Consider the following 57,671-nt stretch of genomic DNA (forward strand, 5'->3'; position numbering starts at 1 on the left):
CGTGATTGTCCAGGGTCATCATCAGCAGGACGCCGCGCGCAACGATCGCGCGATGTACGTGGGGTGCGCAGGTTGGTCACTGGCGCGCGAGTACTGGCCGCAGTTCGTCGAGCACGGCACGCATCTGGAACGCTACGCCACACGGATGGGCGCTGTGGAGATCAACAGTTCGTTCTATCGCGCTCATCGCCCAGCCACCTACGCCAAATGGGCGGCTTCAGTGGGAAAAGACTTTCGCTTTTCGGTGAAGGTGCCCAAGGCCATTACCCATGAGCTCCGGTTGCAGAACTGTTCCGGTGTCCTCGACGCGTTCCTGTCGGAATGTGGCGCACTGGGCGATCGGCTAGGCTGCCTGCTGATTCAGTTACCGCCGTCGCTGGCGTTCGATCCCGTCATCGCCCGTCCTTTTTTTGAGCAGCTCAGGACCCGTTATTCGGGATATGTGGTCATCGAGCCACGCCATGAGTCCTGGGTTCAAGCCGAACCGCTGCTGATCGACCACTGTATCGCCCAAGCAGCGGTCGACCCTTCACGGATAAGCAATGACAGGACACCGGCAGGCTGGCAAGGCCTGCGATACTGGCGCCTGCACGGTGCTCCACGGATTTATTACAGCGCTTATGGACCGGACTGGCTTGAACAAAGGGCGCGGGAGATCGCGTCAACGTCTTCAGATGGCGTTGCGATCTGGTGCATTTTTGACAACACCGCGCAGGGCGCGGCGGTGGGTAACGCATTGTCGATGATGGCGTTGTTGAAAAAGCTCGGTACCGCCTGATCGCTAACGGGAAGCGTCTGCTGGATTGGCGCATGCGGTAGGGCGCTTACAGCGAGGGGCGACCAGGTGTTGACCCGTCAAGCGGGTTATTTCTTGAGCCCGATGCGTGCGCGCATATCGGCTGTAATCGTCTGCCGGGTGTTGTTCAGCTCCGCCCACGGATCAGCCGCCTGTTTCTCCAGTCGCTGATGCAGGTTGCGGAGGTTCCACACATCGGCCCCCGGAATCTCGTGGATTTCTTCAGGAAAGATCGGCACCGACACCGGCAACCCTTCTCGGGTCCGCACCGAATAGGCACAGGCGGTTGTCGCACCAAGCCCATTGCGCAAGTAATCGATGAAGATGCGTCCGATCCGGTTCTTCGGCCCGGAGACCGCCGAGAACCGGTCGGGCACCAGCTTGGCCATGTGCTTGACGATCGCGTGACTGAAAGCCTTTACAGTGTCCCAGTCGGCTTTGGGCGTAAGTGGCACGACGACATGAATGCCTTTGCCGCCGCTGGTTTTCAGAAACGATTTCAGGCCCAGTTCGTCGAGAACGGCCTGCGTCATTTGAGTCGCTTCGACCATGCTTTTCCAGGGAAGGGCGGGGTCCGGGTCAAGGTCCAGAATGAACCGGTCAGGACGCTCGAGATCCCCGGCGACGGCGTTCCAGACATGCAACTCCATCGCGCTCATCTGGACGGCGCCGACCAATGCTTCGAGGTTGTTAATGAGCATCACCGGGTGGCCGGTGTAGGCCTTGCCCATGGTCTCAATGCCCGGAATCGACAGGTGTTCGGCGTTTTTTTGAAAGAACAACTCGCCCGTTACGCCTTCCGGCGCCCGGACCAGGGCTACGGGACGTTGTGCCAACTGTGGCAACAGCCATTCCGAGACGCTGATGTAGTAGTCAGCCAGGTCTCGCTTGGTCGCGCCGCTCACAGGATCGATGATCCTTTCCGGGTGGGTAAGCCGGATTTTCCCGGAGGTGGCGGCCGGGGCCGGTTTTCGGTTGTCAGACCGGGCAGGAGCGGTCTTGCCCGGCGTCTTCTTTTTGGCCTTCGTCGCGCTGGCAGCGCAGGGCGCAGCGGCAGGGCGTTCCTCAGTGATCGATTGCGCGGGCTTGTCGTTGCGCAGCCCCTGGAACACCGCGTGCCGCACGGAGCCCTCCTGGGTGATCTCGGCGAACGCCACTTCGGCGAGTAATACCGGGTCAAGCCAGTGAACACCTTTGGCGTCGAAACCCGTGGGTGGATTGACCACGGCGGCTTTTTTGATTTCCAGCGGCAGCAACTGATCGTAAATCGTCTTCAAGGTCGCCTCATTGAAGCCGGTCCCGACCTTGCCGCAATAGCGCAGTTCTCCACTGTCAGCATCGTGCAGGCCCAACAGCAGGGCCCCGAACTTGCTGCGCGCCCCTTTGGGGTCGCTGTACCCCACGACGACGAACTCTTGCCGTCGCTTGCACTTGAGCTTGATCCAGTCATCGCTGCGGCGGGACACGTAGGGGCTGCCGGCACGCTTGCCAATCAGCCCTTCCATTTGCATCTGACAGGCGCTGTTGAGCAAGGCCTCAGGTGTTTCGCCGAAATCCTCAGAAAACCTCAACACCTCATCATCGCAGTGTTTCAGCAACGTTGACAGGCCCTCACGCCGCTGTTCCAGCGCCACCTCGCGCAGGTCCGTGCCATTGAGAAAGGGCATGTCGAACAGGTAATAGACGATCTTTTCGCTGCGACCCACTTCAAACGCGTTTTGCAGAGCCTGAAAATCCGGGACGCCTTGCTCGTTGGCCACCACCATCTCACCGTCCAGCCAGGCGGACTCCAGTCCCAGGCTGGCGATGGCTTCAGCCTGACGCGGCAGCTTGTGCGTCCAGTCGTGACCGTTACGGGTGAACAGTTGCACGCTGCCGTTGTTGACGCGAGCCATGACCCGGTAGCCGTCAAACTTGATTTCGTACCGCCAGTCGCCTTCTGGCGCCGATTCCACGAGCGTCGCGAGCTCGGGTTTGAGGCTGTCGGGGAGGGCTGACGCTTTGCCGTTGACCGTTGCAGATTGTTTGGTTCGAGCGGTACCAGCGGGCTCATCCGTAGCGTCGGCGTCACGCGGCAGGGCCTTATGACGCTTGCTCGCCGTGGGTGCTGATGCGGCCGATCCGGATTTAGCGCTTGAGGGCTTTCCGGCCTTCTTTCGAGTCGCGCCGAGACGAATCCAGGTGGGCGCGTGGTCGCTGGCGTGTTCTTCGCCACGCACCCAGGCGTCGACCCCGGCATCTTGCAGACGAGGCGCCAGCACAGGGTTGAGCAGGAGGTGATCGATACGCAGCCCGGAGTTCGTCTGCCAGTGCTTCCGAAAATAGTCCCAGTAGGTGTAAATGCGCTCGTCCGGGTAAATATGCCGCAGGGAGTCAAGCCAGCCCTGAGCGAGCAGTCGTTGGTAGCATTCGCGGCTTTCAGGTTGCAGCAGTGCGTCCTTGAGCCATGAGCGGGTGTTGTAAATGTCCTCGTCGGTCGGAACGACGTTGTAGTCGCCCGCGAGCACCACCGGATGCTCACTGGACTGTAATGTCTTGGCATGCTCGATCAGGCACTCGAACCATTCGAGCTTGTAGTCGAACTTCGGCCCCGGCTGAGGATTGCCGTTGGGCAGGTACAGACAGCCGACGACGAGACCGTGTGCGGCCGCTTCCAGATAACGCGCGTGAGTGTCGTGTTCCATGCCGGGAAGGCCTTTCTGGATGAGCAGGGGTTCTGCGTCACGCGCCAGAATGGCCACGCCGTTCCACGACGGTTGGCCCAGGTGTAACGAACCGTAACCGGCGGCCTCCAGCTCACGGGCCGGAAACGCTTTATCCGGGGCTTTGAGTTCCTGAAGGCACACGATGTCCGGCTGCTCTCGCTCCAGCCATTGCAAAACGTTGGGCAACCGGGTGCCGATGCCGTTGACGTTGTACGTGGCCATTTTAAGGTGTTGCATCGCGCATGCCCTCGTTTGCGCCCGAAACGTTCTCATGTGAGGGCTCAGGGCCGGACGAGTTCGGCATTTTTGAAGGGCGTCGCAGTCAATGGCGCGCCTTTCGCATGGGCATGGACGTGTTCGGGAATTCGTCGACGATAAACCGGTCGACATGACTAATAATAAAAACGGAGGGGAGACTCATGACGTGCTTGATTTGCGCAGGCCCTGCGGAAGAACTCGCGTGCCCTGAACGCTGGGAAGAAAGGAAGTGCGCCGAGTGCGGCCATTACCGTATGCCTCAGGCCCTGGTGCTGGCGCTGATGGATCAGGGACAGATCTTCGACGTGGGGAAAGCACGCGCGTGGCTGATGAGTCACCGGAATGAAACGCCGATCCCGTCTCTGGAAAAGGTCAGCGGCCTGTTACGGACCTGACCTCACTGACCCCACGAGTCCACCCAAACGCAGCGGTGGACGCTGGTTCGCCAGGGCGACAGGATTACTCTTTGACGTCCATGAACTCTTCCGCCCACGCCACATAGCTTTCCGGCAATGTGTAGGTGTGGGTGAGTTCGGTGGCGCTGAGGTTTTCGGTGCTGTGCGTGACCTGACGCTGCGCGCGCAGGCAGTCGTAGGTGGCTTTGATCGAGGCGAAGTAAGCCGCATGACCGGCCACGATGATGCGCACACCCAGTCTGGCCAGGCGCGCGTTATCGTTTAGTTTCGGATTGCCATAGGTCACCAGCATCAGCGGGACGGTCAGCTTTGCCGAGATGCGCTCAAGGTGTTCGAAATCCTTGATACCGACGATGCAAATGCCGTCGGCGCCCGCTTGTTCGTAGGCCAGCGTACGTTCGATGCAGTCTTCGACCGACAGCACGCCAGCGTTGGTGCGCGCAATGATCGCGAGCTCCGGATCGACGCGTGCCTCCAGCGCCGCCTTGACCTTGCCGATGCCTTCCTCTACAGAAATGAGATCGGTGGATTTACGGCCAAACTGTGCAGGCAAGAGCGTGTCTTCGATTGTCAGCGCCGCGACACCTGCGCGCTCCAGCTCCTCAACGGTGCGCATGACATTAAGCGCGTTGCCGTAGCCGTGGTCGGCATCGGCGATGAAAGGGAGTTGGGCCACGCGTCCAATGCGGGTGGCCTGTTCAACGAACTCACTCAAGGTAATGAGTGCAAAGTCCGGGGCGGCCAGGACTTGCAACGACGCCACCGACCCTCCGAGAATCCCGACTTCAAAGCCCAGGTCGGCAGCAATGCGCGCAGACATGGGATCAAACACCGAAGCGGTTTCAAAGCAGGCCGGGGAGGCCAGCAGTTGGCGAAAGTTACGGCGCAGAGTGGAGTGGGAAATTCTGGACATGACGGTTCCTGAGTCGGGGCCTTCGTCGACGATACGATCTGCGCCTGTTTAAAAGTGCGGCGAGAGTATCACGGCCAGTAAAATCAGGATTATGACGGTTCGGCATGGGCCATGCGTCGGACACATAACGCACCAAAACAGATCGTTTTCGCGCACATTTCGTCCGATCTGTACCCAAAGAGATGCCGATTGCTCGACATCTCTGCTCTGGCGTATCAGCGATAACGTTCCAGCCAGTGCGCGTAAGGGGCTGGCAACGTCCAGGACGCCTTTTCCACGCCCAGTTCTTTGGCAGCAAAGTACGCCCAGTGTGGATCGGCCAGGTGAGCGCGACCGACAGAGACCAGATCCAGATGCCCGGCCTTGACTGCATCGTTTGCCAGTTGTGGTGTGCCGAAGCCCCACGCCGAGGTCACCGGGATGCCCGCCTCGCGACGCACGCGCTCGGCAATCGGACCCATGAAGGCCGGGCCCCAAGGGATGTTAGTGTCCGGGATGGTAAAGCCGACGCTGACGCTCAGCAGGTCCAGGCCACCGTCCTTGAAACGGCGCGCCAGTTCGATGGACTCAGTCAGCGTCTGTTCGTCACGACCGTCGTATTCAATGACGCCAAAACGCGCGGTCAGTGGCAGGTTCTCCGGCCAGACTTCGCGAACGGCAGCCAGGGTTTCCAGCAAGAAACGACTGCGGTTTTCAAAGCTGCCACCGTAGGCGTCGGTGCGCTGGTTGGAGTGCTCGGAGAAGAAGCTTTGGCCCAGGTAACCATGGGCAAAGTGCAACTCGATCCATTCAAAGCCTGCTTCACGGGCACGACGGGCAGCGTCGACGAAGTCCTGACGAACGCGCGCGATATCGTCCAGCGTCATTTCCTGCGGCACCTTGGGCAGGTGGGCACCGAACGCGATCGGGGAGGGCGCGATGGTCTGCCAGCCGGCAGGGTTCGTGGCCGGGATGTGATCGTCGCCTTCCCATGGGCGATTGGCGCTCGCCTTACGGCCCGCATGCGCAATCTGAATGCCCGGCACCGCGCCGGCGGCCTTGATGGCTTTTACCGCCGGAATAAACGCCTGGGCATGTTCGTCGCTCCAGATACCGGCGCAGCCAGGGGTGATGCGGCCTTCGGGCGACACGGCCGTGGCTTCGACCACGACCAACCCCGCACCGCCGCGCGCCATGCTGGCAAGGTGCACGTGATGCCAGTCGTTGATCACGCCGTTATCGGCCATGTACTGACACATGGGTGGAATGGCGATGCGGTTACGCAGGGTGACGTCCTTCAGGGAGAACGGCTCGAACAGTGCAGACATGGACAGATTCCTCGTGGGATTGATTCGCTTGTTCGATAGTAATCGAAATATGGCGCTGCGCGAAACCCCTCGCTATGATGCGCACATGCGTGCCTACAAACATCCTCTGCCGTCTGAACTGTCTCTTGAGCGTCTGCTTTACGCGTTGAGCGACCCGATTCGTCTGGACATCGTGCGTCATCTGGCCCGTGTCGCCGAGGCGACGTGCGGCGAACTGGACGGCGGTCGACCCAAGTCCAGCGTTTCTCATCATTTCCGTGTCTTGCGGGATGCAGGGCTGGTCCAGACCCGCAATGTCGGCACCACGCACATGAACACGTTGCGTTCCGATGAACTTGAACAGCGTTTCCCGGGGCTGCTGAACTGTATCCTGGCGCAGGTCTGACGCCTCGTATGCAGTGCGCGGGTTCGGGCTTCTGGAAAGCGGTCTAGCGCTCTAATTGTCTGAGGCGTTCCTGCACGGCGTCATCGAAAATGATGTACAGCGCTTCGATGTCGGCGGCGCGCAGCCGTCGTGACGTTTCAAGGCCCAGAATGAAGGCAATTTCCATCGCACCCTCTCGTTCGACGTCTTCACGGGTACTGGCCGCGTTCAGCGCCCGCACCAGATCATTGACCGGCCCTTGTATGGACCTGTGAAGGCGGAGGGCTTCGATTCGCTCTTGTGGCATTGCTCAATCCTGAATGGCCGAGGGCTCAGTCGCGGCATCTTCGCACGTATCGGCAGCACACTGGCAAGCGTCCGGCATGACCTATGGCGAAAGGCTTACACGCATTGGCGCAATCCTGCCGTATACGCGTCGGTGCCGACGGCCTACATTGGAACCGTCAACTGAAGCACAGGACGGGCTTCAGAGGTCACGGATGATCTGCCATGTGCCCGGAAGGCTGCCGACAGGACGTTGGAATGGATTTGATAGAAAAGAACCCGCTCAGGCGGGTTTTTTAATGCTCGCGATTTGACAGGCCGCATGGCGCCATCACTGGCCAGGGTTCTGCCTTTTGAGGCACTCCCCGCCGTGGGTCGTCAATGGAGCATCCTTCGGGTGTCTGCAAGATCCGCCTTAAGCAGGTCGTTGAGCTCCTTCCAGGGGTACCGGGGCCCTGTGGCACTCATTTCACAGGTTTCGCTGTGTCTGAAGGGGGGTTCGTCCGTCGTCGGGCATTGCTTCGCGCCGCAATGCCGGCACGCCAGCTTATGGCCGTGAATGATCCACGCCTTGTTCCAGCAGTCCATGGTGAGAGGGGAACGACTCTTTGGCATACAGTCATCTCCTGCAGCGATAGACGGATAGTGGGCGATCGGCCTTCACGGCATTACCGAACGCTCAGGTCTGAAGCACTGATCGAGGGACAGTGTAGGCGTTTTCGGGCGCACGAGAGGACCGCCCGACCGAAGTCGGGCGACGCTGAGATCAGCCGGCGTGGTGGCTGGGAGCAAGGGCATACACCGAGGGCTCAAGACCCTCGAAGCGCGCTTTCAACTGCAGCGCAAGGTACAACGAGTAATGCCGTGACTGGTGAAGATTGCCGCCATGGAACCACAGGTTTTGCTGTTGTGTCGGCTTCCACATATTGCGCAATTCGCCTTCGTAAGGGCCCGGATCCTTGGTGGTGCCGGAACCCAGCCCCCAGCAGCGACCGACCTTGTCCGCAACGTCTTGAGAAATCAGTTTTGCCGCCCAGCCGTTCATCGAACCATAGCCGGTGGCATAGACGATCAGGTCTGCAAGCAACCGGCTGCCGTCGTTGAGCACGACAGCGTCTGCCTCTATGCGCTCAACACCAAGCCCTGGCGCGCTCTTGAGCTTGATCGTGCCGTTGGCGATCAACTCGGATGCACCGACATCGATGTAATAACCGGACCCGCGACGTACGTACTTCATGAACAGTCCGGATTCGTCATCGCCAAAATCGAGCATGAAGCCCGCGTTCTCAAGTCGTTCGTAGAACGCTTTGTCGCGGACCTTGATCGCCTCGAAGACAGGTTGATGGAAACTCGGCATCACCTTGTAGGGAATGGACGCGAACAACATGTCGGCCTTGTCGGTGGTCAGTCCGCTCTCCAGTGCGTCTTCCGAATACAGCCCGCCGAACACCAGCTCCATCAGGCTGTCGGAGCGCACGATGTGGGTGCTGGAGCGCTGAACCATGGTGACGTCGGCGCCGTTCTCCACCAGGTCGGCGCAAATGTCGTGGGCCGAGTTATTCGCACCGATGACCACCGCACGTTTGCCGCGCCACGCATCGCCACCGGGATGGCGGCTGGAGTGATGCTGCTGACCTTTGAACTCCTCAGCGCCTGGATAGACCGGCACGTTGGCCACGCCGGACATGCCGGTGGCAAGAATCAACTGGGTCGGTTGCAACGTCAGGCGTTCACCGTCGCGCAGCACGTCGACGGTCCATGTGCCGGCCTGTTCGTCAAATCGGGCGTTGACGCATTCGGTGCGCGCCCAGTAATTGAGCTCCATCACCTTCGTATACATTTCCAGCCAGTCGCCAATCTGGTCTTTGGGGGTGAACACCGGCCAGTGATCGGGGAAGGGCAGGTAAGGCATGTGGTCGTACCAGACCGGGTCGTGCAGACACAGTGATTTGTAGCGTCCCCGCCATTGATCGCCCGGCCGCTCGGCCTTGTCGATGACGAGCGTGGGGACGCCCAGGCGCTTGAGCCGCGCCGCAAGCCCCAGGCCGCCCTGACCACCGCCCACGATCAGGCAGTAGGGTTGAGTGGTGATGCCCAGGGACGCCTCTTCATCGCGGCGGCGCTCCAGCCAGTTGCGTTTGTCGGCATGGCCATGGCCGTGATGGGCGCCCATGGGGCGGCGTCGGCCAGTGGGCTCTTCGTAACCTTTGAGTTCACGCATGGTCGTCAGCAGGGTCCAGCACAGACCGTCCTTCAGCCGCACATAGCCTTTCCCGCGCGCGACATCGGTCTCCAGGCTGATCCAGCCTTCCAGCACGCCATCCTTCAGCGTCGCGTCGCCTTCCAGCTTCCAGTGTTCGGGGCCTGTGGTGGCAAGACGCGCTTCGAGCATGTCGCGGATGGCGGGTTTGCCTTCCAGGGTGACCAGGTTCCAGCTGAACAGCAGCAGATCACGCCAGTAACACGTGTCGGCAAACAGTTCGAGGGTGCCGTCGATATCACGCTGGGCGAGACGTTCTCCAAGGTTTTGCACCCAGGACGACAGTTGGGCAGTAGGGGTTTGCAGGGGTGTTTCGATAGCGACATTCATGGGTGTTTCTCCCGGTCTTGTTGTTTTTGTTCCGTTTCGTTCAGAGCAAAGGATGGGCCATGACTGCAAAACCCCTGTCCCAGAGCGGTTGCCGTCAGGTTTTTTGCGCCTTGCCACGTCACGCCCGTGTCACGCTGGCGATAATGACGCGTGACACAGTGTCACGCGGTGCGAGGCGTCGTCTGTCCCGTTGCCGCTTGCTGCCGGGTGTCTTGGTCTAAGCTGCGGACGGAACCGTTTGTTGAATGTCGCGGAGAATAAGAACAATGACGCCCACCCTGATCAGCGCCCACGCCCAACAAGTTTTGCAAGCCGTGCAGGGCACCCAGCCCGCGCCTGGCCCGGTGGCCGATGTCGCTATCGCCCGTTCCTGGCGCCGCTGCCTGGACCAACATGGGCTCGACCCCGCCAGCCCCCGTGCGCCGGATGTCGTCGAACACCCGCGCCTGCAGGATCACCGTGCACCGTTGGAGCACGTCATCGGTGTCGCGCGTTGGCAGATGAACAGCCTGCATCAGCAGGTCGGCCGTGACGGCCATGTGGTGCTGCTCACTGATGCGCGTGGCGTGGCGATCGACAGTGTGTTCAACGAAGCCGAGCGCGCCGATTTTCAGCGTTCCGGCCTGTGGTTGGGGTCGGTCTGGAGTGAAGAAAGCGAGGGCACCAATGGTGTGGGTACCTGCCTGGTGGAACGGCGCCACGTGACCATTCGCCGGGACGAGCATTTCCGCGGCAAGCACGTCGGCCTCACGTGTTCGGCGAGTCCGATATTCGACGCAAAGGGCGAGTTGCTGGCCGTCCTCAACCTGTCTTCCGTCCGGGACGCGCAAAGCCTTCAGCAGCATTTTCAGGCCATGGCGCTGACCAACCTGTCGGCCCGCCTGATCGAAAGCTGTTTCTTTCTGGGCGATGCTCCAGACCGTTACTTATTGCGCTTTCATCCGCAAGCCGGGTTCGTCGGCCTGCTGGGTGAAGGCCTGCTCGGCTTCGACGATGAAGCCCGCGTGTGTTCCGTCAACCAGGCCGCGCTGGACCTGCTCGGCCTGAGTCGCGAGCACGTGGTCGGGCACGCATTGACGATGCTGCTTGAAACGCCGCTTGACCAGGTGCTGAGTCAGGCCAGTGCTCAACCCAGCGTCTGCTGGCCATTACGCCTGCGGGACGGACGCCTGTTTTACGGCCAGTTGCGAGCGCCAGTGCGCCCGTCGCCCGTGGTTGTGCCAGCAATGCCGAAAATCAACGACGTGCGGGTGTGCCTGGAAGATCCTCGCCTGCAACGTGGTTTCGGACGGGCGCTGCGGGTGCTGGAGCGCGATGTCCCGGTCTTTCTGCAGGGCGAGACGGGGACTGGCAAGGAGGCCTTTGCAGCGGCGCTGCACAGGGCGAGCTCGCGATCGAACCAACCGTTTATCGCCATAAACTGCGCGGCGATCCCAGAATCGCTGATCGAAAGCGAGCTGTTCGGCTATCGCGGCGGCAGTTTCACCGGCGCGCGCAAGGACGGCATGGTCGGCAAGCTGGAACAGGCGCACGGAGGGATCCTGTTTCTCGACGAGATCGCCGACATGCCGCTGGCCTTGCAAACCCGTCTGTTGCGGGTACTGGAGGAGCGTCAAGTGATGCCATTGGGCGGTGCATCCTCACGCCCTCTGGACATCCGGCTTGTCAGTGCCAGCCATCAGGACCTCAACGCGTGCGTGGCTGACGGTCGTTTCCGGGAGGATCTTTTCTATCGGGTCGGCGGGTTTGTCGTCCAGTTGCCGCCACTGCGCGAACGTTCCGACAAAAGCAACCTGCTCGAATGGCTGCTGCGCGAAGAGGCGAAGGGAATGAAAATCCAGCTCGAGCCCGGCGTGAAGGAGCGCTTGCTGTCGCATCCCTGGCCGGGCAACGTGCGGCAATTGCGCACCTGTTTGCGCACACTGGTTGCGTTGGCGTGGGATGGGCGCATTACACGGGAGGACGTGGAAGAGTTGCTGCCGACCGTGCCCGCTGCCGATGTGGAGAACCCGCTCAATCTGTCCGAGCGGCAGACCTTGGTCAGTTTGATCGAAGCGGAGCACTGGCACGTCGCCCGTGTGGCGGAGCGTTTGGGCATCAGCCGCAATACGCTGTATCGCAAGCTGCGCCATCACGGAATTAGAAGGCCGGGCTAAGGGGATGCGTCGGAGCGTGGGGGCCGGTCCCTCCGGCCAGATCGGACAACCCAGTCCCTGTCTGTCAGGACAGGGCTGGAGCAAACGTCTTTCAAATACTGCTCAATGCCTGCGCCAGGTCTGCGCGCAGATCCTCGACGTCTTCGATCCCCACCGACAGCCTGACCAGTGAATCGCCGATGCCGAGTTTTGCGCGGTTTTCCGCCGGGATGCTGGCGTGGGTCATGATGGCGGGGTGTTCGATCAGGCTTTCGACGCCACCCAGGCTTTCTGCCAAGGCAAATAGCTGCACCTGTTCGAGGAAGCGCCGCGTCCCGGCCAGATCGGTTTTCAAGTCCAGTGAAATCATGCCGCCGAATCCACGCATTTGCCGACAGGCGAGGGCGTGTTGCGGATGCGCGGGCAGTCCCGGGTAGTAAACCGCAGCCACCTGAGGCTGACGCTCCAGCCATTGCGCCAGTTCAAGCGCGTTGCTGCAGTGGCGTTCCATGCGTAGTGCGAGGGTTTTCACGCCGCGCAGGGTCAGAAACGCGTCGAACGGTCCTGCGATGGCACCGACCGAATTTTGCAGAAAGCCCAGACGCTCCGCCAATTCCGGATTCTGGCCGACCACGGCGATGCCGCCGATGACGTCCGAGTGACCGTTGAGGTACTTGGTGGTGGAATGCACGACGATGTCGAAACCCAGCGCCAGCGGGTTCTGAATCCAGGGGCTGGCGAAGGTGTTGTCGGCGACGCAAATGATGTTCCGGTCACGGCAGATGCGCGCGATGGCGGCCAGGTCGGACAGACGCAGCAGCGGATTGCTTGGTGTCTCGACCCAGATCATCCGGGTGTCTTCCTGAAGGGCGGCTTCGACGGCGGAAGGATTGGTCATGTCGACGAAGCTGAAACGATGGCCCGCGCTGCGCTGGCGAACCTTGTCGAACAGGCGGAACGTGCCGCCATAGAGATCATCGCCAGATACGATGTGTGAGCCGACGTCGAGCAGTTCCAGTACCGAAGCAATCGCCGCCAGTCCGGAAGCGAACGCAAAGGCCTGGGTGCCGCCTTCAAGGTCTGCCACACAACGTTCCAGTGCAAAGCGCGTCGGGTTGTGCGAGCGGCCATAGTCCAGACCTTTGTGTACGCCGGGGCTGTCTTGCAGGTAGGTGGAGTTGGCGTAGATCGGCGGCATCAGCGCGCCGGTCGAAGGGTCCGGCGATTGACCGGCATGAATCACGCGGGTGGCGAAGGTGTGGGAGGGGGTGTGTTCGTCGTGCTGACTCATGCAAGGGATCTCCGCAAGTGATTGAGCAGGTCGACGCGGGTGATGAGGCCGTGAAAGCCTGAGGCGTCGGCGATGATGGCCACCAGACCGCGATCCAGTTCGGCCTGAAGGCTTGCCAGGCTGGCGTCTGGCGGCAGGGTTTCCAGCCTGCCAGTCATGGCGCTGGCGACCGTGGTGCGAAAATGCGACGCGTCATTGTGAACGCCCAGCAGGATATCGGATTCATCAATGACCCCGACCAGTTGCTTGCCGTCGATCAGCACCGGCAACTGCGAGACATCGGCCAGACGCATGCGCTGAAAGGCGGTGAGCAGGGTGTCATCCGGGCCGACGCTGATGACGCGGCCGTCCTCGAAGCGGCGGGCGATCAGGTCGCGCAGGTCTCCGTACCGGGTGCGCTGCAGCAGGCCCTGATCCGTCATCCACTGATCATTGTAGACCTTGGATAAGTACCGGGTTCCGGTGTCGCAAACGAAACTGACCACGCGTTTGGGCGTTTTCTGTTCGCGGCAAAACCGCAGCGCAGCGGCCAGCAGCGTGCCCGTCGATGAGCCGCCCAGAATACCCTCGGCGCGTAGCAGGTGGCGCGCATGTTCGAAGCTGTCTTCATCGCTGATGGAATACGCGTGACGAACGCTGGAGAGGTCGGCAAACGAGGGAATGAAGTCTTCGCCAATGCCCTCCACCGCCCAGGAGCCTGGCTCCGGCAGGGTGCGGGTGCGGCTGTATTGCGCGACCACCGAGCCGACCGGATCGGCCAGGACCATCTCAAGGTCCGGTTGCACCCGTTTGAAGAACCGGGTCAGGCCGGTGAGGGTGCCTGCCGATCCGACACCGACCACGATGGCGTCCAGGTCATGCTGTGTCTGGGCCCAGATTTCCGGCGCGGTGCTGCACTCATGGGCCAATGGGTTCGCCGGATTGTTGAACTGGTCGGCAAAGAACGCACCGGGTATGTCCTTCGCCAACCTGGCGGCGACGTCCTGATAGTAATCGGGATGGCCTTTTCCGACGTCGGAACGGGTGATGTGCACTTCGGCGCCCATGGCTTTGAGGTGCAGGACCTTCTCCGTGGACATCTTGTCGGGCACCACCAGCACGACCCGATAGCCCTTGGCGCGGCCTACCAGTGCCAGGCCCAATCCGGTGTTCCCCGCCGTCGCCTCGACAATGGTCCCACCGGGACGCAGCGAGCCGTCACGCTCGGCGGCGTCGATCATCGCCAGACCGATGCGATCCTTGATCGAACCGCCGGGGTTTTGGGATTCGAGTTTCAGAAACAACGTACAAAGCCCCGTGTCGATGCGACTGACGCGCACCAGCGGGGTGTTGCCAATCAGTTCAAGGACGGCCGGACGGGATTCAGCTGACATGTCATTTCCTCACGTGTACACCCCATACGAAATGGACAGCGACTCGTTGCAAATGTGCACCGGTCTGGACGCAAGGGTCGTCGTGTTCATTGACAGGGCGCGAACAGTCGGAAGGGCGGGTGATAGCGTTATGTTTGAAACGCACGGCGATACTGCCCTGGGGACATCCCGTGAACCCGCCGGAAGGCGACCCCAAAGGCTGCATCGGACAGATATCCCAGCGAGGCTGCAACGGTCGCGACGGCGGCGCCGCCCCGCGACAAGCGGGACGCGGCAACCTTCATGCGCCAGCACGTGGCGTACTCGACAGGCGACTGTCCGACACGGGCTTTGAACACCGCAGCAAAGCTGGAGCGCGACATGCGGGCGATCTGCGCCATGTCTGCCAGCCGCCAGGCTTTTTCCGGCGCGCCATGAACGGCACGCATCACGCTGGCGATGGCAGGCTCTCGTAACCCGCCCAGCCAGGCCAGGTCGGCGACGTCGGCCGTGGTGATATGGTGGCGCAACGCATGAACGAAGATCAGCCGCAGCAAGTCATTGCACATCGCGTAAGCGCCCGCTTGCGTCGATTGCCATTCCCGGTCCAGTTCATCCAGCAGCCAGGCAAACGATGAAGCGCCGCCGGCCCCGGCATGAATCACGATGGCGGGCGGTAACAGGTCAAGCAGCTCCGCCGCACCGGGGCTGACCAACGAGACACTGCCGCCGAGCAGTTCCACGTTATCACCTACCCCGTACGTTGCCGATGAACCTGACTGCGAGAAGACTTCCGACGCATTGATCGCGGGTATTTCCGGCGCGCTGGCCAGTACGAAGGGCGTGCGGGAAACCACGAAGCAGTCGCCTGCACCGAGGTGCCGTGGCGGCAGATCGTCCATGCAAAGCCAACATTCGCCCTGTCGCACGACGTTGAATTTCAATTCAATGGGCTGGAAGCGCAGCGCCCATTGACCTCCCGCTCGCAAGCGTACCGAGCACGCGGCCCTGAGTCCCGCCAGGGCCAGCACGTCGGAGAGCGGATCAGAAGAGGGATTCTGGATGATCACGATAAAAATCCGGATGATTTGAGCTGTTTCGTCCGCGCACCTTAACGAAGAATCTTTCCCTCTACTACACAGCGAGGGCCTTTTCATGACGACGCTTCAGCAACCCATTGCTTCACCGTTCGATGCCGCCAGTACCGCAGCCGACGTGATGGCGGGCGTGGACCTCTCGGGCCGGTTAGCCATTGTGACGGGCGGTTACTCCGGGCTGGGCCTGGTCACGGCAAAATGTCTGGCCGACGCAGGCGCGCAGGTCATCGTGCCAGCCCGGGATATCGAGCGCGCCCACGCAGCTCTCGTGGGGGTCAAGAACGTCGAGGTCCAACCGATGGACCTGAGCAGGCCCGACGCCATTCAGGCTTTCTGCGCTGACGTGGTCGGGCGGGGGCATCCGGTCTCACTGTTGATCAACTGCGCGGGCGTCATGGCCTCGCCACTGCGGCGCGACGCGGCAGGACACGAAAGCCAGTTTTCGATCAACCACCTTGGACATTACCGACTCACGTGTGGACTGTGGCCGGCCTTGCGGGCCTCTGGCGATGCGCGCGTCGTCGCCGTATCGTCGCGCGGTCACCACATCGCCGGAGTGGACTTCGACGACATCGATTTCAACCGTCGCGCCTATGACAAATGGAACGCCTATGGGCAGTCCAAAACCGCCAATGCCCTGTTCGCCGTAGCGCTCGACCAGCGCGGTCGCGAGCAGGGCGTTCGTGCTTTTTCATTGCATCCCGGCCAGATCCTGACCGATCTGGGCCGCCACCTGAGCCGCGACGAGATTGCCGCGTTCGACGTGCTGGACGAAAACGGCCAGCAGAAAATTGCGCCTGAACTCGGGCTCAAGACCCTCGAACAAGGCGCAGCGACCGGTTTGTGGTGTGCGACCAGTTCAGCACTGAATGGCCAAGGCGGGGTGTACTGCGAAGACTGCAACATCGCAACGCTGAACCGTCCGGAAACCGGCCGCAAGGGCGTGGCGCCGTGGGCGGTCGACGCCGAATACGCTGAACGGCTGTGGCGCCTGTCGGAGCAGTGGACCGCAATGGGTGTTTGAAAGACCAGGAGGGTTGTCCGAACCGCCTCTTCAGGCAATGAGAATGTAGTTTTCGACGTGGCATACCCCAGGCACCGCCCAGGCTGCATTCTCAAAGGCTTTTCTCTGCATCCACAGATCGACGTAACCTTCGAGTTTGACTGTCTTGCCTTCAACGGTCACCCGGACCTTACAGGCATCGAGCTCGGCATTTCGCGCGATCGCCGCTTCAATGCGCTCCTTGATGTCGTCGGGATTGGCCTTGGGCCGAACCACCAGCATGTTATTGATGCCAGCAACACCCGCCAGTTTTCGTATCGCGCTTTCAGCGGCTTCTTTCTGATATTGCCAGTCCACCCGGCCCTCCAGCGTGACCCAACCCTGCTGCACCTTGATCTGCATGCAGTCCTGCGGGATCGCGCTGTTCCACCGAAGCACATCCATGCACCGTGAAGCGATGGATTCGTCCCCGAGATCAGTCTCTGAAGCACGCCTGACCTTGATCTCCTCGGCAATGGCTTTCACCCCCTTGACGCGCTTGACTGCACGCTCGGCGGCGATCTTTTCCGCGTAGGTGTTGACGTGGCCGGTCAGGCACACCACGCCGTTCTCGATTGCCACGCCTATGGCGGCGGCGTCGATGTGGGGTTGAAATTCAAGTTCTTCAAGAATGGCTTTGCGCAGCAGCAGATCGTTCATGTTCGCTCCCATAGATAGGTGAATGACCCTGGAACGGGTCATGCCAATGGACATCGCTCATTGAACGGGTACCGAAGAAAAAAAACGTTGAGCTTTATCAGGATTTGGCGAGACATCGCTAATGCGCACGTAGCCTGTCCGAGGCCTCTGAAACGGTCGACACCTGTTTCTGACTTGAGTCAATAACCACCACTGGCCAAAGCGTCAGTCTTGGTGTTACCCAGAACCGTCCCGGCGCCAGGCATTCGACGGGGTGGGTTGACTGCGAGGGCAATCCGCATGTACGCGATGGTCTTACACCGAGCCGGGGAGCCACTGGTGCATTGCCAGTTACCGGACCGCACGCCCGGCAGGGGACAGGTACTGATCGATGTGGGGGCCTGCGGCGTCTGTCGCACTGATCTTCATGTCGTGGACGGTGAATTGCCTCATCCGCATCTGCCGTTGATCCCTGGCCATGAAATCGTCGGACGGGTCTCGGCAATCGGTGCCGGTGTGAAGGGCCTCCAGGCAGGTGACAGGGTCGGGGTTCCCTGGCTGGGCCACACGTGTGGGAGCTGCAGCTACTGCCGCTCTCATCGTGAAAACCTCTGCGACTCACCGGGTTTTACCGGTTACACACTCGATGGTGGTTTCGCCACTGCGACCGTGGCCGACGCGCGTTTTGTGTTCGCTCTGGATGAGCGAGGCACTGATGAGTCGTTGGCGCCGCTGTTATGCGCCGGTTTGATCGGCTGGCGGGCATTGTCCATGGCCGGACCGGGGAAAAGGCTAGGCCTGTATGGTTTCGGTGCGGCTGCTCACATCATTACCCAGGTCGCCATCGCCCAGCGTCGAGAGGTCTTCGCGTTCACTCGGCCCGGTGACAAAGAAGCGTGCGCATTCGCCAAGCGTCTGGGCGCAGTATGGGCGGGCGGTTCCGACGAGCCATCTCCGGAACCGTTGGACGCAGCCATCATATTCGCGCCGGTCGGTGCGTTGGTTCCGCTGGCGTTACATGCCGTTCGCAAAGGCGCGAAGGTGGTGTGCGCCGGTATCCACATGAGCGATATTCCGCGTTTCCCTTACCGCTGGCTGTGGGAAGAACGTTCGCTGTTATCGGTGGCCAATCTGACTCGCCAGGACGGTATCGATTTCTTCGCGGGGGTCAGGGACATGAAAATCGTCACCCACACGCACAGCTATCCTTTGCACCAAGCCAATCAGGCACTGGACGATCTGCGTTCCGGCGCTTTTCAAGGCGCAGCAGTGCTCATTCCTTAAGCACGGACAGCCATGCGGTGAACGCGGTACTCCACCTCATCACGTTGGAGCTTCCCATGTCGACGGACGAGCGCATTGCCACACTGATCGCCTGGTCCATAATCAGGGCCTTTAATTCACCCGCAGTGAGACGCTCATGACGATCGACTGGCCCGATTTCACGCCTTGGTCATCCCTTATCGGTGGCATGTTGATTGGCCTGGCGGCCAGTCTGTTTATCGTCGCCAACGGCCGTATCGCTGGCATCAGCGGACTGATCGGCAGCCTTTTGCAACGGAGTACCACCGGGGCAATCGAGACGGTGCTGTTTCTGACAGGGCTGCTTGTGGCGCCGTTGATCTGGCGCCTGTACGCCACGCTCCCGACCATCGAGTTTTCGAGCGGCTGGCCCGGACTCGTATTCGCCGGGTTGGCAGTCGGCATCGGCACACGCTATGGCGCGGGTTGCACAAGCGGCCATGGTGTCTGTGGCATTGCCAGGCTCTCGCCTCGCTCGATGGTGGCAACGGGGTGCTTCATGTTCAGCGGTTTCGCCACCGTGTTTGTCGCACGTCATTTATGGGGGCACTGAGCATGAGCAAGTTGACCGCATTCCTTGCCGGCATCCTGTTCGGTCTGGGCCTGCTTCTGGCGGGCATGGCGAATCCTCAAAAGGTGCTGGCCTTTCTCGATGTATCGGGTGCTTGGGATCCTTCCCTGGCACTGGTCATGGCAGGCGCAATCGCGGTCGCCATCGGCCCGATGGCCTGGGCTCGACAGCAGTCGAGATCAATCCTGGGAAACCCGATGCAACTGCCGGGCAAACGCACGCTGGACAAGCGCCTGGTGGGTGGCAGTGTGTTGTTCGGTATCGGGTGGGGAAACGCAGGCATCTGCCCTGGACCTGCCGTTGCCATTCTGTTGACAGGACACTGGCAGATAATCGTGTTCATGCTCGCCATGCTGGCGGGCATGTGGGTGTTCACCGCTCTGGAAGCCCGGCGTAGCCATTGATGGTGGACGCTGAGGGAAATCATGCGCAGTCATCCCGGATGGCCGCCAGACCTTGACCCGGCAGGCGCACCCGGCTCGGATTCAGCTCATGAGCCGCCGCCGGGCGACGACCGGAGGCTTACCCACAGGTTATTTTCGGGTGGCTTTTCCCAGCATGCGAGTGGCCCGCTCATTGGCTTCGTCAGCTGTTTTCTGCGCCTGACTGGCGGCACTCATTGCCATCTCAGCCTTGTCATAGGCTTGGTCCGCCCTGAGCCGTGCGGTCGCTGCGGTGTTCTCTACGGCCTCCATCCGCGCGTCCATTTCTTGGGTGTGTCGGTGACCGCACCCTGCTGTGAAAGCCAGGGGGATCACGATAAAGGCGGTCATGGCTAGGCGTTTCATCGCGTATTCCTCGTTGTGTTGCTGGAAAGAGGCAGAAGCTGCCGGGTCACCCAATCGTATCGTTACAACGAAAATACCGTTTGATTAAAGTCAGGAGATGTTCGCAACGTGACCGCGCGTTTTTCAGCCTCGACAGCCTCGATCAGCGTTGATCGAGGCTGTCGAACATCTCGTTTTCCTGTGAAAAGTGCAGGGTCAGGAGTGTGTCCAGACGAATCAATGTCGTGTGGATTTCGTCCCTTTGAAAATCCGCAGCGTGGTGAACAGGACCGTCGCTCAAGTGTTCGAGAAGATTCACCAGGCGGAAAATCTCGCGATGTGTGTGGCTCAGCGCGGCCAACGGGTCGTCTCCGTGCAGGTACGCCATCAGCATAGGGTAGAGCCGGTTTTCATCATCCTGTTCATGAGGCAGCAGGTCCTGGTCGAGCAGCGCCATCAGTGCCCGCAGTTCGGTTCGAGCGCGCTCCGGTTGCAGGTGATTGAAATCGCGGGCCAGACGATGCAGGGTCTTCAGCACCTTCGCCATTTTCTGATGATCGTCTCCGAGCCGTTGCAAAGATTCAGCCTTCAGCCTGGGCAACATTCTCCAGCCGGGTGATGTCAGTGCGCGCAATGCGTTAAGGATGACACCCACATCGATGCACTCCTGCACGACCGCCCCGGCGAGCGGCGGTAAATAACCGGCAGCAGCCACCAGCATCGCGAGCGTCGACAAGCCCATGCCGACGAACATGCTTTCCCGGGCGATCCGGCAGGAGCGGCGGGCGATTTCCATGGCGTGTGCGACGCGGTCGAGCCGGTCAACCAACAGCACGATGCCCGCCGCTTCCGACGCAGCGCTGGCGCCCGCAGCACCCATCGCAACGCCGATGTCCGCTGCTGCCAGTGCCGGTGCGTCGTTGATGCCGTCGCCCACCATCATCGTCGTGCCCAAGGCGCACGAGGTCTGGACAGCGCGCACTTTATCCTCGGGTGCCAGCCGGGCGCGCACCTCGTCGATACCCGCGCCAATGGCGATCCATTGGGCGGTCTCCAGACGGTCACCGCTCAGCATCGTGACCTTTTCCACCCCCAGGTGCTTGAGTGCACGTACGGCGCCAGCGGACTCCACGCGCAGTTGGTCGCTGAACACAACAGCGCCGGCAAGCTTGCCGTCCACCGCGATGAAACTGGCACCCGCTCCCTGGTAATCCAGGCGTGCCAGCAGTGCGTTCGACCACGGACTCTGCGTATCGAGATAGGCCAGGCTGCCCATTTCAACGCGTTGCCCATCGACAAGGCCCTTAAGCCCGGCCCCGGCGGATTCGCTGATCTCAGTCGGCATGCCCAGTACAACGTTGGCCTTTTGTGCCGCTGCGGCGATGGCGCTGGACACCGGATGTGTGGAGGCCTGTGCCAGCGAAGCCGCCAGGTACAGCAAGCGGTCCTGACTGATATCGCCCGTGGTTTCGACACTGTCGATGCACGGACGGCCGGTGGTGAGCGTTCCGGTCTTGTCCAGCATCAGAAAACAGGTTTGCGCGACCGCCTCGAGTGTGGCGCCGTCTTTAACCAGAATGCCTCGTCGGGCACAGCGCGAAATGCCCGAGAGAATGGCGATCGGGACGGCCAGAATAAGCGGGCAGGGCGTTGACACCACCACCACCGCCAGCGCGCGCAGAGGGTCGCCCGACAGCACCCAGGCGATCCCCGCAATCAACAGGGTCACGGGGATGAGCATCAATGCATAACGGTCCGCAGCCCTCACAAAAGGCGCTTTTGAACGCCGTGCTGCTTCGGCCATTCTCACGATGCCTGCGTAGGTACTTTCGCCTGCACGGTGGGTGACCTGAAGCGTGAAGGGGGCTCCGACGTTGACTGAACCGCTTCTGATAGTCGCCCCCGCGGAAAACCCGACAGGAATCGGTTCGCCCGTGAGTGCAGACTCGTCGACGGTAGCGCCACTCATCACAAGGACGCCGTCAAGCGGAATCACCTCGCCCATGCGCACCAGAATGCGCTGTCCAGGCATGACACAGTCCAACGGGACCTGAGTCAGACTCTCACCCTCCAGACGCCAGGCGAAGGTGGGGGCTCGCTGAATCAAGCGACGCAGCTCACGCTCGGCACGTTGGGAGGTATAGAACTCCAAAGAGCGTCCAGAGGCGAGCATGACCGCAATGACTGCCACCACCAGAAACTGCGAAAACCATAGGCCAGCGGCAATGGACAACAGGGCGATGAGATCCACACCGACCTGCTTGCGTAACACGCTGATGATGACCTCCAGCCCGGTAACCACCATCAGCAGGACCGCAGAGGCTGTCCAGAAAAAATGCGCCAGATCGGGACGCCCGAAGGTGTTGGCGAACAGGCCAGCCAGCAGGGCGGCGATCGAAATCAGTAAAAGTGCGGGGTCCAGCCTGCCTCGTTGCATGATCTCTACCTTATGCCGGTTGTGGATTCGCAGGATCGAACGACGAAGGCACGCGGACCTCGCGGTTACCCTCAATGGCTGTCACGGCGGTTGTCGCCAGAACGCGCGTGGGTGTTCTTGTCCCTGTCACTCCAGTATTTCTGCATCTCGATAAACAGGAACGAGGCCGTCCAGGTGATGAGAACAAGGCCTGTCAGGGCCTCCAGCCCCGTCAGGAATTTGAGCGGGCCCGTTGGCGTGATATCACCGAAGCCTATGGTGGTGAAGGTGGTAAAGGAGAAATACACCGAATCCATGAAGCTGCCGTCGTAATTCCCTGTCAGTTGCCCCAGGTGTTCAGAGGCATTCATCAGGTAATACCCCAGCGCGAAGATCCAGACCTCGACGGCATGCGCCACCAGTGCGCCGAGGACGCCGAAGACCATTCTGAATCGGTGCCAGATGTTGAGTCTGGGCATCAGCAGGTTAAGCCGCATCAAGCATTCGTAGTGGACGATGACTGCGGTGGTGATGATCAGCGTGTTGATCAGCGTAATCAGGATCATGAGCGCGGCCTCCGACATTCCGTGAGTGTGCACCGTCCGTCCCTGTCGGGCTTGATAAAGATCACGTCTCTAAGGGAATGTGGCCACCCGTGGTTTTTTTGATCTACATCAGAGAGCCCCCTTGAAGGCTGGTCACACTGGCTGCAGAGCGCGGAACGACAGACGTTGAGCCTCACTCACAACATCCTGTCTCCCCCGAGGTGGCTATGGACGATCCTGCACAGCTTCTTTTGATCGCGTCTTCCAGAATGCAGCGCACGCCGGCATTCGAGCGCGCGGTCGCAATGGCCGAGGCCTGCCACTGCGGTTTACGGATCCTTGCGGTGGATTACATTCGGGTCCTTGAGGTACTCGGGTTCTTCAATCAGGAGATTCTGGCGACGCTGCGCGACAGTTACCTGCTGACTCACCGCCGGTGGCTGGAAGACGAAGCCGTGTACGAGCGTAAGCGAGGCCTGGATTGCAGCGTTCATGTGATGTGGAGCGATCGGGTGGCCGAAGAAATCAGCCATTGCCTGGCGTCGATGCAACCGGCGATGCTGATCAAGGACGTACACCATGAATCGGTTCTCAAGCGCGTGTTTTCTACGCCGCTGGACTGGCACCTGCTTCAGGAGTGCCAGTGCCCTGTGCAACTGGTGACCCCGAACCATCACGCATTGCCCCGCAAGGTTCTGGCGGCGGTGAACCTCTACCGGGCCGACGACATGGATCTGCGCCTGAACGACGCGATATTACTGGAAGCGACCGAACTGGGCCGGCAGACCGGCGCAGCGGTGCATGCGCTTTACGTCTACGACTGGTCGGCCATTTACGCCGCAGGGATGCCGCGCCTGGGCATGCCCATCGAAAGCGGGTTCGAGGAGGCATTGAGCGATGCCCACGAAGAGGCGTTCGCACGGTTGTGCGCGCGCCATGGAATCGATCCCAGGCACCGTCACTTCCTGACAGGTACGCCAATTTCCACCATTAATGGTTTCGCCCGGCAGAATGAGTTTGATCTGTTGGTGGTGGGCACGTTGCCTCGGCACAACCTGCCCCTGATCATGGGCAATACCGCCGAGGCGTTGCTGGGTCACGCACCGTGTAGCGTATTGATTGTGAAGGCTCGTCAGGGAAGCGAGGACCTTTGATTCACAGCGGCTGCGCGCGCTGAGTGCAGCCGTTGATGAGCTGCTTCAGGCGTTCAAGATCGAGGATTTCCACCGCGCGGCCGGAAACCCTGACAATCGCATTGTCACGCAAGTAGGCAATGGCCCGGCAAATGGTTTCCAGGCGTAATCCCAGGTAGGAACCGATGTCCTCGCGGGTCATGCGCAACACGAACGCGGTCGGCGAGTAGCCCCGATGTTTCATGCGGTTGGACAGATTGAGGAGGAACGCGGCCATCCGCTCTTCTGCGTTCAGGTTCCCCATCAGCAGCAGCATCTCATGGTCCCGGACGATCTCCTGGCTCAGGATACGGTTGAGGTTATGCTGGAGCGAAGGCAGTTCCCGAGACAGCTTCTCCAGTTCGCTGAACTGGATCGGGCAGACCTCGCTGTCTTCCAGCGCGATGGCATCGCACACATGGCGGTCGTCGCTGATCGCGTCGATCCCCAGCATTTCACCGGCCATCTGAAAGCCGGTGAGTTGCTCTCGACCGTCTTCTGAAATGATCGTCGTTTTAAAGAAACCGAACCGCACTGCATAGAGCGAACGTAAAGGGTCGCCCGCGTGATACAGCGCAGCGCCCTTTTTGACTTTGATTCGCTGCGGGATGATGTCAGAGAGACGCGTGGCGTCGCTGACACTCATGCCTACCGACAGGCACAGCTCACGAACGGAGCAATTGGAACACACTGTCTTGAGCTGCATCTTCGGCGCAATGATCGATCGTGCTTCCATGACGGTATTCCTTGATTAGCAGGGCTAAGAAAGGTTTAACACAGTCCTGCCCTTGCAGCAGGCATTCTGGATCAATGGGGACGGGTGTTCGAGCCGCTCGTTATAAGGGGCGACAGAACGGGTCTATCCAGGCATCCGTCTGGAAGGATTCACGTCCCCTGAGTTTGAGGTGTGTCCATCGGGATGCAATCGCATCACCCTCCAGTGTCCGGGCGCGCAGGCTGAAAACAGTGATCCAGATCAACGTTTCGCGCGCAGGCCCCTACCTTCCATCGGACATTCGCCCCGCGCGCCGCCTGAAACCTTCCGAAAGGGCGGCGCTATCGAGGGCCGGCTGACATAAATCAAGTCACGACGCAGCCCCGGGATGATCATAAAGCGACCTGAATCCCGAGCCTTGCCGTGGCGGGCTCACTCTCTGTGGATGCTGCTGGAGGTGTCAAATGGTCGAGTCAGAACGCTTGATGTTGATTGCTTCACCCATCATGCATAAAACGCCAGCCTTTGAGCGAGCAGGGGCGCTGGCCAAGGCCAAGGAGGCTCCACTGCACATCGTCGCGTTCGACTACGTCGACGGCCTGGCAACGGCGGGCCTGGTGAACGAAGAGGCGCTGGTGCAAATGCGCGAGGGCTATGTTCAGCGACATCGGGACTGGCTGGAGGAGCAGGCAGAGAGCATTCGTCAAACGGGCGTGCGGGTTACCACTGAAGTGGTATGGGTCATGCGGGCGTTCACGGAAATCATGGTGCATATCCGTGAACTCAATCCTTCGCTGGTCATCAAGGATCTGGAGCATGAGTCATGGATAACCCGTGCCATGTTCACCTCCCTGGACTTGCGCCTGCTGTATGAATGCCCGGTGCCTCTGCACCTGGTATCCCGTCTGACGCATGCAAAACCGCGCAAAGTACTGGCAGCCGTCGATCCGTTTCGCCCTGACGAGCAGTTCGATGACATCAATGGGGAAATCATCACCGCCGCCGAAAAACTGGCCGCGCAATGCGATGCCGAACTTCACCTGGTGTACGCCTACGATCTGTCCTACGTCTTTGCCTCCGGCGGCTATGACGGCTTCTCTTCGGTCCTCGCGCAACAGCTGTATGACGCCGACGCGTTGGCCTTTCGTAAGCTGGTGGAGCGATTCGGGGTTCCCGGGAACCGTCAGCATCTGATGATGGGCAGCCCGGCCAAACAGATCGAAGCCCTGGTCCGTTCGGAGGGGATCGACGTTGTGGTCATGGGGACGGTCCATCGTCGCCACACTCTCAGACTGCTTGGCAGCACCACCGAACAAGTGGCGTATCACGTGCCCTGCAGCCTGCTGACCGTAAAACCGTCTGCCCCTGAAGCCTGAAGCGGATGGCAGGCGCCGCCCTCGGATAAGAGGGCGGCGCCTGGTGCAGGGATCACGTCAGTTTCAGGCGATACACGACCTGAGTGGCATCCAGCGGGTCTGTGTGGCACTCGAAACCCAGGTCCTGCGCCAGTCGATGCATGTGGGTATTCGCTGAGCTGTCCATCGACATCATGTACTCGAATCCATTGGCTTTCGCCGCGTCGATCAAATGCTCCATCAGCCTTTTGGCCAGGCCTTTGCGCTGCCATTGATCGGCAACCACGACCGCCGACTCGCATTCGCGGTCGCCCGGCGCGGCCGCATAACGCGCAACCCCGATTTCAATCAACTGCCCATCCTCCATGGTGAGTGCGACATACGCCATGCGCAGCCGGTAATCGACGTCCATCAACTGATTCATCAGCGGTTCGCCGGGCTCCTTGATCGTGCTGAGGAAGCGGAAGTGTCTGGATTCCGGTGAAAGACTTGTGATGAAGGCGAACTCCCTTTCACGGTCCTTGGCTTCCAGGGGGCGAATCAGAATGTGTGTGCCGTCAGTCAAAGGATCCACCCAGTGGCGGGTCCTCACGCTGGGCATTGAAGACTCATGGTTCGATGCGTCATGGGGCAGGGTAGTCATAGGGCTGTCCTCGATTTATCCGCCGGAAATAGGGGCGGCATCGTCTGTTTACGCCACGTATGTCGTTTGTTTCTGATCCAGATCAATACTGCCTGTCGGTACAAAGGGAGACTGACCACCGGTGATCGGGCCGAGCGTTGAGAATTGTTCAGGGAGAAACCCATGACGGATACGTCGCGCCAGGTGCTGCTGGTCCTCAATGCAGGTTCTTCCGGCATGAAGTTCTCCCTGTACGCGGCCATTGCGGACAGCGGCTCCCGTCCACGGTGTTACGGGCAGGGTATTTTCGAGCTCACGCCCGAACGTTCAAGTCTGGTGTTCAGGCGTACTGGCAGCGCTTCGCTGGATCAGCAGCAGTGGCCGCGTGGCGCCGCGTCTTCACGGCAGGGAACGCTGCTGAACCTGATGCAGTGGATTGAGAAACACAACGACTGGCACATTTGCGCCGCGGCCCATCGGGTCGTTCATGGCGGCCTACGGGCAGACGCCGTGTGTCGCGTCGACCCACAGCTCATGGCGGAAATGGAAGCGCTGACGCCATTGGCGCCGCTGCATCAGGGGCAGTGTCTGTTGCCCATCAGTTATCTCCTCGATGAGCATCCGGACCTGCCGCAATTCGCCTGTTTCGACACCGCGTTTCATCAAACACTTGATCCTGAGGAATACACCTATGGGTTGCCCCGCGCACTGACCGAACAAGGCGTGCGTCGCTATGGGTTTCATGGTTTGTCCTATGAGTACATCGCCAGCGTCCTGCCGGACTGCGACGAACAGGCCGCGCAAGGGCGCACGATCGTCGCTCATCTGGGCAACGGCGCGAGCCTGTGCGCCATGGAGAAGGGCGTGAGCCGGGCGACCACCATGGGTTTCTCGACGCTCGACGGGCTGCTGATGGGGACGCGGCCCGGGCGTCTGGACCCCGGCGTATTGCTGTATCTGATGCGCGAACGGGGCCTGAGCCTGAAGGCGCTTGAACACCTGCTGTATCACGAATGTGGGTTGCTTGGGGTGTCAGGCGGGATCGGCAGCGACATGCGAGTGCTCGCCAGCAGTCCAGCCCCCGAAGCCAGACAGGCGATCGCGTTGTTCGTGCACAGCGTTGTCCGTGAAATCGGCACCATGGCAGCGGCCCTGGGGGGGCTTGATGCACTCGTGCTTACGGCGGGCATCGGCGAACACGCGATCGGCGTGCGTAACGCGATCCTGGAAGGCTGCCGGTGGCTAGGTTTGCAGCCGATGCCTGCTGACGCCCGCGAGGGGCCTGTCCGACTCTCTCGGCCAGAGAGCGCGGTGTCGGCCTGGGTCATTCCCACCGATGAAAACCTGATGATGGCTCGCCACGCCCTGCGGGCGCTTCGCGAGAGCGACTGACTACCTTATCGATGACTTGCCTGCGCGCCACGCGTCGCACCGCGCCCACACGGAGTTGCCATGTATCGCTTCAATGCTCTGCTATCCAGCGCGGACCGAACGGAAACCGCTGAGCCGTCTCCCACGCCCGGCCCCGCAAACGTTGAACCGCTCGATGCCGAAAGCCTTGCAGGTCTTCATCGCTATTGGAGCGCCGCCAATTATTTGTGCGTCGGCCAGATTTACCTGAAAGCCAATGCGTTGTTGCGAGAGCCTCTACGACCCGAGCACATCAAGCCGCGTCTGTTGGGTCACTGGGGGACCTCTGTCGGGCAGAACTTCATTTACGTCCATTTGAATCGACTGATCCGCAACCATGGCGTCGAAACGATCTTTGTTTCTGGCCCCGGTCACGGCGGCCCTTCCATGAATGCCTGTGCCTGGCTTGAGGGAACCTACAGCGAAGTCCACCCGACCATTACCCGCGATGAAGCCGGCATGCTCCGGCTGTTCCGGAGTTTTTCGACCCCCGGCGGCGTACCCAGCCACTGCGGGCCCCATACCCCCAATTCGCTGCACGAGGGCGGGGAGCTGGGGTATTCACTGATGCATGCGTTCGGGGCGGCCTTCGATAATCCGGACCTGTTGGTCGCCTGCGTCATCGGCGACGGTGAAGCAGAGACGTGCCCGCTGGAGGGCAGCTGGAAAAGTGTTCATTTTCTCGACCCCAGGCGCGACGGCGCGGTGTTGCCGATTCTCCACCTCAACGGCTACAAGATCTCCGGGCCGACAGTGGAAGCCCGGCTGGCCGACGCGGATCTGATGGATCTCTATCGAGGGCGTGGCTACCAGCCCGTTATTGTGGCGGGTGACGACCTGCCGGGCATGCACCAACGCTTTGCGGCGGCACTCGACGCCTGCTACGACAGCATCCGGCACATCCAGCGAGACGCCCGGTCACGGGGCGGGGCGGTCCGGGCACGCTGGCCAATGATCATCCTGCGCAGTCCGAAGGGCTGGACCGGGCCAAAAGTGGTCGACGGATTGCCCGTAGAGGGTACCTTTCGCGCGCACCAGGTGCCGCTCGCCCATGTCGCGAGCAACCCGGAACATTTGCAGCAACTGGAAGCGTGGATGCGCAGTTACGCGCCGCAGTCCCTGTTCGACGAAGAGGGCGTGCTGTTCCAGGAATTGCAAGCGCTGACGCCTCCAGCCCCGTTACGCATGGGGGCCGTGGCCAGCGTCAATGGTGGGCGGCGGCTGGTTGCGCTGGATCTGCCGGACTTTGCCAACTACGGTCTTGAAGTCCCGCAGCCCGGGCAGGTGATCGCGGAGGCACCGCGCAAACTGGGTGAGTATCTACGGGATGTCATGCACAACAACCCGGACAATTTCAGGGTGTTCGGGCCTGACGAAACCAACTCCAATCGGCTCAATGCCGTGTTCGAGGCCAGCGACCGGACGGCTGCCGGTCCCTGCCTCGACATCGACGATCACCTCGCCCCGGATGGCCGCGTCATGGAGGTGCTCAGCGAGCACCTGTGCGAGGGCTGGCTCGAAGGGTATCTGCTGACCGGGCGCCACGGCATGTGGTCAACCTACGAGGCCTTCGCCCAGACGGTCGATTCGATGGTTACCCAACATGCCAAATGGCTGCAGCAGAGCAAAGAGTATGCCTGGCGGCGCCCGTTGGCATCGCTGAACATCTTCCTGACCAGCCACGCCTGGCGCAACGATCACAACGGGTTCAGCCATCAATCCACTGGTTTCGTCGACAACGTGCTGCAGCGCCGGTCCGATGTGATACGCGTGTATTACCCGCCGGATTCAAATTGCCTGGTCAACGTCTTCGACCACTGCCTGCGCAGCCGCAACTGCATCAACGTCATCACCTGTGGCAAACAACCGGACTTTCAATGGCTGAGCCCGGAACAGGCACGGGCGCACTGCTCACGCGGTGCCTCGATATGGCCCTTCGCGAGCAACGACACGCATCTGGCTCCCGACGTCGTGCTGGCTTGCGCCGGGGATGTTCCGACCACCGAAGCCGTGGCCGCCAGCTGGCTGTTGCAAAAGCATGTTCCCGGGATTCGGGTCCGGCTGGTCAACGTGGTTGACCTGGGCGTGCTCAGCGCACCGCAGGTACGACCTCACGGTTTCGACCAGGCATCGTTCGAAGCGCTGTTTACCGCCGAAGCACCGGTGATGTTCGCGTTTCACGGATCGACCTGGGTGATTCATTCGATGGTCCACGGGCGGGCGAACGAGGCACGCTTTCACGTTCGTGGTTTCAGCGACCGTGGCACCACCACGACGCCGTTCGACATGGTGGTGCTCAATAACATGAGCCGTTTTCAGTTGGCGATCGACGCGCTCGCCCACGTCCCGCGTTTGCGTGAACAGGCCTCGGAGGCGGTGTCGTTTTTCGAGGAGCAACTGCGTCGCCACTTCGTCTGGATTCGCGAGCACTTCGAAGATCTACCGGAGATCCGTAATTGGCAATGGACCCCGGACTTCAGTGAGTCGCAGCAACCGCCGCCATTGGCTAGAGGCCACCTCAGGGCCCAACCGTTTACCGATGCCTGAGCCCGGCGCGGGGGCACCGAACCTTTATATCGACATGAGAGGAGCAAAGCGATGAATAACACGATGCAGGCGGCAGTTGTCGAAGCGTTCGACAGGCCTTTGGTCCTGCGCCAATTGCCGATCCCTGAGCCTGGCGCGGGACAGATCCTGGTGCGAACGGAAGCGTGCGGTGTATGCCACACCGACCTGCACGCGGCCCGCGGCGATTGGCCAGTCAAACCGTCGCTGCCTTTTGTACCCGGGCACGAAGGCATCGGGACCGTCGTGGCCATTGGCGCAGGGGTCAGCAGTGTCCAGATGGGCGAGCGCGTTGGCGTGCCGTGGCTTTATTCAGCGTGCGGCCACTGTGAATACTGCCTGAGCGCTCGGGAACCGGTGTGCGCTGACGCGAAATTCGGCGGCTATACCCAGAATGGTGGATTCGCGGAATACATCCTGGCGGACCCGAACTATGTGGCGCATATTCCTGCCGGGCTGGATGCACGCGAAGCCGCGCCGATCATTTGTGCCGGGGTGACGTCGTACAAAGGCATCAAGGAAGCCGACGTCAGGCCGGGTCAGTGGATAGTCATTTCAGGCGCGGGTGGATTAGGGCATCTGGCGGTCCAGTACGCCAAAGCCATGGGCTTGCAGGTGTGCGCGGTCGATATCGATGACGAAAAACTGGCCCATGCTCGCCGCTTGGGGGCCGATGCGGTCGTCAATGCGCGGGATGATGACGCCGTCGAAGCCGTACAGGCCGCGACGGGCGGAGGCGCCCATGGCGTGCTGATCACGGCGCCGTCGCTGAGCGCCTTCCGGCAGGGCGTCGCGATGACCCGTAAACATGGCACCTGCGTGCTGGTGGGGCTGCCGCCTGGAGAGTTTCCAATGCCGCTGTTCGACGTCGTGGCCAACTGCATCACCGTTCGCGGTTCGTTCGTGGGCACCCGACAGGACATGGCCGAAGCATTGGCATTCGCGGCGGCCGGCAAGGTCAAGGCAGATGTCGAGCTGCAGCCGCTTAGCGCGATCAATGACGTGTTCGAACGGCTTGAACATGGGGGTGTCGCCAGCCGTATCGTGATCGAGTTTCCTCCGGCAACGAGCCTCTGACGGTCAAGGGCCTAGGTGGCGACAGTCGAGCTGACGCGGCTGTCGCAACGCTGGGGGCTCGACGCAGGCGAAGCCCCGTGAATGAATGCTTGCTTTCACGCGGTTTCGTTCAGCCTGCTTATCGCCCGCTGCCCTGGTGCTTACGATTCATTCCTTTTGAGTGTCAACGGACGTCCTGTCTATTGATGCTTAAGCCGCTTTTTTATTCTTCAACGGTGCACGAACTAACACAGACTGACAGCACGCCTTGGTGCGTCATCTGAAGAAGCGCCTGGTTTTTCGTTAGTTTGCTATTTAAAAGAAAAATAAGGCAGTTTAATTGACCAGAATCAATAATTAGTCTGCTCATGATGAGCCGCCTTACAATAGCCAAAGTAAGACTAAAGACTAAGTGCCTGCCGCCCGTTTTCATCTATTTTTCACAAATAGCCTGACACAGTGATGGCCATGTGATGTCATGGTTATGTGCGTGTTGAAGCAACAATAACCACCACAATAAGAACCACAAGGTGACGGTCATGGGCGTAAGAAGTTTGCGGTTAAGGTCCAGGGCGATACTGGCGTTTGGAGTGATCTGTTCACTGCTGATCGTTCTGGGGGTCAGCGCGCTCTATGAAATGCGGGGCATCGTCAAATCGGTGGACGCATTGCGGGACAGTTGGCTTCCGGGTGTGCGTCAAGCCGGAAAAATCGAGACGGCGGGTTTTTTGTACCAACTGGGGGCTCGCCGCTTCGTCATGGAGGAAGGCCGGCTCAGCGCTGAATCGCTCGAAAAGCTTGATCGGCTCAAGTTGAATTTGCAGGTTGAAACGGATGCCTACGAAACGCTGATATCCAGTCCTGAAGAGCGTGCCCTTTATGGGGAAGTGAAGCAAGCGGTGCAACAATTCGCCAGGGTCAGTGATCAGTTGCCAAGGCTCGGCAAAACCCAGACCGATAGCGATCCAGGCCGTTTCCTCAGTGACCTCACACAATACGGCGCGGTGTTGCAGGAGAAGGTTGAGTCGCTGATCAAAGCGAACGAAAGCGGCGCAGACACCTCCAGCTTCGATGCTCAGACCGACTATCAGCTTGGCAAGTATACGGTGCTGTTTATGATTATCGCCGCTATCGTGCTGACGGTTATCGTAGCCATGTTGTTTACGCGCAGTATCGTGAACCCAGTGCATGCACTGTTGGGTGCAACCCGGAACATCGCCGACGGGAATTTAAGCGTCGCGGTTGAAGTGAACGGTGCCGACGAATTGACCGAGCTTCAAAGTGCAACGGCGAAGATGCGTATCAATTTAAGAGAGACGATCGAACATATTGCTCATTCTTCCGGACAGTTGGCGTCGGCGGCTGAAGAGATGAGTTCGATTACGCAAGAAAGCACCCAAGGTGCGCGACAACAGAGCGTGGAAACCGAAATGGCCGCTACGGCGGTGAATCAGATGACCGCTGCCGTCGAGGAAGTGGCACGCAATGCGTCCTCCGCTTCACAATCGACCCAGATGTCGGAACGCTCGGCGGTGACCGGCCAGGCGCGAGTCGGGCACACCATCACCTCCATCGAAAAACTCAGTGCCAGCGTCAAGCAGACCTGTCTGGAAGTGGAGGGCCTGGCAGGCAAGACACAAGACATCGCCAAAGTACTGGATGTCATCGGATCGATTGCGGAACAGACCAACCTGCTTGCGCTCAACGCTGCCATTGAAGCCGCTCGCGCCGGCGAGCAGGGCCGTGGCTTTGCGGTGGTCGCTGACGAAGTCCGTGCGCTGGCGCATCGCACCCAGGCCTCCACACAAGAAATCGAAAAAATGATCCAGGACATCCAGAAGGACTCAGGCAACGCGGTTCACTCCATGCGCCGCAGCAATGAAGAAGCGCAGATCACCTTGTCCACGGCCCAGGATGCAGGCGTGGCGATCAGCGAAATCACGGCGGCCATCTCCGACATCAACGAGCGAAACCTGCTGATCGCCGCCGCGTCGCAAGAGCAGGCACAGGTGGCTCGTTCCGTGGATGAAAACCTCGTCAGCATTCGTGATCTCTCGGTCCAGAGCGCCTCGACGGCTCAGCAAACGGCGACCGCGAGTCAGGAGTTGTCGCAACTGGCAGTGGATCTGAACCGCCTCGTCAGTCGTTTTGCCGTCTGATTCGTGATGATTGGCACCGGTCAGTCACCGGCCAGGGCCGGCAGAGGTCAAGACACAATGCCGCGTAGTACGCTCGTCGACACTTTGTTGCCCGATAGTGACGCATTGGACACGCTTGGCGTTCAATGCTGGTCTAACCTGTTCATGGCAAAGGACGGCACAGGGAGGGCATGATGCTGGATCTACCTATTATTTTGCTGGTCGATGATCAGGTCAGCGACCTTCGCGTGCTAGGACAGGCATTGGAAGGCCTGGGTGATGTGTACATCGCCACGAACGGATCCACCGCGCTTCAACTGGCCCGAAAGTACCGGCCTGAAGTGATCCTGCTGGACATCGAAATGCCGTTCATGGACGGATACTCGGTTTGCGAACAGATCAAGGCAGACCCCAAGCTTGCGCACGCGGCAGTCATTTTCGTCACCTCACACCAGCAGACCGAAAACGAACTGCGCGGCTTGAAACTGGGTGGTGCGGACTTTCTGCACAAGCCGATCAATCTGCCGGTCGCCAGGGCAAGGGTGGAAGCCAACATCAAGCACGGTCGCGCGGTGAGGCAACTCGCTTATTACGACTCGCTCACGAATCTTCCTAACCGGACGCTGCTCATGGACCGGGTCAGCCAGGCGTTGGAGAACACGCGAGAACGGCCGGCCCGGATCGGGCTGCTTTCTCTGGACCTGGAAAATTTCAAGCCGCTCAACGATGCCGAGGGGCACGCGGTGGGCGATGCTTTGCTTCAGGAAGTCGCCAAGCGTCTGGTGGGCTGTTGCGCCGCGCCCGACACGGCGGCGCGCGCCGGAGGGCAGCGGTTCATGATGTTGGCGCTGTCTTGTCAGACCCTCGATGATCTTGGGCATTGCGCGCAGAGAGTGCTCGACGCCGTCGGCGCGCCCATCATGATTGCCAACACGCGTTACGACCTGATCGGCAACGTCGGCATCAGCGTATTCCCGGACGACAGTGACGATGCCAGGACGCTGCATGAGCACGCCGGTGCTGCGCTTTACCAGGCGAGGCAGGCAGGGCGTGGCGAGTACCGTTTTTTCAATGCCTCGATCAACGACAGCGTTCGCGCCCATCATCAAATGGAGCGTGACCTTCGTAATGCACTGGACAACCGGCGACTCGAGGTTTTCTATCAGGCCAAGGTCAATCCGCGGCTGCACCGTGTGGTTGGCGTCGAGGCGCTGGTGCGCTGGCCGCAGGCTGACGGGAGCATGATCCCTCCCGACCGCTTTATTCCATTGGCAGAAGCAAGTGGGCTGATCGTTCCGCTGGGCGAGTATGTGCTCGAGGAGGCGTGTCGGGCGGTCAGCCATTGGCGTGCGCAAGGACACGAGATCAGCGTCAGCGTCAATATTTCTCCTGCCCAGTTTCACCACCGCCGTTTCGAGGACATGATCCAGCAGGCGATGCTGCGCAACGATTTGATGGCCGGTCAGCTCGAGCTGGAAATCACCGAGGGCGTGCTGGCGGGGGATGTCGATCAGACCTGTCAGCTACTCGAGCGCCTGCGCGCTCAAGGCGTGCGCATTTCCGTTGATGATTTCGGCACCGGTTATTCGAGCCTGGCGTACCTTAAACGTCTGCCTCTGGATGTGCTGAAGATCGATCAAAGCTTCGTCCGGCAAATGCTGGATCATCCCCGTGACGCGGCCATCGTCGAAACCATCATCCAGCTGGCGCATGCACTGGACTTGCAGTTGATCGCGGAGGGCGTCGAGACGCCGGAACATGCCCGGCTCCTTCAGCGACTGGGCTGTGAGGTGATGCAGGGCTTCTGGTATTGCCGACCTCTGCCACGTACTCAGATGACGGAATACCTGAATGCGCCGCCGACGACGGTGACCGGGCTTTAGCAGGTTGTAGTCTCCCCCTATTCAGAGGCAGCTCTTTGTGCGGCTGATCAAGAGTTTTCGTGAAGCAGCGGTCTGTGTGGCCGTCATCGTGGCCATCGGCATCACTGTGACGGTAATGATCTACCAGGTGGTGAGAAAATCCACCGAGTATGAGCTCAACACCGCAGTGGACAAGGCGACGCAGAATGCCAGAGGCTACGTGCTCAAGCGCATGGCCGATTATCAATATGGGTTAAGGGGAGTGCGCGGGGCGGTTGCGGTTGCCGCGACCGAATCGGATGGCTTCGACCACGCGTTATTCGTTCGTTACCTTCAGGGGGAGGGCGCCGATTCCGAGTTTGACGGTGCCCGCGGGTTTGGCTTCATCCGCAGGGTGCCGGAGAGCGAACTGCAGGCCTTCCTGAGCAGTGTGCAGAAGGAGGCGGATGCGGCCGTCACGCTTCAGCAATTCGAGCCGCGTGCTGGCGAGCGCTACATCATCCAGTACATCGAGCCTGCCCCGCAAAACAACAGCGGACTGGGGCTGGACATCGGCTCCGAGCCGAATCGGCGTATGGCCGCTGAGCGCGCGATGCGAAGCGGGGAGCCTCAACTGACGGCGCCCATCACCTTGCGTCTGAGCGGCGTTCAACCATCGCCGTCCATGTTGTTGTTGATGCCGGTCTACCGCTCGGTGCCAAGTCCGACCACTGTGCCTGATCGTGAACGACTGCTGTTGGGATGGTCGTTTACGGGCCTGATCGTCACCGAAACGTTGCGGGACATGGAATTACCGCGCGATGTGTGCCTGCACATCAGCGACATTACCGATGGCGATCAGGCGCCCGCCTTTTTCTCAAAGGGCCACGACTGCGACGCATCGAACGTGATGATGTCCCGTGACGAGGACAAGCTGGTCTACGGGCGCCTGTGGCGTTTCCATTTCGGGGTCGGGCCGGGTTTTGCCAAAAGCCTGCACCTTGTCTCACCGACTCTGGTGCTCGGCATCGGCAGTCTGTTTACGCTGATATTGGCGGCGAGCGGGGTGACGCTGCTCATCAGTTCAATCCGCCGTAGTCGCCTGTTGCGTGAACAAAGCCGGCTGGCAGCCATTGTCGAAAGCTCTACCGACGGAATCATCAGCAAAACCCTGGAGGGTGTCATTACCAGTTGGAACGGCGGTGCGCAGACCATTTTTGGCTATCGAGCCGAGGAGGCCATTGGGAGGCGGCTGGAAGACCTTGTCGTACCCAGGGATCGCATTGGCGAGGAACGTGACATTCTGCAGCGAATCGCCAAGGGCATTCCGATTTTGAGTTTCGACACTGTACGGCACCGCAAAGACGGGTCGTTCGTTGACGTATCGGTCAATATTTCCCCTTTGATCGATGCCCGGGGTGAAGTCGTCGGCGCCTCCAAAACAGTGCGTGATATTTCCATGCAGAAGCAAGCGGAAGCCAGGATTCTCGAGCTGAACGCAGGCCTCGAAGACCAGATCGCCGAACGGACCGCGCAGCTTCGCAACACCAACCTGATGCTGTCGAGCGTGCTGAGGTCCGCCACCGAGGTGGCGATTATCGCGACCGACTGTGACGGCCTGATCAAGATCTTCAACGCGGGGGCTGAACGGATGCTCGGCTACTCGGAACAGGAGCTTGTCGGGCGGGCGACGCCCCATGTGTTTCATCTGGCGCAAGAGCTCGCGCAGCGATCGGCATCCTTGCGCAATGAGACCGGCTTGGATACCGAGACGTTTGAGCCGCTGGTCAGTCAATGTCGCACAGACGGCTCCAGTACGCGGGAATGGACCTTCGTGCGTAAGGACGGCAGTCAGTTTCCCGTGACCCTGATGGCCACTGAAATCCGTGATGAACTCGGTGAGTTGACCGGTTTTCTGGGGATTGCGGTCGATATCACCCGGCGTGAAGCGGTCCAAAAGGAGTTGACCGCCGCCCGCGACCAGTTGTTGATGGCGGCTGAGGTCGCTCAGTTGGGTATCTGGTCATGGACCATCGAGGCGGACGACCTGCAATGGAACGACCGAATGTTCGACTTCTATTTCCAGCCGCTGGAGCTGCGCGAGTCGGGTCTGCATTTCGCCCATTGGCTGGAGCGCATTCATCCGGATGATCGCGCCAGGATCGAAAACCGTCTCAGGGATATCTCCGCGGGTGAGCGCGTTGAGGATCAGACGTTTCGGGTGGTCAGTCCCCAAGGTCAGATTCGGGTGATTCAGTCGGGCGCGCATCTGGAACGCGACAGCGCCGGAAAACCGATGCGCGTCACGGGGATCAACCTCGACATCACGGCGCAGTGCGAACTTCAAGCGCGTCTGCTGGAGGCAAAAGAGCGGGCTGACGCCGCCAGTGACGCGAAATCGACCTTTCTGGCCAACATGAGTCATGAGATCCGGACACCGCTCAATGCGGTGTTGGGGATGCTGCAATTGCTTACACACGCGGGGCTGGACAGTCGGCAGGCAGGGTATGTAATCAATGCCCGCACTGCCGCGAGTTCTTTGCTGAGCCTGCTTAACGACATCCTCGATTATTCGAAAATCGAAGCCAACAAACTGCACCTGGACATACACCCCTTCGATCTCGATCAACTGCTTCGCGATCTGGCGGTGATTCTGGTCGGTAACCAGTCCCGTTCCGCCGCTGAAGTCCTGTTTGAACTCGATCCAACACTGCCTGTTCATCTCATGGGGGACAGCCTGCGATTGCAGCAGGTGTTGATCAATCTCGCCGGTAATGCCTTGAAGTTCACCCCACAGGGTCAGGTGGTCGTGCGCTTCATACGCCTGAGCTCAGGTGATCGCGTGGGTATCAGGGTCGAGGTTGAGGACAGTGGCATCGGCATTCAGCGCGAACATCTGGCGCACATCTTCGAGGGCTTCAGCCAGGCGCAGGCTTCCACCACGCGCCGTTATGGCGGCACGGGCCTGGGGTTGGCCATCTGCAAGCGGCTGGTGGCCATGATGGGGGGGGAGTTGCGGATCCGCAGCGAAGTCGGCAAAGGAAGTTGTTTCTGGTTCGATATCGAGCTTGAACAGGACGCTGCCTTTGAGCATTCAAACCTCAAAAAAAACGGCAAAGCCGGATTACGACTCTTGGTGGTGGACGATAACGACGTCGCCCGTCAGATCCTGTCGAAGATGGTCAACGGGATGGGGTGGGAGGTGGACACGGCAGACAGCGCTGCGGCGGCCTTTCAGCGGATTCGGGATCAGGCAGCGACACGCCCCTACGACGTCATTTTGATGGATTGGGACATGCCGGTCATGAACGGATTGACGGCGGCACGACAGCTTGCTCAAGCGACAGACGTCAGCCCTACGCCCGCTGTGGTGATGATCACGGCCTATTCCCACGACATGCTGCATCGCCTGGCCCCGAACGAGCGCCCCTTCAGGGCGATGCTCAGCAAGCCGTTAACCCCGGCCCAACTGGCCGAAGCGGTGCATACCGCGATGACCGTTGACGCCTCCGCATCCGAGAGCATCGAGCCGTTCGCTTCGGGTAAATTTGCGTTGTCGGGCCTGCGATTACTGGTCATCGAGGACAATGCGCTGAACCGTCTGGTTGCCCAGGAGCTGCTTGAACAAGAGGGCGCCACAGTCGACCTTGCTGAGGGCGGCCTGAGCGGGATCGCCAGACTGAACCAGTGCGAGAATGCGTTCGACGCGGTGTTGATGGATATCCAGATGCCCGACATCGATGGCTATGAAGCCACTCGGCGGATACGCAACGACGTACGTTTTCGTGACCTGCCCATCATCGCGATGACAGCCAATGCTTCGGACGAGGACCGTAAAGCCACGCTGGCAGCCGGAATGGATGCACATCTGGCCAAGCCCATCGACTTGCCTCACGTCGTCGCCACGCTCCAGCGTTGCGTGCAATGGGCAAATGATCCGTTGCCCGCCCTGTGTACCCAAGGCGGCGGTGACGTCGAACCTTTTGAATCCATCCTGGCAAGACTTGGCGGAAATCACGCGTTACTGGGCACGCTTTCACGGCAGTTTTGCACCGAGATAAGTGCCTTGATCGCCTCGTTACAGCAGACCGTGGCCACTGATGATCACAGTGGCGCAAAGCGAGTGCTGCACACCATCAAGGGCAACGCAGGCAACCTGGGCGCGCGTGGGTTGAGCACACTGGCTGGCAAACTGGAGCGAGAACTCCAGCGCATGACGGGGTCCCCTCTGAGTCGGCTGTTGACAACCGAGCGCCTTGCAGAGCTCGAGCGTGTGGCCACTGGCAACGTCGAACAATTACTGGCCATGGTCGGTTCCGATGCCGGCATCAGCGAGCAGAACTGCCTGACGTACCCAGCGTTTCGCGAACATCTGGAGGCAATCGCACCGCTGTTGGAAAGTCATAATTTGCGGGGGGTGACGATGATCGAAGCCTTGGCTGACTATCATTTGCCGTGTTCCCCACACACGTGGGAACGGTTGAATCAGCGCCTTCGAACGCTGGATTTCGAAGGCGCATCATCGTTGCTGCAGGCGCTTCTCAGGGCAGGAGAGGACACGCGCTGACCGATCACGGGCTCAGCGAGCGAGCTTTCAATACGCTGCCGGTGTTATCGAGTCGCTGGCGTGTGCAACCAACGGGATGTCCATCACCGCATGCAGGCCGTGTGGAGAGACATTCTCCAGTCGGATTTCGCCCCCCAGTCGCACGGCGACGGCTTGTACGATGGTCAGGCCCAGTCCGACTCCCTGATCGTTGGCGCGACTGTAGAAGCGTTCGAACAGTCGCTCACGTTCTGCTTCGTCGATACCGGGGCCCTGATCGGTGACGGCCAACTGGAAGCGCTTGCCGGACACCCGCAGCGTGACATTGATCTGCCCACCCGGTGGGGAGAAATTCACGGCATTGGTCACCAGGTTCTGTAATGCGATGTCGATGGCGGACACGTCCGTTGTAATGACGCAGACCTCTTCGCTGGTGTCGAAGGAGAGCTCCAGGCCTCGGCTCAACACCCAGGGTGTCAGTTGCACCAGACTGTCGCGGACGGTTTTGACCAGGTCCGTACGCGTGGTGGCCGGGAGCCCTGCGCTGGGTTCCAGTCGGGCAATGGTCAACAGCTGATTGACCAGCCGGGTCGTGCGGTCAACGCCGACAATCAGATAGTTCAGCGACTCGCGCCGCTGCTCTTCGTTATGGGCTTCGAGGACGTTCTGCGCATGTACGCGCAAGACCGCCAGCGGCGTACGCATTTCATGGGCGGCATCGGCAATGAAGCGCCGTTCACGGCTCAACACATCCTGAATTTGACCCAAAAGCCTGTTCAGTGCCGCTTGCATCGGTTCGAGCTCACTGGGCAGGGGAGCCAATTGCAGGGGCTCCAGTGAGCCAGGATGGCGACCGCGCAACGTTGCCGCCAAGTCAGCAAGCGGTTTGAGTCCCCAGCCGATGGCCAGCCAGATGGCCATCATCAGCGCCAGGCTTCCTATCAGGTTGGGCAGCACCGTGTGCCGCACGATACGGTTCACCAGATCCGAGCGCACATCGTCGCGCTCTCCGACCCAGATCAGCAGGCTGTGTTGTTCATCCTTGAGCACGAACGTTCGCCACTGATGCCTGCCCAGGTCATCAATGTCACTGAATCCCGTGTATTGAGGGGCATGGGTGAGCGTCGGTGCGCTCGGCGTGTGAACCAGTAGATTGCCCTGAAGGTCCCACACCTGAAACGCAATCTTGCTCTCATACGGATGCCCGTCGACCTTGGGATCCGCCTGTCCCAATGCCTGGTTGAAGGCCTGGTAAAGCTGCGCATGCTCCTGGCGAGCGAGCGGCATGCGCATCACACCCTGCAACAATCTGGCGTTGGTGGCGAGTTGGGCGTCATAGACTTCGGCGATTTCGTGATTACTGTCGTGAACGTTGACTATCGTCAGGATCAGCAATCCGATGATGACCAGCCCCAGGATCAGTGTCAGCGTGCGGCGGCGAATCGAGGTCAAGGACGCTCCTCCACCAGATAACCCACGCCACGAACGGTGCGGATCAGGTCCGTGGAGAATTTCTTGCGCAGGTGATGAATGTGGACTTCCAGCGTATTGCTCTCGGCTTCCTCATTCCAGCCGTAGAGCAACTGGATCAGGCGCTCGCGGGTCATCACCCGTCCGGGCGGCGACAGCAGTTCATACAGGAGCTGGTATTCCTTGGGGGTCAACGACACCGGTTCGTTCTGATAGGTCACCTGTTGGCTGGTGGGGTCGAGACGGATGCCCCCGTGTTCGATCATCACGCGCGCGCGGCCGGCACTGCGCCGCAACAGCGCCCGCAACCTCGCCTTGAGTTCGGACAGGTCGAACGGCTTGATCAGGTAGTCGTCAGCGCCTGCGTCGAGCCCGGCGATGCGGTCTTCCGTGGCATCGCGAGCGGTCAGAATCAATACGGGCAGGGCCGATCCGCTTTCACGCAGTCGCTTTAACACGGTCAATCCGTCCAGCCGGGGCAAACCCAGGTCGAGAATCGCCAGATCGAATCCTTCGCTCAGCAACGCATGCAACGCACTGGATCCGTCTTTCACCCAGTCGACGGTGTAACCCTCCCGACTCAACGCGAGGAGAATGCCTTCGCCCAGCGCGACATCGTCTTCGATCAACAGCAAACGCATGAAGGCTCCGTTATTTCAGTTTTTTGTTCACGTCGACCAGCAATAGCTGAATGTCCTTGCGCCGTCCACTGTCGGCCACTTCACGACCCGGTCGCGGGGCTGCCTGCAACGCCTTTTCCAAGGCCTCCCTGGCTTGCGCGTAGTGCCCCTGGCGAAACAGATGATCGCCCCAGAAGTAGAGCGGATCGATGCCGTTGGGGTTGATTTTCAAAGCCTGTTCCAGCAGTGCCTGGGCCTTGTCGGCATCGCCGAAGCCAATGGGCCAGCCGGGTACCCGATCATACAGCGCGGCCAGGCTCGCATACGCCGAGCCCTGCAAGGCATTGGGATCGAGCGTCAGCGCTTTTTCCAGATCGGCCTTGGCCTGCTTGACCTTGCTCAGCGCGCCGAGACCGCCCTGGGCACCCGCCCAACTGCTGGTGACGATCCCCGACCAAATCCACGCTTCGGCTGCCTTTGGCCGTTGCTGAGTAAAGGCTGATGATTCGGCAGCCAGCTTTTCGAACGCCGCAACGCGCTGGTCTTCAGGTAGCTGGTACTGGATGTGAGCCCACTCCTGCTGAATGGAAGACAGGCGCTGTTGGTCGGGCGCCTCCAGTGCCCAGACGGGCAGGCTCAGGCATGCACACAGCACAAACAGTATTCTTTTCATGGTTTGGGTTTCTCTTCAGAAGGCATGTTGCTGAGTCGACGGATCAGTGGCAGGTGCTTGCGCAACGAACGGTCGACAACCGCAGGCAGGAGGCCGTTGAGGCGTACGAAAAAGCGTTCCGGCCAGCCCAGATACAATTCGCGCTGGTTGCCGACAATCGCGCTGATCACTGCAGCGGCAACGGTCTGTGGATCGTCTTCGCTGCTTTTAAGGGCGGTGTTCAGCGCGCGGGCCGCAGGGCCGTTCATGGTGGTACGCGTTGCGCGCGGAGCCACGTACAGCACGCCCACCCGCGTATCCGCCAACTCACGGCGCAACGCCTCGGAGAAACCGCGCAACGCGAATTTGCTGGCGCAGTACGTCGCGTATCCGGCATAGCCGATCGAGCCAAAGGTCGAGCCCACATTGACGACCATGGCGCGTTGCGCATTGCGCAGCATCGGTAACATGAGGCCGGTCAGCAAAATGGGCGCGTGCAGATTGATGTTGAGCATCGCGTCGATTTCACGGCCCGGCAGTTGTTCGAGCATGGCGAAATGATTAACCCCGGCGGCATTGACCAGCAGGTTGATGCCTTCCATCGCCTGCGCCGTCATCAACACATGCTGGCGACCTTCGTGGGTGGTCAGGTCGGCTTTCACCCAATGCAGCAAGTGTGGGTATTGCGCTTGCAAGGGCAGCAGTGGCTCGCGATGACGGGAAACCGCAAGCACCTCCGCGCCGTGGCTGCAGAGCGCTTCGGCGATGGCCATGCCGATGCCGCCGCTGGCCCCGGTCAGGACCACACGGGCTTCAGACAGACGCATGAGTGGACTCCTTTAGAGGTTGCGTCGTCGGGGCCGGCAATTGCCTGAACATCTCGGTGTACAAGCCGTACACCACTTTTGACGCTTTGATCACCGCTGCCTGGTCGTCCGGGTCTTCCAGGCGATCCATGAGTTTTCGGTAGGTTTCCATGTGGCCGACGTCGAGGCTGCCGTGGGAGCTGAGGTAGCTGAACGCCGTCGCTGGCAGGCCCAGGCGCTGCTGGATGCTGCCCGCGGCGTGTGTCGCCAGCGCGATGCTCGTGCCTTCGAGCACGTTGACCATGCCGAACAGGCCAACGGGGTTGCCCCGGGCAATCAGGTCGTAGAGATAGGCGACCATCAGCTCGATGGGCAGGCCCGGGGCTCCGTCGCGCACGGCGTCGGCATCCGCCCCGCACGCCCGCAGGTCGTTGAGGATCCACTGCTCATGGCCGTACTCGTCTTCGATGTAGTCGCAAACGGCACCGCGCAGCCATTCCAGCCGAGAAGGCAGCCGTGCGCCGCAGGCCATCATCAATGGCACGGTGTGGCGAACGTGGTAATAGGCCTGAGTCAAAAACGCACGGTAACTCTCCAGCGTGACCTCGCCAAACAGCGCTTGATGAATGATGGGCAGGTTGAACAGCGTTTCGCGTTCGGTGCGTGTTTCGTCTTGCAGCGTCTGAAAAAAACTCATGATTGAACGTCCTCGGCTCGTGTGGGCTCGATGAAGTGATGTCGGTAATGCGCCAGAATGGCGTCGCGTTTCGGCCGTCCGTTCGCCGTGGCCATGCCATTGCCTGTGGTGAACGGCTGCTCAAGACGGGTCCAGCTGTGTATCCGGGCGTAGTCGGGCAGGGCTTGATTGGCCTGTACGACGGCGTCGGCGATCTGCAGGTCAGTGGTCTCCGGACGGGCAGGCCAGAGCAGGGCGTGGTTATGTGCCATCGCCTCGCCGTAGACGAACGCCTGGACGATCCGCCCGCGCTGGGTCAGTTCGGCCTCGACCCATTCGGGATTGACGTTGCGCCCGTAGCTGGTGACGAACTGGTGTTTTTTACGACCATTGAGGTAGAGGTAGCCATTGGCGTCGAACTCACCGAGGTCGCCGCTCGGCCACCACTCGGGAACGCCATCGGGGTCGCCCAGATAGCCGAGCATGCCGGACCCGGCGATCAGAACTTCGCCGTCCGGCGCCAGGCGTATCTGAACATGCGGGAGTGGTTTGCCGACGCTGCCGGGCTGATGCGCCCCCGGGCGGTTCAGCGCCACGACCGATGCACACTCGGAAAGTCCGTAGCCTTCATAGACAGGGATGCCCGCTGACTCGGCACGTAGCAATAATTCGCGGGTGACCTTGGCGCCGCCCACCGCGATGAACCGCAGCTCACTGGCATCGAATGCCCCGATTTCACAGGCACTGACCAACAGCAACAACAGTTGCGGCACCAGAATCATGCTTTGCGGGTTTCGCGTTTTCAGGGTTGAAAGCAGGCGCGGCAAATCCACGCCGCTGGCGCCCTGAATGCCCACTGCGCGGTGACTGGGCACACTCAGCAGGGCCCCGGCGTACAACGCGGCGTAGCAGCCGATGTTTTCCAGCAGGATGGCCAGCGGCAGCAGCGAAAGGTGATGACGAGGGTGTTGCGACTCACTCGCGCGATGCAGTTCCCGGGCGACTGATAACACGCTCTCGGCGCTCAGACAGACCCCTTTGGGGGTGCCGGTGGTGCCAGACGTGAAGGTCAGCTTCGCAGTGCCCATGGGCAGGGGAGAGGGTTTGCGGACCTGTCGAACCCAGAAACCTTCATGGCTGCTGAACCCGGCTTGCTCCAGTTCTTCCTCATAGTAGGTCTCGGCAATCACCAGGTCAGCCTGACTTTGCTCAAGGCAATGAAGGCGCTGAGCGGCACTGAAGAAAGGGGGCAGGGCCACGCAGGTCAGTCCTTCGAACAGGATCGCCAAGTCCCATATCAACAGGTCGGGACCGTTCTTCAGGGCTATCGCCACCACGTTGGCGTTCAGGTCTTTGAGCACCTGCTGACGCAGCCGGATCTCGGCATCCAGTTCGGCATAGTCGAGCTTGAGATCATCCCCCCACAAGGCATAAGCATGGGGCTGGTTAATGGCGAGATCGGAAATCCGCAGGCGAAACGCCGTGAGTTCAGGCGACATGGCAGGTCTGCTCCAGTGTCAGGGGTAAACCGAAACGCTCAAACACACCGCTGTGACTTAGATGAAGGAAGCCTGAGCGTATGTCCCCCACGTGTACGTGAGGTTGGGTGTCGTAGTAGTTGCCCCAGGTGTGTCGCTCCTCGCCCAGGCGCAGCGGGTCGGCCGCGCACAGGGTGACAGGACGCAGTCCAAGGCGATTGAAACTGTTGACCAGGCCTGCATTACCGGTGAACGCCACCCATTCCAGGCCACCCATCGCCAGCAACCAGGTGACCGTGATGATGCTCAAACGCGCGCTTCCCAGCGTACTCGCGGCCAGGTTGCCCACCTCGACGATGCCCTGGCGATCCACGGGTCTGGCGGCGTGCCGTTCGATGACCTGTTCGATCGGGTCATCCAGGTAGTGCTCCAGAAACAACGGGCCAGACATCGCCTTGCGCACACCCGCCACGGCACAGAGCGTCCCGGCCTCGTCATGGAGCCCGAACAGCTCCGGCATGAAGTGGTTGATTTCCGCGTTATGGGCTTGATGAAAACGGTGTTGGATAAACGCTTCAAATGCCGCGCGCAGCGGCGCTTGGGCCAACGCGCGGTTGAGCGACAGTGTGGGTGCTGCAGCGTTGCCGAAGCGAAACGGTAAACAGATATTCCAGTCCAGATCCTGCATGGGCGAGGCTCCTCCCCAGTGGCGAATGGTGGGAAGTATCAGCACCGTTTCTTAACGAAGTCTGAAGGTCAGAAAAAAAGGGTTTTGCCGCGCACCTTCAGATTCCCTTAAGGCAATTGCCGCAGATTCCTGACGCCATCAAGGCCTATCTGCAATCTCACTGACGAGTACACGGCATGAATCCATCATCACCCCGTTACGCAAAGCTCTCGATTTATCTGCACTGGTTAATGCTGGCGTTGTTTGTCGGCGTGTATGCCTGCATCGAGCTTAAAGGCCTGGCACCGCGCGGCAGCACGCTGCGGTCGGCAGCGCTGGGCTTTCACGGCCTGTTCGGACTCTCCATATTCGCGTTGGTGTGGATTCGCCTGTTGGGCAGGCTGACGAACAAAGCGCCCGCCATCAGCCCGACACCGCCGACATGGCAGACCGGGTTATCGCACCTGATGCACGCATCGCTTTATGGACTGATGATCGTCACCCCCGTGCTGGCGTGGTTGATGCTGGCGGCGGGTGGGAAGCCAATGCCTTACTTCGAGTTCTTCATGCCGGCACCCGTCGCACTGGATCCTGCGTTGGCGAAGCAGATCAAGGGATGGCACGAATGGTTGGGCAACCTCGGCTACTGGCTGATCGGACTGCATGCCGCCGCCGGTTTGTTCCACCACTATTACGTACGGGACAACACACTCAGGCGCATGCTGCCGCGCTAGAGCGGGTTGATGCGGCGGTGCCGCGTCGAATTCCACGCCGACGACGCACTGGGGGCCCTGACCGAGCGCGTCGGCCTCCATTGAAACCCGATGGCCGCCCGTTTCTCGACTGCGACCGAAGCGATAGAAGTCACGTCGCTGCGGTCAGATCACCGATTTGAAGGTCGTTTCGTAGAGCATTTTGAGCGTCTCGATGAACTCTTCGGCCAATCGGGTGCGTGCATGCGCAGGCGGCCAGATGACGTAGGTCGGGAACAAAATGTCGGGTTTGAACGGCCGGATCACAATCTCTCGATGCTGATAATCCGCGGCGACCAGCGGGTGCGCCAGAGTGACCCCCATGCCCAATGCCACCATCTCGCAATTGATCGCGCTGTACTGCGCCTCAACCGCCATGACCCGCTCGACGCCTGCCTTTTCGAACAAACCGTCGACGAGCGATCGGGTGCCGTCTCCGTGACAGAGGGAGATGAACGTCTCACCGTCCAGATCGGCAAAGGTGATCTGTTCGTTGGCTGCAAGACGGTGCGAGCGCGGCAATACACATACGGCAGGCATCATCGCCAGTAACTCGATTTGCTGGCTGCTGACGTCCCCTGGATGGACCACGATGCCGATGTCGCAAAATTGCGATTTGACCCACTGCTCGACGGTCGGGGATGAATTCACATGCAAAGAAACCGTCAGTTCGGGGCGCGAGTCGGTAAAAGTCTTGAGCGCTTTAGGGATGACACTGAGCCCCATGGAAGGCACCGCGGCCACGCGTAACCGGCCAGTGCCCAGGTTGCGGATGTTTTTGGCCGAGAGCTTCAGGGAATCCAGTCCCACATACGCCCGTTCAACCTCATGAAAGAACGCCTGGCCCTCCTGCGTAGGGATAAGCCGCACGCCGGCGCGCTTGAACAGCGTCAATCCGATGCTGGCTTCCAGTTGAGAGATGAGGCGGCTGACGTTGGGCTGCGAGGTGAACAATACCTCCGCCGCAGCGGTCATCGAGCCTAGCCGCATGACACTGCGAAACGCTTCTATCTGTCGAAGATTCATAAAGCTCTCCATATCAAATTTGAATAGCTCGCCCGGATATCCGTATTTGACCACATGGGATCGCTGTCGCAATACTCAAACCCGCAACCCCTAGCGCACATGAAGATGCGCCACCCCGCGATGGATTCGCCGGGAGCATGCGCCGTGCATGCAAGGCTTCGGTAAACCTGAAGCGACTGACGCATTGTTCGATCTGCCCCATGCACTTCGGAGATAGTCTGTGAATAGCCTTAATTCCTCCTCAGCAGCACAGCCGTTTCGTTCATTCAAGTTTCTCAGTCTCGCCATCACTCTGGCGGTTTCCGCTTTCGGCACTGCATCTGCGTTCGCCGAAACGACGCTGTATGTGGCCGGCGTGGGCGGCTCCACCGAGCAGATGTACAAGACTCAGGTGATTCCTGCGTTTGAAAAACAACACGGCGTCAAAGTCGTTTACGTAGCCGGCAACTCCACCGAGACCCTGGCGAAGCTGCAGGCGCAAAAGGGGCGTCAACAGATCAACGTGGCGATGATGGACGACGGGCCGATGTACCAGGCGTTGCAACTGGGCCTGTGCGAAAAACTGAGCGCTGCGCCCGTGTACGAAGACCTGTATCCGCTGGCCCGACTCAGCCCTGAAGCAACGGGGATTGGCGTAGTTGCAACCGGCATCGGCTACAACGAGGAAGCCTTCAAAAAACGCGGCTGGCCAGCCCCGGACTCCTGGGAAAACCTGACCGATCCTCGCTACAAACAATTGCTGGGCATGCCGCCGGTGACGAACACGTACGGGCTGCATACCCTGGTCGAAATGGCACGACTGCGCGGTGGCGGTGAGAAGAATATCGACCCCGGCTTCAAGGCGCTCAAGGACGAAATCGGTCCCAATGTGTTGGCGTGGGTGTCCGCCCCGGGTGAGATGGATGGCATGATGCAAAACGGCGATGTCGTGATGGCCGTTTACGGCAGCGGCCGGGCGGTGGCTTTGCAAAGCACCGGGTTCCCCCTGAAGTTCATCTACCCGAAAGAGGGTGGCATCGCCCTGCAGATCGCCGCATGCAGCATCACGCCCAATGCCCAGTCCGAGCTGGCACAGGCGTTCATTCAGTACGTGTTATCCCCCGAAGTCCAGGAAATCCAGGCCAGGGCCAACGGTTTCGCGCCGGTCAACCGGACCGTACAGCTACCGCCCGACGTCGCTTCCCGCATGCCATATGGTCCAGACAAGGTCAATGCGCTGATCAAGGTTGACTGGGACACCATCAACCAGCAGCGCGGTGAGTGGACGACCCGCTGGAATCGCACGGTCGAGCGTTAAAACGCACGTCGCGACTCCCCGAATCCCTTAAACACCTTCTGGAGGCGCAGGTTCGCCTGCGCGACAAACCCATGGCATTTCTCACACTCGAAGGAATCGTCAAAACGTATGGCCACTTCAGGGCCATTGATGGTTTGGATCTCGAAGTCCTGCACGGCGAATTCATCTCACTGCTTGGCCCTTCAGGCTGCGGCAAGACCACGACCCTGCAATCGATTGCCGGGTTCGTCCAGCCTACCGAGGGGCGAATCATCCTCGACGGCCGTGACATCACTCACGTGCGTCCCGAGCAGCGAGGGTTAGGCATCGTGTTTCAAAGCTATGCCTTGTTTCCCCACATGACCGTGGCCCAGAACATCAGCTTTGGCCTTGAAATGCGCGGTGTGCCAAAGGCCCAGCGCGGCAAGCGTATCGAGGAGGCGCTGGCGCTGGTGCGTCTGGACGGGCTTGGCGAGCGGTACCCGAAGGCATTGTCCGGCGGGCAACGTCAGCGCGTGGCTATTGCGAGGGCGTTGGCGATACGGCCCAACCTGCTGTTGCTCGATGAACCCATGTCCAACCTCGATGCAAAACTGCGAGAGGAGATGCACATCGAACTGCGGGCCATTCAACGCGAGTTGGGCATCACCACGATTCTGGTGACTCACGACCAGGTCGAAGCGATGACCATGAGTGACCGGATCGCCGTGATGCAAAAAGGACGCATCGTTCAGATCGATACACCGTTCGAAGCTTACGAGCGGCCTCATTCCCCCTTTGCTTCCGCGTTTCTGGGCAAGACCAACGCTTTTGCCGGGGCGGTGCAATTGCGCAACGCGCGCTGTTGCCATGTTCAGGTTCACGACACGCTGCTAAAGGTTCCCCATGAAGACCGCACGCTGGGCAATGACGTTAACGTGTACATCCGTCCGGAGAAAATCCGTCTGACGCCGATAGGCAGCGGGCGGGTGAGCGGGCGAATCCGGCTGCGGGTTTTCCTCGGCAACCTCTGGTTGATTGCAGTGGAGAGCCGCCTTGGGCTGGTACACATGACGCAGCCGAACCTGGGCGTGCCGCCGCCGGAGGAGGGCAGCGAGGTCTGCCTCGACTGGTCTGACGATGATTTGCGCCTTCTTGACCGGGAGGTTGCCCATGGCCAGGTATGACGCCGAACATGTCGGCGCGGCACCCTGGATGCTCAGTGGCCCGGCGCTGCTGGTGTTCATCGTGCTGTTGCTGGCGCCCTTGCTACTGACCGCAGTTCTCTCGCTCAACCTGTTCAGCGATGCCGGCGGTGTAATGCCCGGCTACAGCCTCGGGAATTATCTGGAAGTGTTCCGGGATGATTATTTCCACGACATTTTCCTGCGCACAGGAGGAATGGCGCTGGCGGTGACGGTGCTGTGCGTTCTGCTGGGGATACCGGAAACCATCATTCTGGCGCGCATGGCACCCCGTTGGCGCTCACTGTTTTTGCTGGTCGTGCTGGGTCCCTTGCTGATTTCAGTGGTCGTGCGGACGTTGGGCTGGGCTATTTTGTTGGGCAATAACGGCCTGATCAACGACGCGTTGCAGGCACTGGGCATTACCGATCAGCCGGTCAAGATGCTCTTCACTCAAGTGGGCGTCATCATCGCGCTGACCCACGTCCTGGTGCCATTCATGGTCATCGCGGTCTGGGCCACCTTGCAACGTCTGGATCTGCAGGTCGAATGGGCAGGATTGTCGCTGGGGGCATCGCGGCTCACGGTATTTCGCCGGATCATCCTGCCGCAGATCATGCCCGGCGTCCTGTCAGGATCCATCATCGTTTTTGCCTTGGCGGCATCCGCATTCGCGACCCCCGCGATCATCGGCGGCCGACGTCTGAAAGTCGTCGCAACCGCCGCCTATGACGAATTCCTCGGCACGCTCAACTGGCCGCTGGGTGCCGCCATCGCCATGCTTCTGCTGGTGGCGAATCTGGTCATCATCCTGGGTTGCAGCAAGCTGGCCGAGCGCCGCTTCAAGCACGTCTTCGAGTAGACGACCATGCACAAGAACGGATTTTTCTCGCTGCTGTTCCATGCTTCTTTCGTCCTGTTCATCGTCGCGCCGCTCGTGGTGGTCATGGCCATGGCCTTTACCGGCAAGGGGTATCTCTCACTGCCCACCGAGGGATTGTCGCTTCGTTGGTTCAGAGCGCTTCTGGACAATCAGGAAATGGTCGATGCGTTCTGGCTGTCGATCAGACTGGGCTTTGCCTCTGCGACCATTGCGGCGTTGTTGGCCATTCCTGCTGCATTGGCGATCAGCCGCTACGACTTCCCGGGACGGGGCGCTGTAACCGGCTTTCTCTTGTCGCCGCTGATGATTCCCTCGGTGGTGTTGGGTATCGCGTTTCTGCGGTTCTTTTCCCTGGCGCACATCGGCGGTTCGTTCTGGGCATTGACCTTCACCCATGTCGTGGTGGTGCTGCCCTATGCGCTGCGTCTCACGTTGGCGTCGGCCATCGGCCTGGAACGAGACATCGAGCAGGCGGCGTTGTCACTGGGCGCCAGCCGCTGGACAGCGTTTTACCGGGTGGTCCTGCCGCGTATCAAAACCGGTGTCGTCGGCGGCTGGATGCTGGCCTTCATTCAGAGCTTCGATGAGCTGACGATGACGGTCTTTGTCGCGACCCCAGGTACCACGACGTTACCCGTGGCTATGTACAACCAGATTTCCCAAACCATCGACCCGTTGATCACAGCGGTGTCCACGGTGCTGATTCTGGGCACGTTGGTGTTGATGTGGGTACTCGACCGCCTGGTCGGGCTGGATCGGGTGCTGATCGGAGAGGGCAAATGAGCCAGAACGCACACAGCGTCACGCAGTCGGACGTCATCGTCATCGGAGGAGGGCTGGTCGGCAGCGCAGTCGCGTATGGCCTGGCCCGTCAGGGTGCCGATACGGTGCTGCTGGATCAGGGGGACATCGCGTTCAGAGCATCGCGCGGTAATTTCGGCCTGGTCTGGGTTCAGGGCAAGGGACACGACTTGCCGGATTACTCGCGCTGGACGCGCTCATCCGCCAGCCGCTGGCCGGGGTTTGCCGAGGCGCTGATGGCGGACAGCGGTGTCGATGTGCAACTCAGGCAACCGGGTGGATTCCACATGTGCTTCAGCGATGACGAGCTGATCGAGCGGCAGTTGCGCCTGCAAAGCCTGCAGGATGCGTTGGGCGACTACCCGTTTGAGATGCTCGACGCCGCTGAGTTGAAGGCCCGTTTGCCACTGATCGGCCCCTCGGTGGTGGGCGCCAGCTACACACCTCAGGATGGTCACGTCAATCCGCTGAAGCTGCTGCGGGCACTTCATGTTTCGGGGCAGACAAAAGGCGTCCGGTACAACAGCGGCGTGGAGGTCGACACCATCGACTGTGCGCCGGGCGAGTTTCGGGTCACAGCAGGGTCGCGCCGTTTCTTGGCGCCAAGGGTTGTCCTCGCCGCAGGGCTTGGGAATCCCCAACTGGCGCGTCAGGTGGGTCTGCACGCCCCGGTAGCGCCGAATCGGGGGCAAGTACTGATCAGCGAACGTGTCCGGCCCTTTCTCGATTATCCGACGATCAATGTGCGCCAGACCGATGAGGGCACGGTGCAGTTCGGGGACTCAATGGAAGAGGCGGGGTTCGACGACAGAACGTCGACTGAAGTCCTGGCGACGATTGCCCGACGAGGACTTGCGACCTTTCCGTTGCTGCGCGATGTCCGGCTGATCAGGGCGTGGGGCGCGTTACGGGTCATGAGCCCGGATGGCTTCCCGATCTACCAACAATCACCCCTTCACCCGGGCGCCTTCGTGGTGACCTGCCACAGCGGCGTGACGTTGGCGGCTGCCCATGCATTGCGTATCGCACCGTGGATTCTGGGTGGCCCGATGCCAGACGAGTTGGGTGTATTTGCCGGCGAGCGTTTTTTGACTGACAAGGTGTTTTCTCATGCGCACTGAACCGCTGTTCCAACCCATCAAGAGCGAGACCGACTCTGCCCGAACGGTGCGCCTGAGCTTCAACGATCAGCCGCTGAGTGTTCCGGCGGGCATGAGTGTCGCGGCGGCATTACTGATGTCCGGCATCAGTCGTTTCAGAGCGACACCCGTGAGCGAATCGCCACGGGCGCCCTATTGCATGATGGGGGTCTGCTTTGAGTGCCTGGTTGAAATCGACGGTGTTCCGAATAGGCAAAGCTGCCTGATCGAGGTTTCGGAGGGCATGCGCATTCACTCACAGGAAGGCGCGCGTGATCTGATCTTCCAGCCCGTCGGCGTCCCGTTCGTCGAGGTGCAGTCATGAGCCATAAAAACGTCGATGTGGTGGTTGTCGGGGCAGGGGCCGCAGGCATGTCCGGCGCAGTGGCCCTGGCCGAGTCGGGCTTGCAGGTGGTACTGCTGGATGAGCAGGGCAGTCCGGGAGGGCAGATATACCGGGGAATCACCCTTGCACCATTGGCCCGCCGCGACATGCTTGGCCCTGACTATGCGCGCGGCAACTCACTGGCGCAGGCGTTGGCCTCTTCGACGGTTCAGTACGAGTCCGGCGCATCGGTGTGGCAGGTGACCCGTGATCATCAAGTCAGTTACCTGCGTGAAGGGCGGCTGCAGACGTTGCAGGCCAAAGCCGTGTTGCTGGCGACGGGCGCCATGGAGCGACCGTTCCCGATCCCGGGCTGGACGCTGCCCGGCGTGATGAGCGCCGGCGCTGCGCAGATTCTGCTGAAAAGCGCGGGCCTGGCGCCCGGTGAACCCGTCGTGTTGGCCGGGTGTGGCCCGCTGCTGTATCTGCTGGGTTGGCAGTACCTGCGGGCGGGCGTGGCGATCAAAGCGCTGGTCGACACCACGCGGCCTGAAGATTACTGGCGGGCCCGGCGTCATCTGTTCGCAGCGCTGCGCGCCTGGCCCTATCTGCGTAAAGGTCTGGATCTGATGCGCAGTTTGCGTCGTGCCGGGATTGCTCACTACACCGGCGCCGAGCACCTGGCAATCGAGGGAACGGACTCTGCGAGCGCCTTGAGCTTTACGGCCGCCGGGAAGCCTGTGCGCGTTGCAACGCGTTGTGTATTGCTTCATCAGGGCGTCGTGCCGAATATCCAGTTCAGTCAATCGCTACGGGCGCAGCATGAGTGGGACGCTGCGCAGCTGTGCTTCAGTCCGGTAACGGATGTTTGGGGCGAACTGGACGTGGCCGGCGTGTATGTCGCGGGGGACGGGGCCGGGATCGGCGGTGCTCAGGCCGCTGCGGTGCAGGGGGAGTTGGCGGCACTGGCCATCGCCTGCAAGCTGAAGAGCATCACGCCCGAGCATCGGGATCAGGAGGCGGCGTCGCTACGCGCAGGCCTTGACGCCCATTTACGCATTCGCCCCTTTCTCGATGCACTGTACCGCCCGAAAGACGAGAACCGGATTCCGGCCGACGACGTGATGGTGTGCCGGTGCGAAGAACTGACAGCAGGAGAGGTGAGGGCCTTCGTCAAGCTGGGCTGCACCGGCCCGAATCAGGCGAAATCTTTCGGTCGTTGTGGCATGGGGCCGTGCCAGGGTCGGATGTGCGGCCTCACGGTCACCGAGGTCATTGCCCATGCCCGGGGTGTGCCTGCGTCGGAGGTCGGTTATTACCGGATTCGTCCGCCGATCAAACCGATCACGTTAGGGGAGCTGGCCGGTGAGTGAAGACATCAGACGTGAAAGCGATGTGCTGGTCATCGGCGGCGGCATTCACGGCTTGAGCACCGCCTTCCACCTCGCTCAACGCGGCGTCAAGGTGACGGTACTGGAAGCCGACTATTGCGCCCGGCATGCTTCGGGCGTCAACGCCGGAGGCGTACGCACGCTGGGGCGACATGTCGCCGAGATTCCTCTGGCGCTGTCGTCGCGGACGTTATGGCATGAGTTACGCAGCGTGCTGGGCGATGACGGCGGCTTCGTTCCCAGCGGTCAGTTGAAGCTGGCGGAAAACCAGGATGAGTTGCAGGAATGCCGCGAGCGCGTGCGACACCTTCAGCGCCTCGGGTTCAGTCACGAAGTATTGATTGGCCCGGAAGCTGTCTTCGACATCATCCCCACCGTGGCACGTCACGTGGTGGGGGGCATCTGGGTCAAAGACGACGGCTATGCGACCCCGTTCAGAACCGTGACCGCGTTTCGTCTCGCGGCGCAGAAGCTGGGCGTGCAGGTGTACGAAGCCACGCCAGCGAAACGGATTGATCATAAGGAAGGGCGGTGGCACGTCACCGCAAAGGGCGGCGTGTTTTCGGCTGAACATCTGGTGATCACAGCGGGCGCCTGGGCGCGAGAGCTGGCCGCGCAGGTTGGTGAGTCGGTGCCCGGGCGTCCCGAAGGCCTGATGCTGATGGTCACCCACCGTGTTGCCCCGTTTTGCGCGCCCGTGCTGGGGGCCACCGGGCGTTCGCTGTCGTTCAAGCAGTTTGCCAACGGCACGGTGGTGATCGGTGGAAAGCTGATCGGCACCCTGGACTTTCCGGCACGCCATGGCGAGGTCGACATGACCCGTCTAGGCACCAGCGCACGCACGGTTACCGACCTGTTCCCCCATCTCAAACACCTGGGCGTCAATCGTGTCTGGGCCGGGGTCGAGGCTTTCACCGAAGACGATCTGCCGGTCATTGGCCCCAGCCGCAACGCGACTAACCTGAGCTACGCCTTCGGCTTTTGCGGCAGTGGATTCCAGATGGGGCCCGGGGTTGGCAAACGTCTGGCTCAGCAGATTGTGGGCGAGCATTCGGACATTGCACTTGATGCCTTCGCCATCGACCGATTTCAAAACCCGGTGAGCGCTGCGTCGCCCGAGGTCCTTGAACCCGTTACATCCATCGTTCCACACCATTAAGGAGTTCACATGCTGGAAATCACCCGCATCGAAACCAATCAACGCATGAGTCGCGTCGTTCAGTGCAACGGTTTCACATTTGTCGGCGGCCAGACCGCCACCGATCGTACCCTGGACATCAAAGGGCAGACGGCTCAAGTCCTCGAGAAAATCGACAATTTCCTCGCCAAGGCCGGACTGGACAAGACGCGCATTCTCAGTGCCCAAGTCTGGCTTTCTGACATTCAGGCGAACTTCGCGGGCATGAACGAAGTCTGGGATGCCTGGGCTCCGGAGGGGCACGCACCTGCCCGAGCGACCGTTGAGGCACGATTGGCTGCTCCGGATCTGCTCGTCGAAATTACCGTGGTGGCGGCAGGCTGATTGGTTGCTCGCGAGCCTGTGCAGCCAGGGTTTTGGCATTGCACAGGCTTGCGCGCTAGCGCGTATGTTTTGTTCTGGATTACCCTCAGCGGTCATCAACGAATGCACGGGCGACGTCATCGAGAGCGCTGACGACCGGCCTGAACCAAGGAGTTTATGGACATTCAATCGCGTCTCACCCCCTTGCAGCCTGATCAGATGAGCGACGATCAAGCGCGCGTGCTGGCGGACATTCTGAAGGGGCCTCGCGGCAATCTGGACGGACCTTTCCTCGCATGGATTCACAGCCCGGTGCTGGCAGACCACGCCCAGCGTCTGGGGGCGTTTTGCCGGTACGGTACCGCTTTGGAATCAAGGCTGACCGAACTCGCCATCCTTACCACCGCCGCCTGGTGGCGCTCTCAAGCCGAGTGGCAGATCCATGAGCCCATCGCCAGAAACGCAGGCCTTTCCGACAGCGTGATCGACGCGATCAGGCAGCAACGGACCCCGACGTTTACCTGCATCGACGAACAATGCGTTTACGAGATCGGCCAGTCGCTTTACCAAACCCGACGTGTCGATACCGCACTTTACGAGCAGGGCATCGCGCTCTTTGGCGAGCCCGCCATGGTCGAGCTGATCGGCGTATACGGGTATTACTCGCTCGTCGCGATGACGCTCAATGCCTTTGAAGTGAGGCGTGATCTGGATAGTCCGTTGCCGTTTGATGAGTAGGGGCTATGCATGTCCTTCGGCAAGGCGGATGTCAGCGTGTTGTTTCACGCGCCTGAGAGGCATGAACTGAAAGGACTTAAATCAGGACCGTTCACG

General features: G+C 60.6%; 49 protein-coding genes. 27 read left to right on the top strand and 22 right to left on the bottom strand.

Going from position 1 to position 57,671, the window contains the following annotated elements:
* Positions 1-52: 52 nt before the first annotated feature.
* Positions 53-778 carry a DUF72 domain-containing protein gene (locus BMY73_RS05825; RefSeq protein WP_092405804.1) on the top strand — a complete coding sequence of 242 codons (726 nt, stop codon included), beginning with the start codon at positions 53-55 and terminating at the stop codon, positions 776-778.
* Positions 779-864: 86 nt separating this feature from the next.
* On the opposite strand, the gene ligD is transcribed toward BMY73_RS05825, so the two are convergent.
* The gene (ligD, locus tag BMY73_RS05830; protein ID WP_092405701.1) at positions 865-3,738 is read right to left on the bottom strand and encodes a DNA ligase D; all 2,874 of its coding nucleotides are present in this window, start codon (positions 3,736-3,738) and stop codon (positions 865-867) included.
* A 182-nt stretch (positions 3,739-3,920) separates the two neighbouring features.
* Here ligD and BMY73_RS05835 point away from each other — a divergent pair, with 182 nt between their 5' ends.
* A complete protein-coding gene (locus tag BMY73_RS05835; protein WP_062381677.1) occupies positions 3,921-4,154 on the top strand; it encodes a hypothetical protein in 234 nt (77 codons plus the stop codon).
* 64 nt (positions 4,155-4,218) lie between these two features.
* On the opposite strand, the gene BMY73_RS05840 is transcribed toward BMY73_RS05835, so the two are convergent.
* Both BMY73_RS05840 and BMY73_RS05845 read right to left on the bottom strand, forming a co-directional pair.
* Positions 4,219-5,088, bottom strand: a complete 870-nt coding sequence (locus BMY73_RS05840; protein WP_062381675.1) for an isocitrate lyase/PEP mutase family protein — start codon at positions 5,086-5,088, stop codon at positions 4,219-4,221.
* A gap of 215 nt (positions 5,089-5,303) precedes the next feature.
* Entirely contained in the window at positions 5,304-6,395 is a 1,092-nt protein-coding gene (locus BMY73_RS05845; protein ID WP_092405703.1) for an NADH:flavin oxidoreductase/NADH oxidase, read from the bottom strand.
* 49 nt (positions 6,396-6,444) lie between these two features.
* Here BMY73_RS05845 and BMY73_RS05850 point away from each other — a divergent pair, with 49 nt between their 5' ends.
* A complete protein-coding gene (locus BMY73_RS05850) occupies positions 6,445-6,780 on the top strand; it encodes an ArsR/SmtB family transcription factor (RefSeq protein WP_062382041.1) in 336 nt (111 codons plus the stop codon).
* 43 nt (positions 6,781-6,823) lie between these two features.
* Here the strand turns inward: BMY73_RS05850 and BMY73_RS05855 are convergent, their stop codons facing one another.
* A complete protein-coding gene (locus BMY73_RS05855) occupies positions 6,824-7,066 on the bottom strand; it encodes a hypothetical protein (protein ID WP_062381671.1) in 243 nt (80 codons plus the stop codon).
* Positions 7,067-7,810: 744 nt separating this feature from the next.
* Positions 7,811-9,634 (bottom strand): NAD(P)/FAD-dependent oxidoreductase, encoded by a 1,824-nt coding sequence (locus tag BMY73_RS05865; protein ID WP_092405707.1) that lies wholly within the window; start codon positions 9,632-9,634, stop codon positions 7,811-7,813.
* Between the two features lie 266 nt (positions 9,635-9,900).
* On the opposite strand from BMY73_RS05865, the gene BMY73_RS05870 reads away from it, so the two are divergent.
* A complete protein-coding gene (locus BMY73_RS05870) occupies positions 9,901-11,790 on the top strand; it encodes a sigma-54-dependent Fis family transcriptional regulator (RefSeq protein WP_092405709.1) in 1,890 nt (629 codons plus the stop codon).
* A 91-nt stretch (positions 11,791-11,881) separates the two neighbouring features.
* Here BMY73_RS05870 and BMY73_RS05875 read toward each other — a convergent pair whose 3' ends face one another.
* The 3 genes from BMY73_RS05875 to BMY73_RS05885 all read right to left on the bottom strand — a co-directional run bounded on the left by BMY73_RS05875 (position 11,882) and on the right by BMY73_RS05885 (position 15,482).
* Positions 11,882-13,060, bottom strand: coding sequence for a cystathionine gamma-synthase (locus BMY73_RS05875; protein WP_092405711.1), 1,179 nt, complete (start codon positions 13,058-13,060; stop codon positions 11,882-11,884).
* A complete protein-coding gene (locus BMY73_RS05880; RefSeq protein ID WP_092405713.1) occupies positions 13,057-14,433 on the bottom strand; it encodes a pyridoxal-phosphate dependent enzyme in 1,377 nt (458 codons plus the stop codon). The genes BMY73_RS05875 and BMY73_RS05880 overlap by 4 nt, the downstream gene beginning before the upstream one ends.
* Before the next feature lie 128 nt (positions 14,434-14,561).
* On the bottom strand, positions 14,562-15,482 hold the full coding sequence (locus BMY73_RS05885) for an AraC family transcriptional regulator (protein ID WP_256570901.1): 921 nt from the start codon (positions 15,480-15,482) through the stop codon (positions 14,562-14,564).
* Positions 15,483-15,567: 85 nt separating this feature from the next.
* Here BMY73_RS05885 and BMY73_RS05890 point away from each other — a divergent pair, with 85 nt between their 5' ends.
* Positions 15,568-16,533 (top strand): oxidoreductase, encoded by a 966-nt coding sequence (locus BMY73_RS05890; RefSeq protein ID WP_092405717.1) that lies wholly within the window; start codon positions 15,568-15,570, stop codon positions 16,531-16,533.
* 30 nt (positions 16,534-16,563) lie between these two features.
* On the opposite strand, the gene BMY73_RS05895 is transcribed toward BMY73_RS05890, so the two are convergent.
* Positions 16,564-17,211: a BON domain-containing protein gene (locus BMY73_RS05895; RefSeq protein WP_092405719.1), complete on the bottom strand. Its 648-nt coding sequence runs from the start codon at positions 17,209-17,211 to the stop codon at positions 16,564-16,566.
* 279 nt (positions 17,212-17,490) lie between these two features.
* Here BMY73_RS05895 and BMY73_RS05900 point away from each other — a divergent pair, with 279 nt between their 5' ends.
* From BMY73_RS05900 to BMY73_RS05910, 3 genes are all read left to right on the top strand, one after another.
* Positions 17,491-18,474, top strand: a complete 984-nt coding sequence (locus tag BMY73_RS05900; RefSeq protein WP_092405721.1) for a zinc-dependent alcohol dehydrogenase family protein — start codon at positions 17,491-17,493, stop codon at positions 18,472-18,474.
* Between the two features lie 136 nt (positions 18,475-18,610).
* On the top strand, positions 18,611-19,045 hold the full coding sequence (locus BMY73_RS05905) for a YeeE/YedE family protein (protein ID WP_092405723.1): 435 nt from the start codon (positions 18,611-18,613) through the stop codon (positions 19,043-19,045).
* A 2-nt stretch (positions 19,046-19,047) separates the two neighbouring features.
* A complete protein-coding gene (locus tag BMY73_RS05910) occupies positions 19,048-19,467 on the top strand; it encodes a DUF6691 family protein (RefSeq protein ID WP_092405725.1) in 420 nt (139 codons plus the stop codon).
* A 129-nt stretch (positions 19,468-19,596) separates the two neighbouring features.
* Here the strand turns inward: BMY73_RS05910 and BMY73_RS05915 are convergent, their stop codons facing one another.
* The 3 genes from BMY73_RS05915 to BMY73_RS05925 all read right to left on the bottom strand — a co-directional run bounded on the left by BMY73_RS05915 (position 19,597) and on the right by BMY73_RS05925 (position 22,812).
* Positions 19,597-19,851, bottom strand: a complete 255-nt coding sequence (locus BMY73_RS05915) for an Lpp/OprI family alanine-zipper lipoprotein (RefSeq protein ID WP_092405727.1) — start codon at positions 19,849-19,851, stop codon at positions 19,597-19,599.
* 142 nt (positions 19,852-19,993) lie between these two features.
* Complete coding sequence (locus BMY73_RS05920) at positions 19,994-22,267, bottom strand: heavy metal translocating P-type ATPase (RefSeq protein ID WP_092405729.1); 2,274 nt, start codon at positions 22,265-22,267, stop codon at positions 19,994-19,996.
* Positions 22,268-22,338: 71 nt separating this feature from the next.
* A complete protein-coding gene (locus BMY73_RS05925; protein WP_092405806.1) occupies positions 22,339-22,812 on the bottom strand; it encodes a potassium channel family protein in 474 nt (157 codons plus the stop codon).
* Between the two features lie 206 nt (positions 22,813-23,018).
* On the opposite strand from BMY73_RS05925, the gene BMY73_RS05930 reads away from it, so the two are divergent.
* Positions 23,019-23,945 (top strand): universal stress protein, encoded by a 927-nt coding sequence (locus BMY73_RS05930; RefSeq protein ID WP_092405731.1) that lies wholly within the window; start codon positions 23,019-23,021, stop codon positions 23,943-23,945.
* A 1-nt stretch (position 23,946) separates the two neighbouring features.
* Here BMY73_RS05930 and fnr read toward each other — a convergent pair whose 3' ends face one another.
* Positions 23,947-24,699 carry a fumarate/nitrate reduction transcriptional regulator Fnr gene (fnr, locus tag BMY73_RS05935; RefSeq protein ID WP_092405733.1) on the bottom strand — a complete coding sequence of 251 codons (753 nt, stop codon included), beginning with the start codon at positions 24,697-24,699 and terminating at the stop codon, positions 23,947-23,949.
* A gap of 443 nt (positions 24,700-25,142) precedes the next feature.
* On the opposite strand from fnr, the gene BMY73_RS05940 reads away from it, so the two are divergent.
* On the top strand, positions 25,143-26,054 hold the full coding sequence (locus tag BMY73_RS05940; protein ID WP_256570906.1) for a universal stress protein: 912 nt from the start codon (positions 25,143-25,145) through the stop codon (positions 26,052-26,054).
* A gap of 52 nt (positions 26,055-26,106) precedes the next feature.
* On the opposite strand, the gene BMY73_RS05945 is transcribed toward BMY73_RS05940, so the two are convergent.
* A complete protein-coding gene (locus tag BMY73_RS05945) occupies positions 26,107-26,676 on the bottom strand; it encodes a GNAT family N-acetyltransferase (RefSeq protein WP_092405735.1) in 570 nt (189 codons plus the stop codon).
* A 162-nt stretch (positions 26,677-26,838) separates the two neighbouring features.
* Here BMY73_RS05945 and BMY73_RS05950 point away from each other — a divergent pair, with 162 nt between their 5' ends.
* The 6 genes from BMY73_RS05950 to BMY73_RS05975 all read left to right on the top strand — a co-directional run bounded on the left by BMY73_RS05950 (position 26,839) and on the right by BMY73_RS05975 (position 40,232).
* Positions 26,839-28,047, top strand: a complete 1,209-nt coding sequence (locus tag BMY73_RS05950; RefSeq protein ID WP_092405737.1) for an acetate/propionate family kinase — start codon at positions 26,839-26,841, stop codon at positions 28,045-28,047.
* A gap of 60 nt (positions 28,048-28,107) precedes the next feature.
* On the top strand, positions 28,108-30,612 hold the full coding sequence (locus BMY73_RS05955; protein WP_062381632.1) for a phosphoketolase family protein: 2,505 nt from the start codon (positions 28,108-28,110) through the stop codon (positions 30,610-30,612).
* Positions 30,613-30,663: 51 nt separating this feature from the next.
* Complete coding sequence (gene adhP, locus BMY73_RS05960) at positions 30,664-31,707, top strand: alcohol dehydrogenase AdhP (RefSeq protein ID WP_062381630.1); 1,044 nt, start codon at positions 30,664-30,666, stop codon at positions 31,705-31,707.
* Between the two features lie 518 nt (positions 31,708-32,225).
* Complete coding sequence (locus tag BMY73_RS05965) at positions 32,226-33,845, top strand: methyl-accepting chemotaxis protein (RefSeq protein ID WP_062381628.1); 1,620 nt, start codon at positions 32,226-32,228, stop codon at positions 33,843-33,845.
* 173 nt (positions 33,846-34,018) lie between these two features.
* Positions 34,019-35,707 (top strand): GGDEF/EAL domain-containing response regulator, encoded by a 1,689-nt coding sequence (locus tag BMY73_RS05970; RefSeq protein ID WP_256570908.1) that lies wholly within the window; start codon positions 34,019-34,021, stop codon positions 35,705-35,707.
* Between the two features lie 37 nt (positions 35,708-35,744).
* On the top strand, positions 35,745-40,232 hold the full coding sequence (locus tag BMY73_RS05975) for a PAS domain-containing hybrid sensor histidine kinase/response regulator (protein ID WP_256570909.1): 4,488 nt from the start codon (positions 35,745-35,747) through the stop codon (positions 40,230-40,232).
* A 27-nt stretch (positions 40,233-40,259) separates the two neighbouring features.
* On the opposite strand, the gene BMY73_RS05980 is transcribed toward BMY73_RS05975, so the two are convergent.
* The 7 genes from BMY73_RS05980 to BMY73_RS06010 are packed head-to-tail and all read right to left on the bottom strand — an operon-like array spanning position 40,260 to position 46,601.
* Positions 40,260-41,663, bottom strand: a complete 1,404-nt coding sequence (locus tag BMY73_RS05980; RefSeq protein WP_092405741.1) for an ATP-binding protein — start codon at positions 41,661-41,663, stop codon at positions 40,260-40,262.
* The gene (locus BMY73_RS05985) at positions 41,660-42,322 is read right to left on the bottom strand and encodes a response regulator (protein WP_062381620.1); all 663 of its coding nucleotides are present in this window, start codon (positions 42,320-42,322) and stop codon (positions 41,660-41,662) included. The genes BMY73_RS05980 and BMY73_RS05985 overlap by 4 nt, the downstream gene beginning before the upstream one ends.
* A gap of 10 nt (positions 42,323-42,332) precedes the next feature.
* Positions 42,333-42,974: a tetratricopeptide repeat protein gene (locus tag BMY73_RS05990; RefSeq protein WP_092405743.1), complete on the bottom strand. Its 642-nt coding sequence runs from the start codon at positions 42,972-42,974 to the stop codon at positions 42,333-42,335.
* Positions 42,971-43,780 carry an SDR family oxidoreductase gene (locus BMY73_RS05995; RefSeq protein ID WP_062381617.1) on the bottom strand — a complete coding sequence of 270 codons (810 nt, stop codon included), beginning with the start codon at positions 43,778-43,780 and terminating at the stop codon, positions 42,971-42,973. The genes BMY73_RS05990 and BMY73_RS05995 overlap by 4 nt, the downstream gene beginning before the upstream one ends.
* A complete protein-coding gene (locus BMY73_RS06000) occupies positions 43,767-44,456 on the bottom strand; it encodes an iron-containing redox enzyme family protein (RefSeq protein ID WP_092405745.1) in 690 nt (229 codons plus the stop codon). The genes BMY73_RS05995 and BMY73_RS06000 overlap by 14 nt, the downstream gene beginning before the upstream one ends.
* Positions 44,453-45,934 carry an AMP-binding protein gene (locus BMY73_RS06005; RefSeq protein ID WP_092405747.1) on the bottom strand — a complete coding sequence of 494 codons (1,482 nt, stop codon included), beginning with the start codon at positions 45,932-45,934 and terminating at the stop codon, positions 44,453-44,455. The genes BMY73_RS06000 and BMY73_RS06005 overlap by 4 nt, the downstream gene beginning before the upstream one ends.
* On the bottom strand, positions 45,924-46,601 hold the full coding sequence (locus BMY73_RS06010; protein WP_092405749.1) for a thermostable hemolysin: 678 nt from the start codon (positions 46,599-46,601) through the stop codon (positions 45,924-45,926). Before BMY73_RS06010 ends, BMY73_RS06005 begins: the two co-directional genes overlap by 11 nt.
* Before the next feature lie 176 nt (positions 46,602-46,777).
* Between BMY73_RS06010 and BMY73_RS06015 the strand changes: the two genes are divergently transcribed.
* Positions 46,778-47,314, top strand: coding sequence for a cytochrome b (locus BMY73_RS06015; protein WP_092405751.1), 537 nt, complete (start codon positions 46,778-46,780; stop codon positions 47,312-47,314).
* A 144-nt stretch (positions 47,315-47,458) separates the two neighbouring features.
* Here BMY73_RS06015 and BMY73_RS06020 read toward each other — a convergent pair whose 3' ends face one another.
* Entirely contained in the window at positions 47,459-48,358 is a 900-nt protein-coding gene (locus BMY73_RS06020) for a LysR substrate-binding domain-containing protein (RefSeq protein ID WP_062381606.1), read from the bottom strand.
* Between the two features lie 220 nt (positions 48,359-48,578).
* Here BMY73_RS06020 and BMY73_RS06025 point away from each other — a divergent pair, with 220 nt between their 5' ends.
* From BMY73_RS06025 to BMY73_RS06070, 10 genes are all read left to right on the top strand, one after another.
* Positions 48,579-49,655 (top strand): ABC transporter substrate-binding protein, encoded by a 1,077-nt coding sequence (locus tag BMY73_RS06025; protein ID WP_092405753.1) that lies wholly within the window; start codon positions 48,579-48,581, stop codon positions 49,653-49,655.
* A gap of 71 nt (positions 49,656-49,726) precedes the next feature.
* A complete protein-coding gene (locus BMY73_RS06030) occupies positions 49,727-50,800 on the top strand; it encodes an ABC transporter ATP-binding protein (RefSeq protein ID WP_092405755.1) in 1,074 nt (357 codons plus the stop codon).
* The gene (locus BMY73_RS06035; protein ID WP_062381600.1) at positions 50,787-51,659 is read left to right on the top strand and encodes an ABC transporter permease; all 873 of its coding nucleotides are present in this window, start codon (positions 50,787-50,789) and stop codon (positions 51,657-51,659) included. The genes BMY73_RS06030 and BMY73_RS06035 overlap by 14 nt, the downstream gene beginning before the upstream one ends.
* A 6-nt stretch (positions 51,660-51,665) precedes the next feature.
* Complete coding sequence (locus BMY73_RS06040) at positions 51,666-52,463, top strand: ABC transporter permease (RefSeq protein ID WP_092405757.1); 798 nt, start codon at positions 51,666-51,668, stop codon at positions 52,461-52,463.
* Positions 52,460-53,602, top strand: coding sequence for an NAD(P)/FAD-dependent oxidoreductase (locus tag BMY73_RS06045; RefSeq protein WP_092405759.1), 1,143 nt, complete (start codon positions 52,460-52,462; stop codon positions 53,600-53,602). The genes BMY73_RS06040 and BMY73_RS06045 overlap by 4 nt, the downstream gene beginning before the upstream one ends.
* On the top strand, positions 53,592-53,945 hold the full coding sequence (locus tag BMY73_RS06050; protein ID WP_092405761.1) for a (2Fe-2S)-binding protein: 354 nt from the start codon (positions 53,592-53,594) through the stop codon (positions 53,943-53,945). Before BMY73_RS06045 ends, BMY73_RS06050 begins: the two co-directional genes overlap by 11 nt.
* A complete protein-coding gene (locus tag BMY73_RS06055) occupies positions 53,942-55,318 on the top strand; it encodes an FAD/NAD(P)-dependent oxidoreductase (RefSeq protein WP_092405763.1) in 1,377 nt (458 codons plus the stop codon). Before BMY73_RS06050 ends, BMY73_RS06055 begins: the two co-directional genes overlap by 4 nt.
* Entirely contained in the window at positions 55,311-56,495 is a 1,185-nt protein-coding gene (locus tag BMY73_RS06060) for an NAD(P)/FAD-dependent oxidoreductase (protein ID WP_092405765.1), read from the top strand. Before BMY73_RS06055 ends, BMY73_RS06060 begins: the two co-directional genes overlap by 8 nt.
* Positions 56,496-56,507: 12 nt before the next feature.
* Positions 56,508-56,858 carry a RidA family protein gene (locus tag BMY73_RS06065; protein WP_370588088.1) on the top strand — a complete coding sequence of 117 codons (351 nt, stop codon included), beginning with the start codon at positions 56,508-56,510 and terminating at the stop codon, positions 56,856-56,858.
* Positions 56,859-57,014: 156 nt separating this feature from the next.
* Complete coding sequence (locus BMY73_RS06070; RefSeq protein ID WP_092405767.1) at positions 57,015-57,575, top strand: carboxymuconolactone decarboxylase family protein; 561 nt, start codon at positions 57,015-57,017, stop codon at positions 57,573-57,575.
* The last annotated feature ends 96 nt before the right edge of the window (positions 57,576-57,671 follow it).

Origin of the sequence: Pseudomonas sp. NFACC02 (assembly GCF_900110765.1) — a bacterium.
Taxonomy (GTDB): Bacteria; Pseudomonadota; Gammaproteobacteria; order Pseudomonadales; family Pseudomonadaceae; genus Aquipseudomonas.

Coding starts and splice junctions, on each gene's coding strand:
- BMY73_RS05825 (WP_092405804.1), top strand. CDS start 53: ATGTACGTGGGGTGCGCAGGTTGGTCACTGGCGCGCGAGTACTGGCCG.
- ligD (WP_092405701.1), bottom strand. CDS start 3,738: ATGCAACACCTTAAAATGGCCACGTACAACGTCAACGGCATCGGCACC.
- BMY73_RS05835 (WP_062381677.1), top strand. CDS start 3,921: ATGACGTGCTTGATTTGCGCAGGCCCTGCGGAAGAACTCGCGTGCCCT.
- BMY73_RS05840 (WP_062381675.1), bottom strand. CDS start 5,088: ATGTCCAGAATTTCCCACTCCACTCTGCGCCGTAACTTTCGCCAACTG.
- BMY73_RS05845 (WP_092405703.1), bottom strand. CDS start 6,395: ATGTCTGCACTGTTCGAGCCGTTCTCCCTGAAGGACGTCACCCTGCGT.
- BMY73_RS05850 (WP_062382041.1), top strand. CDS start 6,445: ATGGCGCTGCGCGAAACCCCTCGCTATGATGCGCACATGCGTGCCTAC.
- BMY73_RS05855 (WP_062381671.1), bottom strand. CDS start 7,066: ATGCCACAAGAGCGAATCGAAGCCCTCCGCCTTCACAGGTCCATACAA.
- BMY73_RS05865 (WP_092405707.1), bottom strand. CDS start 9,634: ATGAATGTCGCTATCGAAACACCCCTGCAAACCCCTACTGCCCAACTG.
- BMY73_RS05870 (WP_092405709.1), top strand. CDS start 9,901: ATGACGCCCACCCTGATCAGCGCCCACGCCCAACAAGTTTTGCAAGCC.
- BMY73_RS05875 (WP_092405711.1), bottom strand. CDS start 13,060: ATGAGTCAGCACGACGAACACACCCCCTCCCACACCTTCGCCACCCGC.
- BMY73_RS05880 (WP_092405713.1), bottom strand. CDS start 14,433: ATGTCAGCTGAATCCCGTCCGGCCGTCCTTGAACTGATTGGCAACACC.
- BMY73_RS05890 (WP_092405717.1), top strand. CDS start 15,568: ATGACGACGCTTCAGCAACCCATTGCTTCACCGTTCGATGCCGCCAGT.
- BMY73_RS05895 (WP_092405719.1), bottom strand. CDS start 17,211: ATGAACGATCTGCTGCTGCGCAAAGCCATTCTTGAAGAACTTGAATTT.
- BMY73_RS05900 (WP_092405721.1), top strand. CDS start 17,491: ATGTACGCGATGGTCTTACACCGAGCCGGGGAGCCACTGGTGCATTGC.
- BMY73_RS05905 (WP_092405723.1), top strand. CDS start 18,611: ATGACGATCGACTGGCCCGATTTCACGCCTTGGTCATCCCTTATCGGT.
- BMY73_RS05910 (WP_092405725.1), top strand. CDS start 19,048: ATGAGCAAGTTGACCGCATTCCTTGCCGGCATCCTGTTCGGTCTGGGC.
- BMY73_RS05915 (WP_092405727.1), bottom strand. CDS start 19,851: ATGAAACGCCTAGCCATGACCGCCTTTATCGTGATCCCCCTGGCTTTC.
- BMY73_RS05920 (WP_092405729.1), bottom strand. CDS start 22,267: ATGCAACGAGGCAGGCTGGACCCCGCACTTTTACTGATTTCGATCGCC.
- BMY73_RS05925 (WP_092405806.1), bottom strand. CDS start 22,812: ATGATCCTGATTACGCTGATCAACACGCTGATCATCACCACCGCAGTC.
- BMY73_RS05930 (WP_092405731.1), top strand. CDS start 23,019: ATGGACGATCCTGCACAGCTTCTTTTGATCGCGTCTTCCAGAATGCAG.
- fnr (WP_092405733.1), bottom strand. CDS start 24,699: ATGGAAGCACGATCGATCATTGCGCCGAAGATGCAGCTCAAGACAGTG.
- BMY73_RS05940 (WP_256570906.1), top strand. CDS start 25,143: ATGGTCGAGTCAGAACGCTTGATGTTGATTGCTTCACCCATCATGCAT.
- BMY73_RS05945 (WP_092405735.1), bottom strand. CDS start 26,676: ATGACTACCCTGCCCCATGACGCATCGAACCATGAGTCTTCAATGCCC.
- BMY73_RS05950 (WP_092405737.1), top strand. CDS start 26,839: ATGACGGATACGTCGCGCCAGGTGCTGCTGGTCCTCAATGCAGGTTCT.
- BMY73_RS05955 (WP_062381632.1), top strand. CDS start 28,108: ATGTATCGCTTCAATGCTCTGCTATCCAGCGCGGACCGAACGGAAACC.
- adhP (WP_062381630.1), top strand. CDS start 30,664: ATGAATAACACGATGCAGGCGGCAGTTGTCGAAGCGTTCGACAGGCCT.
- BMY73_RS05965 (WP_062381628.1), top strand. CDS start 32,226: ATGGGCGTAAGAAGTTTGCGGTTAAGGTCCAGGGCGATACTGGCGTTT.
- BMY73_RS05970 (WP_256570908.1), top strand. CDS start 34,019: ATGCTGGATCTACCTATTATTTTGCTGGTCGATGATCAGGTCAGCGAC.
- BMY73_RS05985 (WP_062381620.1), bottom strand. CDS start 42,322: ATGCGTTTGCTGTTGATCGAAGACGATGTCGCGCTGGGCGAAGGCATT.
- BMY73_RS05990 (WP_092405743.1), bottom strand. CDS start 42,974: ATGAAAAGAATACTGTTTGTGCTGTGTGCATGCCTGAGCCTGCCCGTC.
- BMY73_RS05995 (WP_062381617.1), bottom strand. CDS start 43,780: ATGCGTCTGTCTGAAGCCCGTGTGGTCCTGACCGGGGCCAGCGGCGGC.
- BMY73_RS06000 (WP_092405745.1), bottom strand. CDS start 44,456: ATGAGTTTTTTTCAGACGCTGCAAGACGAAACACGCACCGAACGCGAA.
- BMY73_RS06005 (WP_092405747.1), bottom strand. CDS start 45,934: ATGTCGCCTGAACTCACGGCGTTTCGCCTGCGGATTTCCGATCTCGCC.
- BMY73_RS06010 (WP_092405749.1), bottom strand. CDS start 46,601: ATGCAGGATCTGGACTGGAATATCTGTTTACCGTTTCGCTTCGGCAAC.
- BMY73_RS06015 (WP_092405751.1), top strand. CDS start 46,778: ATGAATCCATCATCACCCCGTTACGCAAAGCTCTCGATTTATCTGCAC.
- BMY73_RS06020 (WP_062381606.1), bottom strand. CDS start 48,358: ATGAATCTTCGACAGATAGAAGCGTTTCGCAGTGTCATGCGGCTAGGC.
- BMY73_RS06030 (WP_092405755.1), top strand. CDS start 49,727: ATGGCATTTCTCACACTCGAAGGAATCGTCAAAACGTATGGCCACTTC.
- BMY73_RS06035 (WP_062381600.1), top strand. CDS start 50,787: ATGGCCAGGTATGACGCCGAACATGTCGGCGCGGCACCCTGGATGCTC.
- BMY73_RS06040 (WP_092405757.1), top strand. CDS start 51,666: ATGCACAAGAACGGATTTTTCTCGCTGCTGTTCCATGCTTCTTTCGTC.
- BMY73_RS06045 (WP_092405759.1), top strand. CDS start 52,460: ATGAGCCAGAACGCACACAGCGTCACGCAGTCGGACGTCATCGTCATC.
- BMY73_RS06050 (WP_092405761.1), top strand. CDS start 53,592: ATGCGCACTGAACCGCTGTTCCAACCCATCAAGAGCGAGACCGACTCT.
- BMY73_RS06055 (WP_092405763.1), top strand. CDS start 53,942: ATGAGCCATAAAAACGTCGATGTGGTGGTTGTCGGGGCAGGGGCCGCA.
- BMY73_RS06070 (WP_092405767.1), top strand. CDS start 57,015: ATGGACATTCAATCGCGTCTCACCCCCTTGCAGCCTGATCAGATGAGC.